This is a genomic window from Photobacterium kagoshimensis (assembly GCF_050337045.1).
In the GTDB taxonomy this organism is placed as follows: Bacteria; Pseudomonadota; Gammaproteobacteria; order Enterobacterales; family Vibrionaceae; genus Photobacterium; species Photobacterium kagoshimensis.
In genome coordinates this window covers 1-57,671 of the sequence record NZ_JAKJSO010000016.1, presented here as the reverse complement: position 1 = coordinate 57,671, position 57,671 = coordinate 1, and the positions used below count along the sequence as shown (strand labels likewise).

The window sequence follows — 57,671 nt, the reverse complement described above, 5'->3', positions numbered from 1 at the left end:
GGTGCTCCTAATTAATACCGAAGGCGATACCGATCCTGTCCATTATCGTGAAGTGGTATGGGGCGGTAAGCATCAAACGGTTTGAGTTTTGCTCGTTAGCGAATGATTAAAAATTGATAAACCCAAATTTCAAATTTAGCGTCGTGTCAGCGTCATCAAAAAGGCAGGATGCCGTGAAAATCGATCATACCGAGTGTGATGACCACCGCTCGGTTCAAGGAGAATTATAATGAATATTCCATTCACTCAAGTACTGGACAAAGCCCAAGAATACAAAGCAGATATGACTCGCTTCCTTCGTGACATGATTGCGATTCCAAGTGAAAGTTGTAACGAAGAAAAAGTCGTTTTACGCATTAAAGAAGAGATGGAAAAAGTCGGTTTTGACAAGGTTGAAATCGACCCTATGGGTAACGTACTCGGTTGGATTGGTCATGGTCCTCATCTCATTGCTATGGATGCACACATCGATACCGTGGGTATCGGTAACATGGATAACTGGAACTTCGACCCATACGAAGGTATGGAAGATGACGAAGTGATCGGTGGTCGTGGTGCATCGGATCAAGAGGGTGGTATGGCGTCAATGGTTTACGCCGGTAAGATAATCAAAGATCTTGGCTTGGAAGACGAATATACCTTGCTTGTGACAGGTACGGTTCAAGAAGAAGACTGTGACGGTCTTTGCTGGCAGTACATCATTCAAGAAAGCAATATCCGCCCTGAATTTGTGGTATCAACCGAACCAACAGATTGTCAGATTTATCGTGGCCAACGTGGCCGTATGGAAATCCGAGTTGATGTTGCAGGTGTGAGCTGTCATGGCTCTGCACCAGAACGTGGTGACAACGCCATCTTTAAGATGGGCCATATGCTCAACGACATCGAGAAACTATCTGCCAACCTTGGCGATGACCCATTCCTAGGCAAAGGTACATTGACCGTATCTGAAGTGTTCTACACCTCACCAAGCCGCTGTGCGGTTGCCGATAGCTGTGCAATTTCGATTGACCGTCGTTTGACTTGGGGTGAAACATGGGAAGGTGCGATCAAAGAAATCGAAGAGCTGGACTCTGTTAAGAAATTCGGTGGTAAAGTCTCTATGTACGACTACGACCGCCCAGCCTACACTGGTTTAGTTTATCCAACAGAATGTTATTTCCCTGCTTGGGTGATTGATGAAGAGCATGTTGCGACCAAGACACTCGAAGCTTCTTACGAGTTACTGTTCGACAAAAAACCAACCGTAGATAAGTGGACCTTCTCGACTAACGGCGTTTCTATCATGGGTCGCTATGGTATTCCTGTGATTGGCTTTGGCCCTGGTAAAGAGCCTGAAGCTCACGCGCCAAACGAGAAAACGTGGAAAGATCACTTAGTCACTTGTGCAGCTATGTACGCTGTTATCCCTCAGATGTACTTGAGTGAACTTAAAAAATAGTTTTTGTAACGACAGAAGGAGGATATCAAGCTCTGCTTATTCCTCCTTTCCATCCTGGGGGCGTTGGTAACATCTCACCTAGGGTGGATTTCTTGTCTGTAACGCGGATGTTTTCTGTTTCTTTTGTCTATTAATGCGAGTCGACGTTTTAACGGACAAAAGAAAGAGTAACGTGAACCAAGGCTTAATTGGGTTTGCGGTAAGGCCAATTTTAGTTGACCTCTATTTTAATTGACCACTACTTTAATTGACCGCGACAAAGAGTAAATCGAAGGAAGAGACTATGTTTTCAGCGGCTTCGGAAAAAACATCACAACGCCAATCGGACAGTTTTCGTCAGTGCCAACCAAGGGCAATGCTGCTTCGCCAAGGGATCGTGGTTGATCATAGGCAAGAGCAAAAAGCCGATATTCTTATCATTGACGGTAAAATCGCTGAAATAGCCCCAGAAATTCATACTATTCCTGAGTCATGTGAAATTATTGAAGCGACGGGTTTATATGTGATGCCTGGCGGTATTGATGTCCATACCCACTTTAATATCGATGTCGGTATCGCTCGTAGTTGTGATGATTTTCTTTCTGGCACTCGTTCAGCCGCTTGTGGCGGTACCACTATGGTCATCGATCATATGGGATTTGGCCCTAAAGGATGCAGTCTCCATCATCAGCTTAATGTATACCAAGCGTATGCCAAGGATACGGCAGCAATTGATTACAGTTTTCACGGCGTTATTCAGCACGTTAATGACGATATTCTCGCTGAAATGGCATCTATGGTTGAAGAAGAAGGGATATCCAGCTTCAAGCTATATCTTACTTACGGCTATAAGCTTGATGATGCCGAGGTGTTAAAGGCACTGATGCAGCTTAAACAAGTGGGGGCGTTGGCAACCGTCCATCCTGAGAACGATGCTGCGATTGCCTTGCGGCGAACACAGTTGCTTGAGCAAGGTAAAACCCAACCTAAATACCATGCGATAAGCCGCCCGCTTGAATGTGAAGCAGAAGCTATCGCTAGAATGATCAATCTCGCCAAGTTAGCGGGTGATGCGCCGTTGTATATTGTTCACCTTTCTAATGGCTTGGGCTTGGATTATGCGCGTCTTGCGCGTAACAATCATCAACCAGTATGGGTTGAAACCTGCCCGCAATATCTGATGCTTGACGATAGTTGCTATGAAAAAGAAGATGCGCTGAAATACATTCTGAGTCCGCCATTACGGCCTGCCGCTGAGCGAGAAAAGCTGTGGGCAGGGCTAGTGGATGGGAGTATTGATACCGTAGCAACCGATCATTGTTCATTCACCTACCACGAGCAGAAACAGCGCGGCAAAGACAACTTTAGTGCATGTCCAAATGGCATGCCTGGTGTTGAAACCCGAATGCCACTGATGTTTTCGGAAGGTGTGATGAAAGGACGCTTTAGTCCACGCCGCTTTGTTGAATTAACCAGTTATCTTCCAGCCAAACTGTTTGGCCTTTATCCTCAAAAAGGGGCATTACAGGTGGGGTCGGATGCTGATTTTGTGCTGTTTGACCCGCAGCAGAATGTCACGATTAGTCACGATTTATTGCACGACAACGCCGATTACACCCCGTTTGAGAATATCCCAACCCAAGGTTGGCCAGTAATGACCATCAGTCGAGGCGAGGTGGTTGCACGCAATCGAGAATTTACAGGTAAAGCAGGGAATGGTCGATTTATCCCGCGCAAGGCATTTGATGCGAATGTTCTCTAACGTGCACGGAAATCGGTGACTTTTTGGGGGCATACCACGGTTTTTTATTATCTATATAGTCAAGTTGCCACTTTCTCTGTTTGTGTTCAACCTGCTAACTTAGCTTTAATAAAAACAAGCCCTAGCAACATAGGGCTTGTTTTATTAATGAAAAATTAACGCAGTTGTCGCACTTCAAAGTTGAAACTAAGGTTTCTACTTTCCTTTTTTCTCTTCTAACTTCGCTTTAACGATGGGGTAGAGCTGGTCGTATGGTAGGTAACCTGGTAACAATGCGCCATCAATGAGCATTGCTGGTGTACCTCGAATACCTAATTTAGAAAACAGGTTGTAGTTTTCAGCAACTTCTTTAGTCACTTCGTTATTTGGAGCGACGTAGTCGGTGGCTTTGTTCTTCTTCGCCACTTTCATGATCGAACGTGTGTTGTGGATCCCCGGTTTACTGATCAACATTTCTTCAACAGCTTTGTATTTTAGCTTGTCATTGTTCCATACGTTAAGCCCAAAAGTGGCAGAGTTGGGTAACGTATCTCTTTCCTTTAGAGCGATATAGATATTGATCACTTTGATTTCATTTGGAAAGTCATCGACTATTTTGCGAAGCACAGGATCTAACTTTTTACACCATGGGCAACTAAAGTCTGTCATGTTTACAATGGTAAGTGTTGGATTATTGGAGCCATACCAAGGGTGGTTTGGGTTGTTATAGATAAAATCATGGCTTTCGGCCAATGCTTTCTCAAAGCCGTTTTGTTGATCTATATAGGAAGCTAAGCTGTCGTGCACCGAACTAATGATCCCTTGATGGGTTTCTAACATTTGCGTTATCTCGGCAATCTTTTCTTGGTTTGTCATGGCGTAACTGACGGGCGTGAAAGCCACTGTTGCGAATAAAGTGATGATGATTTTTGTTATGAATTTCATGTTTGCGTCCATTAATATTTAGCGAGCCATAATCGGGCAGCGATACCCATTGGTGTTGTCATGCCTGAAGTAACGCTCGTTACTTTTCCGTCATTGATAACAATGAGCGTTGGCGTTACTGAGATCCCCCAATCGCGGGCAATGTTGCCTTGAGTATCATTAATGTTGTTGTAGCTATACGCTTTCGCATCCATGTAACGTTTGACCCTTTCATCTTTGCCTGAAGTCAGGGATACACCAACAACGGGATAGCTTGATGAAAGCCAATCAACAACAGGCGTGACGAATTTGCAGGCCACACACCATGTCGTCCAAAAGTAAACTAATACAGGTTCTTTCCTGCTCATCTCGATGACATCGATAGGTTCGCCAGATAGCGACACGCCCACTATTGGCGGAACGTGATGCATTGGAATATCTTTGGTCCGCCAGTCATCAACCCCAAAAACTGCCACCAGTGCAAACACGCTATAGAGCAATGTTGATGTCACCTTGTGCTTTTGGGTTTGACGGGGAGCTTTAGATTTTGCGCTAATCATTCGTCATCACCTCGCGCCTTCTCGATGGCATCCATTACCGCGTTACTGGTTAAAATTACAGGTAGCTCGATACCTTCTGGTGCACCTTTGCCGTAAACCATATTGAACGGCACCCCGAATCGATTGTGATCTTGTAGGTATGAAGTGACGGTAGCACTCGGGGTTGTCCAATCACCTTCCATTGGCACCACATCACCTTCAGTCAGTGCGCTATAGACGGGGTCTTGCAAGAGAACGCCAATCTTGTTCGCTTTACAGGTCACACACCAATCAGCGGTGACATCAACAAAAACCACGTCACCCTTAGCGACATGCTCGTTAATGGCCGCTGTCGACAAGGCTTCCCACTTTGGCTCTGGTGGCAGTATTTTTGAGGTCGTTTTCTCAAAAAATAACGATGCAGATATAACAGTGACCAGCAGCAGGGCAACGGCGCTCGCCGTCTTGATGCCATGTACTTGAATAAGCCTTATAAGGAATAGGCCAACACTGACTGCGAATATGGCGTACAGCCAGAATGGAGGGATGTGAGGCCGAAGCAGACTAAAGAGCCAAATACTGGTGATCAACATCATTGCGCCGAATAGATATTTGACACGGTTCATCCATGCCCCTGGCTTTGGTAGCGCTAAAGCAATTGATGGGAATGCAGCCACAATAATCCATGGCAGTGCCATACCAACTGCAAGGGCAGTGAAAATCCCAAACATTGCGGGGATGCTCGTCGCAAGTGCAAAGGCGACCGCTGTGCCAAGAAATGGGGCGGAACATGGCGTAGCCAATAGCGTGGCGAACATACCTTGTGTAAAGTGCCCGACATAACTATTGTCCCCCTTAGTAGCCATCCAAGTATTGGTATTCGACGAAAGGCGGATCTCGAAAAGGCCGAGCATGTTTGCGCTAAATAGGGCGGTAATGATAAACATCCCACCAATAAACCAGCCGCTTTGGAATTGAATGCCCCAGCCAATAACACTGCCTGACACTTTTAACACAGCCAAGAATGTCGCGATTAGCCAGAAGGATGTGAGGATGCCACTAGCTGATGCCAGAAACTGAAACCGCACTTGTTTTCTTGCCATGCCTTGAGCAGAAATAACCCCACTTAGCTTCATGCCGAGTACAGGGAAGACACAAGGCATAATGTTGAGGATCAGCCCACCTAATAGCGCCAACAGCACCATGCTTATCATAGAGCTATTACCCACGATGCCGTTGGTAATCGTGGCGGGGTATTCCGTGATGAAGGCTTGGTCTTTGATGCTTACGCGGATGTGTTGGTTGTTCAGATCAGGCGTGCCCATCCAGCTACTGACGTCATAGGTTGCAATGGCTTTGTTGCCCTCGATTTTGATGCGAGGAACGCCAAAGTCGGCGTCTTGCATTTCGTCTGACTCGCCATCTACGATCACATCAGGTGCAGTCCAGCCGAGTTGATGGGTAGCAATAACTTGGAGCTGTGATTTGCGAGCATCCCAAGTGGTCGATACCCCTTTAACAAGCGGTGAGTCTTTGGGAACTTCGCTCATTGCTTTGGCATAGACCAACATCGCGTCTTGATTCACGGTCATTTCACTTGGATTAAAGACCAAGTTGATATCAAAATCCGTAAGAATACATATTGTGGTACATGAAGACATGGTGAGCACCGCATGAAGCTCAACGGGTTTGTTCATGTCGTCGATATGAATATTCATCGGAAAGATGATGTTATGTTTGTAGCCCAGCGTATCTATGCCGAGTAAATTAAAACGCTGTGGAAATTTCCAGAACCATTGCAGTTGCGATATGTTCTTAGAGTCCGCCCATTTCATTTTCGGCGCAATGCCACCTTCGCCAGGGCTTCTCCAATAGGTTTTCCATTCATCGGAAAGATTCACTTCGAGATACCCAGCTGCAGTTTTGTCTTTTTCATTAACTTGTCCAGTCATGACAAAGCGCGTTTCTACATACGGGTGTAACTTGTCTTGCATCCAACCTGTTGTGACAGGTGCTGTCGATTCGCTCGCACTGGCGTTTACAGTGAATACTGAACACAGCGCAACGAATAGCCAAAGCACAACAAAGTGCAATGACATTTTGCTTTTAGGCATGTCTAATTTTTCCTTAAAAAATGAATAATATGAGTGTTAGTTAAACGCTCTTATTCTCATTCTCTAAAGACACAAATCTTGAGATGGATTCGCCGACCTTTATGAAGGATTGGCTCAGTGAATGGCGGGAAATAAGGGACGGTACTGAGCAGCCACAACACGATTGCGAGCAGCACGAAGTACATAAAAATGGCTTGATCGTTTATTTGGTGGTGATCAAAATTTATAAGGTGTTCTGAGAGATCACATTTGTCACGGGATGACTCATCTTCGGGCTGAGTGGCTTTATTAATGGTATCGCTACCATCGGTTTTGCTTACTTGCGCGACAGCGGAAATCGCAGAATCACTGTTGGCGTAAACCACTTTGCAGACTTGAAGAAGGCTCATGTTGCTGGCGAGACAGACACAGATAACCCAACCCACTAAGAATAGTGCGCTGCGAGTGAGCTTGTGTTGGTTTCGACGTGAGAGCATATCTAAGCTGCAGATGTACATGTGATGGAAAACGTAGTCAGTACGACTAAAGCAAAATGATAAAGTTCAAAGTTTTTTGAAATGGGCGGTAAATCGCGGGGCTTAGAATTTGTTGATTAGATTTTTAAGGATATGGCGCTTTGCACTAGACGCTACCTAAAGCGCACCGTTACCATACACGACAGGTTAATTTGAATAAGTAGCAATATATGTCTTTACCGCCTTGCCCCAAATGTAACTCTGAATATGTTTATCAAGATCAACAGGATTTGATCTGCCCCGAATGTGCTTACGAATGGAACCCTTCTGAAGTACTGGATGAAGCGCCAACAGAAAAAGACGCCAATGGTACACAGTTGCAAGAAGGCGATAAGATAACGCTAGCCAAAGATTTAAAAGTGAAAGGCAGTTCTTTGGTGCTTAAAATTGGCACTAAAGGCGTTATCCGACGCATCGTCGAAGGGAAGGATCATCAGCTAGATTGTAAACTGGATGGTGCTGGTGAAATGATGGTAACAGCGAAGTTTGTGAAGAAAGCGTCTTAAACGCAGCCGCTAAATAACAGGCCACGATGAAGATAAAAAAGCCCGAATTTACAGTGTAATTCGGGCTTTTTACTATTAGTCATCAGTCATCAGTCATCAGTCATCAGTCAATCTGTTAGCTGCCTAGCTAGTTTGGCTTATTTGATGTTTGTGCTCTGAATATTATACGGTTGCCGTTGCCTCTCGGCGTTTTTTAGCGCCACGTAACATGGCGTGTACCAGCTCATTGGCTTCAAACTTGGTTAAGGCTTCATGCGCGCCCACTTGAAGGGCTCGCTCTACACAGATCTCGCTTGATAGCGAGGTATGCAAAATCATGTAGGTATGCGCTAAATGCGGTGTGTTTTGGACTTCAAAAGCAAGCTCATAGCCATCAAGCCCAGGCATCTCAATATCACTCACCAAAATATCAACCGCGTGACCTGCTTGCGCTGATTTTTGCATGATGTCGAGAGCATCGTTACCGTTGGTGGCAACAAAGTATGGAATATTAATACTGTCGAGTGCGTTACACAGTTGTCGACGAGCCACACCTGAATCATCAACTAACAGAATGCGCATAGGTTTAAGCTTTTCGCGATCAATATCCGTTAACGTTGGGTACAAGGTACTTGGGTCATCGGGGTTTAAGTGCGACAGAATTAACTCAACATCCAGTAGCTGCACTAAATGGTCTTCAACTTTCGTGATCCCAGTGACATAGGTATTGTTGCCAAGTGTCTCTGGTGGTGGCGCAATAGCTTGCCAGTCACATGCGGTGATCTTATCAATACCACGCACCAAGAAGCCTACCGTCGTACGGCTACAATCGGTAATAATAATACTGCAATTGGCAAATTCTTCACGGCTGATTGGGCGATAACCAATCGCTGAGGGCATGTCGATCAGCGGCATTGTCATACCACGAATACAGACTGCACCAAGGACATGTTGCTGAGAGTAGGGCATTGCAGTGAAAGAGGTAAAAGGAACAATCTCTTGTACTTTCAGTGTACCCATCGCAAACATCTGCGCTTGTGATAAACGAAACAGAAGTAATCCCTGTGATTGACTCGCCTTGCTTTTCATTCTTTTACCTCGAATGCTGAAACGTTCCCAATACCTAATGATAATCTACTTTGCAACGTGTTGTAAGTAGAGAAAAAAAGGTAAGTGATTAATCTGATGATACTTTATGAGATGACAATTTATTATTGACTGTAAATCACCAAATAATATTTTGCCTTAATCTAAAGAGTCTGTGCCTTTAAATAGATCATAAAAGCGAACGTTTAAATTCGTTATTCGATGCGAAAGTACTTACCACTCTTTTTTCGAGTAACTTGCGTCATGTTATGTCACGAGTGTATTTCAGCATGGCTTTAAATAATGGAAAGATTAAGCAGTTAAATTAAATAACTAACACTTTGGTAGTACCTTTTCTTGTCAATAAAATGGCATTGGGTCAACTAACTGACACTTAACACATTAACCTCTTGCTTTTGACAAATATGTTTCATTCTTTTCTCTTATCTTTGATGTAGATCACACGCGCTATATGAATATTTATCTGACAATATGAGCTTATATATATTATTTGCTCATCTATGTGAGCATGTATGAATACAAAAGGATGATTCATGTTGAAAAAGTTGGCATCTATCCGGTTAAGCCAGGCTTTGGTTTTGATTTCTGGGATCCCACTTTTTATTGTGTTGGTACTATTGGCGAATCAATTTTTACTGGCGCAGACGAAAAGTTATAACGCAGCTGTAACGCGTGAAGCGATCACACTAATCACTTTGTACGATGATGTGGCGCATAACTATGCTGTGGAGCGAGGTCTAACCGCTGGCGTATTAGCAAACAAGGGTAAAGGCGCTCAAGTTGCGCAATTACAAAAGCAAAGGTTGAAGGCCGATGCAGCAGAGCAGGCCCTACGAAACTTTCAACCACAATATTTGGTGCCGAGTGACGTGACGGCTATCGGTCGTGATGTGTTATTAGAACTCAGCCGTAAATCATCAATTCGTAGTCAAGTCGATCAGCTGAATATTAAAGATTCCCCTTTTGCGTATTATTCAAATCTTAATCAGCTCGCCATTGATAATGTTCGTTTGGTGATTTCACAGTTAGATGATGCTGCAATTAAACGTAGCAGTATCGGTTTACTGTCTTTATTAATCATTAAAGAAGAGGCGGGTAAATCACGCGGCGCATTGAATGGTGTGTTTGCAGCAGGTAAAACTGACGCGATGCGTTATGGTCAAATCAGCAATTATTTGGTGCAGGGCGATTATGCTTTACGTCAGGCGGAACTGTTGTTTGAAGGTGACAACCTAACGGCTCTATCAGAGGCAAAACATGCCGCTGTATGGCAACAGGTTGATCAAATTCAATCTCAATTTTTAAGTCAACGCGATAACCTTAATGCGATCCAAGGACCACAGGCAACGACATGGTTTAAGTTAGCGACAGAGCGTATCGGAATGGTGAAAGCCATCCGCGATCAGGTTAGTGCTCAGTTAATGGACATTTCAGCAACAAACCTAGAGCAAGCACAAAACGCGAAGTTGATGATTATTGCAGGGCTACTTTTGATCGTACTGCCGATTATTGTGATGACCAGTATTTACGTGCGCATTATGAAGCGTCGTGTCAAAGAGGTAACCAATAAGCTAGGTCAAATGACAAGCCAGAATGATTTGACCATTCGCTTAGGTGATGAACATCATGATGAGATTGGTGCGATTTGCCATAGTGTTGATACGCTTATTCATGACATGGCGAAAATTATTGAAGGGGTGAATACCCTAGCAAATACCACGCAAGCCAGCTTACAAATGGTGACACAGTCTGCCGAGCAAGCAAGTAGTGCCAGTGAGCGTACCCAGCGTCGGTGTGAAAATATCGCTACCGCGATGACAGAAATGACGCAAACCAGTACTCAAGTTGCGGCGACGACCGTTGAAGCACAACAAAGTGCGGATGATGCGCGTAGCCATGCAGAAGCCAGTAACCAACAAAGTAATTCTTCATTTAATTCGGTGAACGAGTTAATTGAAGATATTGATAAAACCTACAGTCGTCTTGAAGCGCTAGAGAAGCAAACGCAAAACGTATCTGTGATCCTCGATACGATCAATGCGATTTCAGAACAGACGAACTTGTTAGCACTGAACGCCGCAATTGAAGCCGCCCGCGCAGGTGAGCAAGGTCGAGGCTTTGCGGTTGTTGCCGATGAAGTACGCACACTTGCTGGTCGTAGTAAGCAATCGACAGAAGATATTCGTTGCTTACTCGACGAGATTTGTACCAATGCGACAGCATCGTTTGAGAACATGCAGCACAGCAAAGAGTTTAGTTTTAAAACACGTGATGTCGTGAGTGATACCAAGCAATCAATTGATAAATTGCACGCGTTAGTGGATGACATTAGCCATCACAACGCCAATATAGCGCAAGCAACCGAGCAGCAGTCAGATACAGCTAAACTGGTGGATGCCGATATTGATGAACTATTAGAGCTTGCAAATGCGTCAGGTGCGCTGGTAGGTGAGATCAATAAAGAAATGCGTGACGTTGAAAGCCAAATGGCTGAGTTACTCGCGAAAACGCAAATTTTCAAAATGCCCTAAGTTAGGTATTACGCTGGTATGATTAAATGAAAACGGCCCATTAGTTGGGCCGTTTTTTTATGCGCTAAATGACTATTTACTGTGGGGCTGATGTATTTATCAATCCCATCTGAATTAGAAGGTGTACGCGAGTGATGCTTTGAAGTTACGGCCTGCTTCGTAGCTGGTGTACTTCTCTGAGCCCCAAGAAACACCAAAGCCAGTGTGCTCAGCATATTTCTTGGTAAACAGGTTATCGACTGCAAGATTAAGCGTTAGGTCCTTCGCAAACGATGGGTTGTAAGCCGCCCATAAGTTGTGCGTAGAGAAGCCTTTACGTTCGATTTCCTCTTCAACTAGGTTACCTTTCTTATCCAAGTCTTTGTCTGTGTAGCTGTTGCTTGGAACGTAACGTGCGTCCCAACCAAACACGATATCTTGGTCTAAGTGGTATTTCACACCCGCTTTGAAGTTGTGAATGCCTGTCTTATTCATGTGGCTTGTTACGCCTGTTTTCAGGTTCGTTTGCTCGCCTTTTGAATAAGAGTGGTTAGCGTAAAGATCAAAGTCGTTTAGGCTGTAAGTGAAGACTGTTTCTGTACCCCAAACTTGCACATCGTTTTGGTTCGACAGTGTGCTGTTGTTCTTGGTTGGGTGCATTTGGTTATCGACATTGTAGCGGTAACCCGTGAAACCAATAATGGCATTATCACTCGCTAACAACTCCGTTAAGCTGTAATCGAAACCAGCTTCGTAGTTGTTACCTGTCATTGCTTTGGTATCAGACTGATTCACTTTTTCGGCTGGCTTCATGGTTAGCGCTTCAGGTAGTGATGCACCTTTGAAGATACGGCCGTAGCCAATGCGGAATTTCAGCTTGTCTGTCGCTTGGTATTCACCTTTAAATTTCGGAGACAGTTGGCTGAAGTTGCCATCAAATACCCCACCTAATTGGTGAATATCGTAGCGAAGACCGGTTGTTAAACGGAATTGGTTGAATTCAAACATATCTTGAATATACAAGCTGTGCGCCGTAACCGTACCGCCATCCATGCCGTATTTTTGTGTTTGGCCTTTACGCGTACCAGAGATGATCTTGCCGTCATCCGCATCGATCCACTGTTTTGCATGGTAAGCTTCGTAACCGTAAGTCAGTTCGTGTTCGCCTACCCAAGATATGTTGCGAATATCGCCACCTACAGTGGTTACATTGTATTCACGCTTAGGTATGTCCACCTTGCCATCTTCAATCCAGTTACCGTTACTATCACGATCCCATAGTGAATCTATTTGTTGGTCGCGGTTTAGATATTGGCGGTTGTAGTAAAGCTGGGTTTTAAGGTTAACTAAGTCGCTACCCGCATCATAGTGGTGTTGGAAGGTGACGGTATCGCGGCTAATGGCATTGTAGTTGTGCTCATCGTGTGCGTATAGCGTACCATTTTTCTCGCCTGATAGTTGGCGTTTACCCCCATCTTGGTAGTGGTTTACACTCAGTTTGAGCTCGTTGTTATCATTAGGCATGAAGACAACTTTTGCCATACCTGATTTCAGAGTACCTTGCTTTGAGGTTACAGCGTCGTGATCAGGAATGTAAAGCTCGCCATCTTCAGACCAGTTACCAATCCCCATGAATTGCCATTGATCGTTAATTTTGGTGTAGACAGAGACGTTCACGCCTTTACGTTCGTAAGCGCTTTGGTAGCTTGTTTTAACGCGGGCACCAAAAGTCTCTCCCTCTTTAAGCAGATCTTCAGGATCTTTGGTTTCGTAACGGAATGAACCGTTTACCACGCCTGAACCGCTAAGTGCTGAATTTGCACCTAGCTCGATTTCAGCGACTTTGAGTAGTTCTGGATCGATCGTCTGATCGCCCGTGTGGTGGAATAGCTGGCCTTCTTGGCGGGCACCATCAATAGTGACTACCGCGTATTTGTCTTCCATGCCACGTACAAATACTTTACGTGAGTAACGGGCATTACCGTCGACTGTTACGCTTGGCATAGTGTTCAAAATATCTTTAATGTCTGATGCTTGCTTCTGTTCAAGCGTGTCAGCATCGATAGACGTTTGGATATGACTGTCAAGGGCTGAGCCCGTTACAACGATGGTCTCTTCTTTTTGCGTATCAGCAGCAAGCGCTGCGGTAGAAGCTAATGTGGCTGCAATGGCCACTGAAAGTAATTTTAGTTTCATATTTATTAGTTATGCGTAATGGCTGTCCATAGTGGGAGCGCATTCTTACATGTAACGAATTGATAATCGTTATCGTTTACGTTATTTACATTCAGATACATTTTTATGGCAAAAAGGATTAGAAAGTTGCTTATAAAATACTTCTTATTGAAATAGACTAGTCGCTTCTATAATATTGCATTCAAAATGCCACTTAATAATTTGAGTATGGTACTGTCAGTTTCAAGGAGAAGATATGAGTTTTAAAGCGGTTTATTTTTACTTTCTGGGTTTTGCATTAGTACTTTCAATGGCTGCGCCATTTGCTATTTTTGCGTAGTGTTATCTTCATCAAGTTACTGTAAGAAAAGGTCGCGTTGCGGCCTTTTTTGTATCAAAAGAGCGTAGATTACTATTTGATACTTATAATAAATATGAACTTCGCAACATTTTGTACGCTGAGGCGATTTCCACAATACTGGCATTACACCATTCTGATTTAGCCAAAGGTGCCAAAGCGGACGGTGACGTGTTAACGATCCCTGCGTGGACGCCAGTAGTCTTTGTTATGCCTCGTGCAGCACAGCGTGGAGTGGGTATTCCTGTTTCGGCGAAATAAGTTGAAGTGAGTGAGGGCATTCGTAATATAAGTGCCTATTTATCAATACCTATATATAAGCGCCTATCTGTCTGGATAGGCGCTTTATTTTGATTAAGTTATGATTGGGTAACCACTTCTAGGTTGTCTGTAGTTTCATTATCATCAACGGCATACTTAGACTTTATCGTTGCTTGAACTTGCTCAAGGAACGCACCGTTCAATTTATAGTATTTGAAGTATATGAATAAGGTCAGCCCATAGAAGAAAGCTGGCAAACCTATCATAATTAACTGCATACCAAAGATGGTTTCACTAGATTGTTCAATGTTTGGTACATAGCCCACAATTGTCAAAATCACCCCAATAAAGAATGAAGCAAGTGCTGAACCGCCTTTAACAACCATAGTTTGAACTGAATAAGCGACGCTTTCACAACGAATACCTAATTTATATTCGCCATAGTCAACGGTGTCTGCAACCATAATAACTTGCAGTACCCAGAACAGGGCATTACCCACAGTCATAAACACGCCTGCGGTTGTCACGGTAAACGCACTCGCTGCATCAAACATGCTAATCGCAATTAAAATACCAGAACCTATTAGTGGGCATATACAAGAAGCCGCCCATAGTTGTCGGCGGGTAAATTTCATTGCAAGTTTAGGAAAGAGTGCAGTAGCAATAAGATTAGCAATGGTTGCGTAAGCCATATAGAAAGGGAACAGCGCGGGATCACCAATTACATAAGTAAAATAGTAAACGGCAAACCCTGTGATGATGTTACCTGCTAAATTCTTTGATAGCGCCATACATAGCAAGCTAGATAATTGATCATTTTGGTGGATCAACGAGAGCATTTTTTTAAGCGAAAGGCGATCACTCGTTTCTGTTTCCGATGTTTTGTCTTTAACATTGTCTGTTGTGTATTTTTCTTTCACATTGGTCAGCGTGATAACCGTAGAGACGATAAAGAAACCAATCAAAATAGAAGCAAATACAGTGAACCCATACCCTTTATCGTCACCGCCAAAGTAATCAACAATAGGCATGGCTATGGCGGCAGATAGCGCCCAAGCTAGGCTTGCGAAAAAACGAGGAAACGGCACAAGTGCTTCGCGTTCTTTCTTGTCCATGGTTAATGTAGGGACCAATGACCAGAAAGGAATATCCATGAGGGTGTAAGTCATGCCCCACAAGATATAAGTAACAGCAGCATAAACAATTAATGCAGTGCCTTCAAAGTGGTGGGCTTGAAAGAGCATGAACAGAACAATGGAATTAGAAAGCGTACCGATTAGCAGCCAAGGTTTAAACTTTCCCCACCGTGATCGCGTGCTATTAACTATCCAACCCATTATCGGGTCATTGATAGCATCCCATATACGGGCAATAAGGAAAATAGAGCCGACTATACCAGCGGAAATACCTGCAACATCGGTGTAATAAAACATCAAGTACATGTATACGATGGTGATGGCGAAATCTTTACCAAATGCGCCAAATCCGTAGCTAAGTTTAGTTTTCATTGAAATTGACATAAACATCCTTATGTACAACAACATACGATTAATAAATTGTGAGGGGGAACTTGTCGCTAGGTAGCGAGCTAAGTTCAGAGGTGTCAGTGCTTTTTAATTAAGTCGCTAAATAAGCAGTGACTTAAATAATTAATGACACAATCTACACGTATTAAATCGAACTATTCTTCTCGGTAATCGACAACACTATCCCATTTTCTAAAATTTATCGGTTGAGTTAATAAAAAATGAGTAAATAGGAAAGTTGTCCATATAGTACGGATAGTTAACGGTGCGAAAGGGGGCGATTTACAGGATTTGATGTGAGCGTCTTATTTTGCCGCCAAATTCTTGAGGTTGTGAGAATGAATGTTGTTAGTCGTACATTATTATCGCTACACCTAAGAAAAAAGCCTCGCTTCATTGATTGCTCGATTGAAGTGAGGCTTTTTTTCAACGGCTAAATGATGCTAATGAATTAAGCAAACCGAATGATTAACGGGGTTATTACCACGTGTATTTAATCCCCACACGGTAACGGATTTGTCTTTCATCGCTAGTGCGGCTTTGTTTCACTTGGCCCACTTCAACAAATGGACGCCAGTTTTCACCGTCTGCGGTCTTAATCGAGTACATCACGCGCGCATTGTGTAAGTAGTCGGTGGAGCCGTTATCAAATAGTGGTTGCGCGTTGTCAGACATCTCTTTCCAGAATTGGAACTCGTATTGGAAGTCCCAATCTCCTGTTTTATAACCTAGCCAAGTATCAAATTGTTGGATTTTTGAATGGTAGCTATTGCCGTCAGTACCTTGTTGACCGTAATCCCAGAATTTCCACTTATAACGACCTTGGATACGGAAACCGTTGTCGAACGCGTAGTTCAAACGTGCATACGGCACGTAGACAAGACCCGCAGAAGTAAAGTCGAGTGAGGTACCAACTAACCCAACGATGTTCTTATTCAGTTTCTTGTAATAGAAGGCTGAAAACTCTGAGCCATTCATGGTCATCGCATCGAAGGCGCCGTCATCATTTGAGTAACGTGCATCGAGTTCAAAACCAATGTTTTTACCTGTATCTAAAAAGGCTTTAAAACGATCAGCATGTTTTTCTGAACCGTCTAAATATTGGTGGCGGTATTCAACCGTAGTTTTATAGTCGTTAGCCAGGGCTTGTGCTGATGATGCTGCTAATAAAGAGGCCAGCATAAATTTCGTTGTCGTGTTCATAATAACCTTATTGTTTAAGTTGGTATTTGATTGAGTTGTGAATGTTTAATTAGGTGTAAGCATTGGCGGTATTGGCGGGTACTTCGGTCGGGCGCCAAGGATCACCGGTATGTTCAAGCCAAGGCATCAATTCCTCTTCGACTAATTGATGTACTAGGCTTTCATTTTCCTCGGCGATGTTTTGCATTTGATAGGGATCTTGCTGGTTGTCGTGCAGTACCACAGTCAGTGGTTTACCAATTTTTCTATCCATCATGAGGGTGTAGCGATCGGTTCTTACGCCACGGCGGCCATAGGATTGCCCGCCGTATGGCATAAAGGTGTAGAACTGCGAGCTAGGTTTATCATCCCCTTCGATGCCATTGATGGTATTGGCAAAGTTAGCCCCTTCAACGGTATCTGGGATCAGATCAGGGATACCCATTAAGCCAAATAAGGTTGGGTAAATATCCGGTGCTGAGAATAAGAGATCATCTTGGCGTGGGGCGAGTTTTCCTGGCCAACGGAACATCATAGGGATCCGCATAGACTCATCGTAATGGTTGTTTTTGGTTGGCATACCGTGTGAACCAAGGCAGCAGCCATGATCCGAGAAGAAGACCACAAGGGTTTCCTCTTCAAGACCTAAGCGGTCAAGCTCGTCGACAATACGGCCAAACTGCTCATCAACCCCATTAACCATCGCCATGTATTCTTTGAAATACTCAGGGCCGTAACCTTCAAGGTATTCCTTATCCCACTGCACATTTGGTCGGGTATTCAGCGCTTGTGAGGTTTTATCTTTATAACGATCTAAATATTTTTGCGGTACTTGGTCGTAAGGCGAGTGGGGTGGGTTCATCGACACCACTAACGTAAAGGGCTTATCGCTATCACGGTAGGCGCCGTTTTCATTGCGTAAGTATTTAATCGCAATGTCAGCTTCGTGTTCTGGACTCCATTGATTCACTTTGATCGGCTGATCACGTGGTGTTTCATTGGTCCAGTACATAGGTGTTAGGTGTTTATCGTAAGTGCCGTAGGCATACCAAAAGTCGAAACCATGACGACGATCTGGGGCTGTCCAATCATTCCAGTAACGGCCTTCCATTGGGTTGTTATAGCTTGGAATAAAGGGAGCTTCTGGCGTATCAAGGTGCCATTTTCCGATATAGCCCATGCTATAGCCTTGATCTTTCAAAATATCTGACCAAGTACGGGTCTGTTTCTTTAATTCAATTCCAAAATCTTTACCGCCAAATTTGCCCGGCATTGCGGTATGGCTGTTGCCTTGAATGCCGTTACGGTAAGGGTATTGCCCTGTCATCAGCATGCCACGGAAAGGGGTACAAAGCGGGAAGTTAGACACAGCCTGACGCAGTACCACACTCTGTTTCGCAAAGCGGTTCAGGTGTGGCGTGTCAGACGGGTCTTGCTTCATAAACCCTAACGCGTGGGCACGCATTTCGTCAGGAAAGACGATCAGTAAATTGGGTTGTTTCTTTGGTGGTGCTTTGCTGTCACTAGCGGTGAGGGTACTGGGTGATGTGGCACACCCTGCCGTTGCCGCGACAGCACTGGTGGCTGCCATGCCTTTTAGTAGGCTACGTCGCGAGATAGACATATGGTCTCCTGAAAGTGAAACGTATTGGATGTTTAAAAACAAATGAAAGGTCTACTTTCTTTCATTAATCTTGTGTTTGGTTATTTTTATGACCTAGCGCGATTAATTACTTACGGTCGCTTGCGAATTGCTTCGGATCGTAAGTGATCGAAATTTTAATGGCTGTGTATTCGATCACAAAAAAGTAAACGAAAGTTAATTCGTGCTTTTAGCGAAAGTTTTTATCTTTATATGTCACACAATTCATTAAAATTGAGAGCGATGTTGGTGGTTAGAGTTTGGCTTTAGGGTTGGCGAGGGTTATGATATGAACAAATGCGTAAGTCTACGCAAGAGTAAACGTAACAATGCGAAAGATTGTGAAAGAGATCAAAAGTTTTCATTTCTTGCGTTGTTGCTTTCGTTTTTAGGTGTAAGCTGTATTCGAAATCAAGCGAAAGGGATTTTGCTGGTTTCGTAAGGAGACAAGGTAAAGTGAAAAGTGCAGTCGAAAGGCGCATGGAAATTGTGAACGTGGTTAACCGTGATGGTAAAGCACGTGTCGAGGACCTTGCCGCACAGTTTGATGTCTCTAGTGTCACGATTCGAAGTGATCTTAGTTTTCTGGAAAAGAATGGTTATGTTGTCCGCTCTCATGGCGCAGCCATTCCGAATACTGGGGTGATTGCAGAGCTGACTGTTCATGAGAAACGCCGCCAAAATGCGGGTATTAAATCTCTGATTGGTCAGGCTGCAGCGAAACTTATCGAAAGTGGTGACACTGTTATTCTGGATTCGGGAACGACTACGCGAGAAATCGCATCCAGCTTGAAATCGCTGGAAGATGTAGTGGTTATGACCAATGGTCTGGATGTTGCAATGGAGTTGGCATCGGCACCTGGAATAGAGGTTCTGATGTCGGGTGGTGTACTTCGTAAGAATGCACTCTCTTTTTCGGGCTCTCAAGCTGAACACAGTTTGAAAAACTATCGTTTTGATAAAGTTTTCCTTGGTGTGGACGGTTTTGATTTAAGAGCTGGTATCACGACACACAATGAGCAGGAAGCGAGTCTTAACCGCTTAATGTGTGAGATTTCTGAGCAAGTGATTGCGGTCGCCGATTCAAGTAAATTCGGTAAGCGTAGTTGCCACATGATTCGTGAGTTCGGAAACATTGATATCTTAGTGACAGATTCTGATATTCCTGAAGACTACGTTCAAGGTCTTCGTGAAATGAAAGTTGATGTGATTATCGTAGAAAAAGAGTATTAACCCACTAACTCCATAACAGCATCTCAGATGTGGATTGTGGAGTTAGTACATGAACACCCTTCAAAATCTCGTTCAACGTCATAAAGCGGGTGAACAAAACGGTATTTATGCTGTTTGTTCTGCTCACCCTCTGGTGATAGAAGCCGCTCTCAAGCAGGCGTTGAGCGACGATTCTTTATTATTAATTGAAGCTACCTCCAATCAGGTCGATCAATTTGGCGGTTACACAGGCATGACGCCTGTCGACTTTCGAAATTTCGTATTGGAGATGGCGGAATTACTTCAATTCCCTACTGAAAAACTTATTTTAGGTGGCGATCATCTAGGTCCCAATCGCTGGCAAGGCCTTAATGCCGATGAAGCCATGCGAAATGCCGATGACTTAATCGCGGCTTATGTCGCTGCTGGTTTTAAGAAAATTCACCTCGATTGCAGCATGTCTTGTCTTGATGATCCTGTGCCGCTTTCTGATGACATTGTCGCGGAACGTGCAGCAAGATTGGCAAAAATTGCGGAAAGTACCGCGATCTCAAATTTCGGTGCTAGCGATCTTTCCTATGTGATCGGTACCGAAGTACCCGTACCGGGTGGGGCGGCAGAAGCGCTTAATGAGCTGGAAGTCACCTCTCCTGAAGCGGCTATTAAAACCATTGAATGCCACAAAGCTGCCTTTGACGCCGTAGGCGTTGCTGATTGTTGGTCACGGGTTATTGGATTAGTGGTGCAACCTGGGGTTGAATTTGACCACACTGGCGTTATCGATTATTGCCCAGAAAAAGCCGTGTCTTTAAGTACCGTAGTGAACAACTACCCACACTTAGTGTTTGAAGCACACTCTACCGATTATCAAACCGATAAAGCCTATCAGGCATTAGTTGAAGGCCATTTTGCGATTTTGAAAGTTGGCCCTGCTTTAACGTTTGCAATGCGAGAAGCACTGTTCAACCTTTGCGATATTGAAGAAGAGATTGTCGCCAAAGCGCATTGTTCCAACCTCCGCGAAATGATTGAGCAGCAGATGTGTAATGCGCCCGATTACTGGAACAAATATTACCACGGTGATGAACACCAACAGCGCTTTGCACGTTGCTACAGCTTCAGTGATCGCATTCGTTATTACTGGCCGAATGAACAAATTCATCACGCCCAAGAAACATTGTTTGCCAACCTGTCGCGCACTGGCATTCCACTTCCCCTATTAAGTCAGTATTTGCCTGAACAGTTTCAAGCGGTTCGTGCTGGGCTGATTGAATCTGAGCCTAAAGCTTTGGTTCTCGACAAAATTCATCAGGTACTTCGTAGCTATGCGAAAGCCTGTAAACAAATTAAAGGTTAAGAGGTACAACATGAACCAATATCTGGGCTACTCAGATCACGATCTTGAAAGCTTAAATGCTTTCTGGACAGCCAAAGAAGTGGAGCAGCAACCTGCATGCTGGCGTAAAACACAGGCGACGTTTAGTGAATGTCAGCCAGCGATTGATGCTTTTATGGCGAAGGTGCTAGCACACCCCAACTTACGCATTGTGATGACAGGCGCGGGAACATCGGCGTTTGCTGGTCAAGCACTGGCACCTGCCTTAGCTGAAAATACAGGAAGACGTGTCGATGCTGTTGCGACAACGAACTTAGTCTCGAATCCGTACCAATACTTCGCGGAAGATTTACCAACGTTATTGGTGTCGTTTGCTCGCTCGGGCAACAGCCCTGAAAGTGTTGCAGCGGTTGAGTTGGCAAATCAATGCCTCACCAACTGCTATCACCTTGTGCTGACCTGTAATGCCGAGGGGCAGCTATATAAAAATAGCGCGAACGATAGCCGTAGTTTCGCATTACTGATGCCTGAAGAAACCAATGATAAATCGTTTGCGATGACCTCGAGCTTTTCTTCGATGATGGTGGCTGCATTTTCGATTCTTGATGGAAAGTGTGATCATTCGAAAGAGATTGAAAGGTTATCCTTATGTTCTGAGGAGCTGATCAAGGAAATTAATATACCTATCAGTAATATGGCAAAGCTAGATATCAGCCGCGTCATTTACCTAGGAAGTGGTGGTTTGCAAGGGTTAGCTCAGGAATCTGCTTTAAAGCTACTTGAGCTGACAGCTGGCAAAGTCGTAGCAACGTATGACTCGCCATTGGGCTTTCGTCATGGACCTAAATCCATTGTAGATAACGAGACGTTGATAGTTGTGTATATCTCGAATAACCCATACACCCGCCAATATGACCTTGATCTGTTAAGCGAACTGCGTCGCGACAAGATTGCGCGTAAAGTCATTGCTATTACAGCTCAGCTAGATGATCAAGTCACCAGTGGTGACTACCTACATGTCCCTACCATGGATACTGCGACTGATATCGAGCTCTTATTCCCATACATTATTTTTGCCCAGATTTATGCATTCCATCGTGCAATCGCACTGGGTAACACGCCTGATAATCCTTGCCCTACCGGTGAAGTAAACCGCGTTGTTCAAGGTGTCACTATTCATAACTTTAATAAGTAGACAGGAAGCACTCTTATGACAGCACCTAACATTGTTTGGACCCGAATCGATGAGCGCCTACTACATGGTCAAATTCGAATCACTTGGGGAAAGCACACTGAAGCAAACTTAATCCTTGTAGCTAATGATGACGCTGCTGACGGGCCAAACGCTGCCTTTATGCAAGCGGGAATGAAAGCTTCAGCTGGTGGTGAGTATGCCGTTCGTTTTTTCTCTATCCAGAAAACCATTGATGTGATCCACAAAGCATCAGAGAAACAGAAGATCTTCATTTTATGTAACAACCCTACAGATGTTGCTCGCTTAGTCGAAGGTGGTGTGCCACTGACACACTGCAATGTTGGCAATATGCATTTTCATGAGGGTAAACGCCAGATCGCTAAGACGGTCTCGGTTGATGAAAAAGATATCAATGCTTTTGAACGTATGGTGGAACGCGGTGTGGTCTGCACAGTGCAAAACACGCCAGATCAAAACCCTGTCAACGTTCTTGAACTTGCCATGACGTCGGCGTAAGCCGCGTCATACCTCACTATAAACAGAGATTTAAACAAGGAATAAATCATGTTTTTTGAAGCTACGCTGGTCGCAATATGGGCGTTCTTCTGTGGTATCGATAAATACGATGTCGCGTTGAACATCCACCGCCCACTCATCACAGGCCCTGTTGTTGGTCTGATCATGGGTGATATGCAAATTGGTCTGATTGCTGGTGCCACCTTGGAACTGGCATGGTTAGGCTTGGTGCCTAACGCTGGGGCACAGCCGCCAGATGTGACCATGGGTACGATTGCTGCTGTTGCTTTTGCCGTGATGACAGGCCAATCAGCAGAAGTAGCAATGGGTGTAGGTATGCCGATTGCCGTCATGATGCAAATGTTAGTCATTGGTTTCTTCGCGCTAACGTCTTTCACTATGGGTAAAGCGGATCGATTTGCTGAAACTGGAGACACAGGCGGGATAGACAGGCTACTGATCACCACCATCTCGTTACGTTCTTTACTGTACGCCTTAGTTGCTTTCATCACGGTTTACTTTGGCGAGCACGCCGCCAGTTGGATTGATGAAAACGCGCCGAAAGTATTGCTAGAAGGCCTGGGTATTGGTGCCAAGATGGTTCCAGCAATTGGTTTCGCAATGTTACTGAAAATCATGTGGTCAAAAGAAGTGGCGGGTGTGTTCTTCATCGGCTTCGTAATGACAACGTACCTCAAGTTACCAATCATGGCTGTAGCAATTCTAGGTGCGTCAGCAGCCGCGCTTTACTACTTCTTCAGTGGAAATAATGGAAGTTCAAACAACCAACAAGTAGAGGAATTTGAAGATGGCATCTGATATCACAGCAGGCACTTTAGCCGGTAAAAACACCAAGGTTCATGAAAGTCTGGTTGATGATATTGATTCATACGAAGACACCACACCACGTAAAGTGATTTCGAAAAAAGATCTTTGGATCTGTGCGCTACGTGGTCTGTTCATGGAAGGTAACTTTAACTTTGAGCGGATGCAGGCGGGTGGTTTTGCTTACTCCATCATCCCAGCACTGAAGAAGATCCACGGTGATAATAAACGCGATTTGGCGAAATCACTAAAGAACCACTTACAGTTCTTTAATGCCAGCCCTAAGTTGTTCACTTTCTTGCTAGGTACAGCCATTGCAATGGAAGAGAACAAAGAAAAACCGTCGACCGTTAACGTAATGAAAGTTGCGGGTATGGGACCAACAGGCGGTATCGGTGATGCGATTGACCACATGACCTTGATGCCATTGACCTTGGCACTGGGTGCGTCGATTGCGATGGAAGGCTCGATTGCTGGTCCATTCGTGTTCTTCTTCTTGTACCAAATTGTTCACTTTGCTGTGTACTTCGGTTTGATGTTCATGGGTTACAGAGCGGGTACAGCCGCCATGGTGAACATGAGTGATGCCACCGAGAAGCTCGCCAAAGCCGCCAATATCATGGGTATCTTTGTTATCGGGGCACTATCGGCCACCTTTATTCGGGTCCAGACCACGGCCTCGCTCGAATTGGGGGGCAAGGTAGTCGAACTACAAAGTGCCTTATTCGACAAGATCATGCCGAACATTCTGCCACTGGCATTGGTGTTCTTTATGCTCAAGATGGTGAAGGGCACGGGCTTTTGGGCTAAACCGCCAGTGTTGATTTTCTCAACCCTTGCAGCCGGTGTTGTCGGTCACTTCCTCGGTATTTTGTAAGCCATACGTTTCGATAGCTTGGGGGGATAACCTCCCCCCTAATCAAGGATTTTAAGATGATTGGTATTGTTGTTTCAGGCCATATTAACTTCGCATCTGGGATGCAGTCGGCAGTAAAAGCGATTGCGGGTGAGCAAGAGCAAATGGCGTTTATCGACTTTGTAGAATCAATGTCGACAGAGCAACTTGAAGCGGATCTTCGTCAAGCGGCACAAGACGTAGATTCGGGCGAAGGGGTGTTGTTTTTAACCGATATTCCAGGTGGTTCACCGTGTAACCGTGCGCTGGCGATTTTGATGGATCAGCCAAACGTTGAGCTTATTGGTGGCGCTAACTTACCTATGATAGCCAATGCCGCTTTTGAACGTGAAGACGTGACATTGCCAGTACTGGTGGACTTATTACTAGAGATTGGCACTTCGTGTATGCAAGACATGCGCAAAGAAGTCGAAGCGCTGATGCAACCTGAGCCCGTTTCTGAATGTGAAGATGGGTTATAACCATGCGATACGCTTTACACGCCGATCGGGTGTTTACACCACAAGGGATAGCCACAGATACCCTCGTTATTGTTGCAGATGGAAAGATTGCAGCACTCACGACGGATATTCCAACAGACTGCCCTGTTATTCGCCTTGAAGGGCAATCTTTAATGCCGGGCTTTGTGGATATTCATATTCATGGCCGTGACGGCGCCGATGTGATGGATGCAACAGATAACGCACTGCAAACCATCGCCAATGCCTTACCTCAAACAGGGGTTGTTGCTTGGGTTGGCACCACAGTGACAGCGCCTTGGACCGATATTCTAAATGCTTTAGAGCAGGTTCGCAGTTTCACTTCAACAGTGCAGCACCAAGGTGCGGAACTATTGGGGAGTTTTTTAGAGGGTCCGTATTTCACCGAGCCTCATCGTGGATCGCACCCAACGGCGTATTTAAAATTGCCATCATTGGCTGAGCTTGAACAGCTTCATCAAAGTGCGGGGGAGTCGCTACTCCGTGTGGCGGTTGCACCAGAAGCGAAAGGGGCAATGGAAGCGATCAGTTGGCTGGCCGAGCGTGAAATCAAATCGTCGGTTGCACACACCGATGCCACCTTTGATCAAGTCACAGAAGCTTATCACCGTGGCGCCGATTGTGGGGTCCATCTTTTCAACGGTATGCGAGGGCTACATCACCGCGAACCTGGCTGCTGTGGCGCGGTGCTTTACCACGACATGCTGGCAGAACTCATAGCCGATGGTATTCACGTTAACCCAGTCATGATGCAACTCGCCTACCGAATGAAAGGCTATCAAGGCATTGCCCTAATCACAGATTGTATGCGTGCGGGTGGCTTAGCCGATGGTGAATACTTACTTGGCGCACAAACCATTACCGTCACTGATGGCGCTGCGCGCACTAAGTGTGGTTCGCTTGCAGGTAGCACTTGTAGCTTAGATCAAGCGCTGCGAAACATGGTGTTCAGCAGCCATGTACCTGAATGGGAAGCGGTGCAAATGGCATCGTATGTTCCTGCCAATTATCTTGGGCTTGCCCATCGCCTTGGCAGTATTGCCGAAGGCATGGATGCCAGCCTGATTGTTATGAATGAAGCATTACACGTGCAAGGGACCTTACTAAAAGGTGAATGGGCCTACCAAGCCGCTGCGATGAAAAGCGGTCACTAACAGCCACGACGACATAACGTCGCGTACCTTGCCAAACAAATGAATAAGAGGTTTAACATGGAAATTCGTCAACCAATTCATAGCGAACACGCTAAACAACTCGACACAGCAGGGCTTCGTGAGCAGTTCCTGATCGAAAATATGTTTCAAGAAGGTCAACTGAACCTAACTTATAGCCACATTGACCGCATTATTGTTGGCGGTGCCGTACCGACTGATGAAGCATTAATGCTTGAGGGCGGTAAAGAAATCGGTGTTGATTACTTCCTAGAGCGTCGCGAACTGGGTGCGATCAATATCGGTGAGCCAGGCTTAGTCATTGTTGATGGCAAAACCTATGAGATTGGCACGCGTGAAGCCATTTATGTGGGTAAAGGGGCTAAAGAAGTTAAATTTGAAAGTGTCTCGGCTCAGCAGCCTGCTCGTTTCTACGTGAACAGCGCGCCAGCCCACATGACGTACCCAACCCGCAAAATTACCCGTGAAGATGCCTCGCCAGAAACCCTAGGTAGCCAAGAAAACTGTAACGTTCGTACCATCAACAAGTACCTTCACCCTGCGGTTCTACCAACTTGCCAGCTACTAATGGGGTTGACAGAGCTAGCACCGGGTAGCCTTTGGAATACCATGCCGTGCCATACCCACGAACGCCGTATGGAAGTGTACCTGTACTTCAACATGAAAGACGACAATATCGTTTTCCATTACATGGGTGAGCCACAAGAAACCCGCCATATTGTGATGCGTAACGAACAAGCGGTGATCAGCCCTAGCTGGTCTATTCACTCAGGCGTTGGCACCGCGGCTTACACCTTTATTTGGAGCATGGTGGGAGAGAACCAAACCTTCCATGACATGGACCACGTCGCAATGAGCGATCTGAAGTAACACCTCTCTCAATTTGCGGTATAGCGAATAGCATTAGCTTTTCATTGCTTGCTATACCGCCCAGCTAAATTAGGAATTCCAAATGAACATGTTTGATCTTTCAGGCAAAGTTGCCATCGTTACTGGCTGTAATACGGGCCTTGGTCAGGGTATGGCGTTAGGGCTGGCGAAAGCGGGCGCAAATATTGTAGGGATTGGCCACCAAGCAGCCCCTGAGACCCAACAACAAGTGGAAGCGCTGGGTCGTAAGTTCCACTACATTACGGCCAACCTAATGGAACAAGATAAGCTTGAAGCCATTGTTGCGGAAGCGGTTGAGGTGATGGGGCAGGTTGATATTTTGATCAACAACGCAGGCATCATTCGCCGTGAAGATCTGCTGAAATTCTCAGAATCAGACTGGGATGATGTGATCAACATTAACCAGAAAACCTTGTTCTTCTTATCACAATCTGTTGCCAAGCAATTTGTTAAACAGGGCAATGGCGGCAAGATCATCAATATCGCTTCAATGCTGTCTTACCAAGGCGGTATCCGCGTACCTTCTTACACCGCGAGTAAGTCAGCGGTGATGGGCTTAACCCGCGCCTTGGCAACGGAACTTGCCGAGCACAACATTAACGTGAATGCGATTGCGCCGGGCTACATGGCAACCGACAACACGGCGGCTCTGCGTGCGGATGAAGCGCGTAATGCAGCAATTTTAGAGCGTATTCCTGCGAATCGTTGGGGCTTGCCAGCAGACTTAGAAGGCCCAGCGGTATTCCTTGCCTCTTCTGCGAGCGATTACGTCAACGGCTACACCATTGCAGTTGATGGTGGTTGGTTGGCGCGTTAAGCAAGCACGTATGCGAAAGAAAAGGGAAAAGGGAGAAGCAAGATGACGTTAGGCACTAAACAAGCCATTCTCGATACCATGAAGCGGGTATATCGCTACCAAGCGGCCAATCAAACGCGCAGCGTGATCCGTCGTAGTGGCAAAACCCGTTTTATTAAAGATACCGATTGGGAACGAGGTGTATTTTGGTCTTGTACCTCGGCAGCATGGCTAGCAACCGATGACTCAGAATACCTCGATGGTGTGATGAATTACGCGTTGCACACAGGTTTTCGTGCGGGCCCCAATGCGCGCTTTGCGGATGACCACATCTGCTGTCAGGCATACCTTGATGTTTACCCTGTGGTGAATCAAGCTGAAGCCCTTGAGCCAACGATCAAAGCGTTGGAGCTGATGGTGGAGACCCCAGAGCTCGGGCGTAAAGATTGGTGGTGGTGTGATTCATTATTTATGGCGCCGCCAGCCTTTGCCGCCTTGTCGCAGCAAACTGGTGACAATAAATACCTTGATTACATGAACACCGCCTACTGGGATTCAGTTGATCACCTATTCGATCCAGAAACAGGTTTGTTTTATCGCGATCACCGCTACATTCCAGATGGTAGTGGCAATGAACTGCGCGAAGCAAATGGCAATAAAGTGTTCTGGAGCCGCGGTATCGGCTGGGTATTAGCCTCTGTACCGCGCTTATTGGCACGTATGCCAGAAGACTATAGCGAACGTGGTCGCTACCTTGAGTTATTTAATAACCTTGCGGCAGAGGTAGTGAAATACCAGCAAGCAGATGGTTTTTGGCGAACCAGTTTGCTCGACCCTGAAAGTTTCCCAGCACCTGAAAGCAGTGCCACTGCGCTGTTTTGTTATGGCTTAGCATGGGGGATTAATACCGAGCAACTTGATCGTGATACTTACCTTCCAGTGGTTGAAAAAGCATGGGCCGCTTTGCAGGGCTGTATTCACGACAACGGTATGATGGGCTGGGTACAACTCCCAGCCTTTAATCCGCGAGATGTGAAATTCGAGCATAATATCGATTACGGTGCAGGTGCGTTTATGTTAGCGGCGACAGAAGTTGCAAAGCTTGCTGAGTGAATAGCAACAGTCATTAATTCGCAGAGTTAACGGGTAATTGTTATGTGGAAAGCTGAGCTGTGATGGCTCAGCTTTTTTTTCGAGTACTGTAATAGGATGAAAATCAAAGGCAAGGTATAAAGATAAACCTCTGTTGGTGTCGTCTATGGGGGCATTAAACGACCTTTGCACCAAAATGTGTTCAGGTAGGTTAGTATTCAGTATAAAAAAATACACGTATTATTTCAGTTCCTGCTTGCCCCTCCGGTATTTATCGGCAATCTAACAAGAGTATGAGGCTAGTTCGAAGGAACTAAAAAGGTTCAACCTATTTAGACAACAATGCCATTGTTCATCTCATTTAAAGTAGCCAGAAGACACGCCGCTCTTTAGCCTGCAATCGACAACACCTTTAATTAAACTTGTTCAACTTAAAAAAATAGCCTAATCGGCGCGTGCTAGGTTGGATATTAAACCAGAAAGAGCTGTATCATATCAGCCTTACATACATAATTAACACTCTGAATCTTTAAAATTAACCCAAGGGGGGCGCATGCCTGAAAGTATCGAACCATTTCAGACTTTATGGCTAGCATTGTCTTTTGTGCTTATCTTTGTGCTGATGACATTTTTTTTAGCATTAAACAAAAGAAAAAAATTACTGGCCGAAATCATCAGAAAAGAGAATTTACTGTCAGAAAAACCTATTGATGAAATCCTGACAGACTTACAAACATCCATAGATGAAGTAGTTTTAAGACTCAGTGATGGTAAGCCTATATACGCCAATATGAAAAAGGATCTTTCAAGCAGCCGAGAACAACTCAAATACATTGATGTCGGTCTACTTCCCCCTACCTACAAGTTCGACGATAGTGAGTCCCTCAAAGAAAGAATTGCTGATTGCTTAGAACGTCAATATCTAGTTATTAAAAGTGGAAAGGCCACTACCGCGTATTCAAATTGGAAGTGGTTTGGTAGTGCTAGTAAGGGGGCTCAAATGGTTGCTTCGTATCAAAGTCTCCTTCTTAGAGCATTCAATGCTGAATTCGATATGATTCGAAAAAAGATGCGACATTCTAGCTATGACACTGCACTCAATAAGTTAAGTCGCTTAGAGCAGCAACTAGAGAAACTTGGTGAAACTGCTAATGTTACTATTTCATATGAATATGTTCGCCTCAAAGAAGAAGAGCTCTCTGTTTGGCATTCAGAACTCCTCCAAAAAGAGGGTTTGAAGAAAGAGAAGAAAGCACAACAAGCATTATTAAGAGAGCAAGCTAAGCAATCTGGTGGTGATTCCGACGACCTAGAAGATGATATCTACTATCGTAAGTCTGATCTCGTTAAAGCTCAGAAGGTTGCTAAACAACTTCACGGTGCGAGCGCGCTTGACATGGAGCAAAAAATTGCAGATATGCAAAAAGAAATAGAGAAGCTTGAATCAAAATTCGAACGAGCTACTTCTCAAGCGCAGCTCACTAGAGCTGGTTATATTTATGTAATTTCAAATATTGGTAGCTTTGGTGAAGGCGTTGTTAAGATCGGTATGACCAGAAGACTTGAACCAATGGATAGAGTATCTGAATTAGGTGATGCTAGTGTACCGTTCAAATTTGACGTCCATACTCTCACTTTCGTCAATGATGCCCCTAAAATTGAGAAAGAGCTTCACCGCCGATTTAACGACTCCAGAGTTAATACTGAAAACCATCGGAAAGAATTCTTCAAGGTTTCTCCTAAGCAAGTTGAGGAAGCGATGTTGGATATGGGCATTGAAGCTGATTGGTACTTTGATATTGAAGCAAAGGAATACCGTGAAAGCTTACTTATCCGAGAGTCACTTAAACTGAATACTGTTAAAGTCTCTAATACCTCCAGCCAACTACCACTATCAATTTAAGAGGAAGATAACATGCTAATTACTTGTATATTGGTAGGTTTAGTGACTGTATCGATAGGCCTCTTACTTCGAGTTCGATCAAACATTTCTGGACTTCAATCTAAAGAGGCAGAAATTGAGAGGATTTATGCGCCTGCCACAAATAAAGAGAATGAACTCTTAGTTGTAGAAACTGAATACAAAGAACTTCAAGAGCTCTATAAAACAGAATTGGCACAGTTGAAGGATCAGGAACTACGCCTTTCTCAATACTACTTAGGCGTTGGTACATGCGACTCAGTTTCTTATAGTCAACTAACCTCAACCCGAAATCTCGATGATATATGCGCGCAGTTAGAAGCTACGAAACTCAAAATTAAGAGCTTCGTTAAGGATAAAAAAGCCTGCATTTGTTTAATGGATAGTGACATAACCGTCAATGGCAAAAAGTCAGAAGCTAAAAAACTACTTAATAGAGAAGTAAAACTTCGTATACGCTGCCTCGATAATGAGTTCAAAGCTGCTTCAGCAATCGTAGATTGGAACAACGTTAATCGCTTGATTGACCGTGCTCAAAGGGCATTTGATGAGATAAATGCATCGGGCAATCTTGTCAAAACTAAACTACAAAATGAGTACTTACAGCTTAAGATAAAAGAACTGCGATTAGGTTATGAACACGAACAATTGAAGCAAGATCTTAAGGAAGAAGAGAGAGAAGAGAAACAGATAGAAAGAGAAGCTGAACGCGAAGAAAAGAGGATTAAAGCGGCCGCTGAAAAAGCTGAAAAAGATCGTGAAGTTATGGAGCGCTTAGTCGCTGAAGAACTCAGCAAACTTGAGTCTAGCTCTGAAGAGCAAAAGGCACTCTTCGAACTCCACAAACAAGAACTTGAAAAACTACGAGATAAAGAGAAACGAGCTATTTCTCTTGCTCAGCAAACTCGTGCTGGCTACGTTTACGTTATTACAAACAAGATGTCTTTCGGGGAAGGTATGATCAAAATTGGCATGACTAGACGTGCAGATCCGAACGATCGCGTTAAAGAATTGGGCGATGCTTCAGTGCCTGAACTATTTGATGTACATGCATTTGCATTTACTGAGGATGCTCCTAAATTTGAAAAATTTTTGCACAGAAAATTTTCTGATCAAAGAGTGAATTTAGTTAACGGCAGAAAAGAGTTCTTCCATATTTCAGCTGAAGACGCACTAAAAGCTATGGATGAGTATGATGGTCAGTTCGAGTTGAGTGAAATAGCATAACCTATTACTGATATTATCTATCAGGCCATACATCAGTTTGTATGGCCTTTAGTTGTAGTTTAGTTGTAGATGAAGCACAATCAAATGATCTTCGATATAACTAACATTTGGCTAATTCATTTGTGTCCAACATTAAGCCCTATTCCAAAACTTTCTCCGTCCTACCACTACTCCATTACAACACCCCCAATAGTGCTTCATACGTCTTTCACTTCCTTCGCTTTACTTCTTTCATTTTCGATTGATATCGATCTTTAGCTTTTCTCTTTCTTTCAGTTGCTTTTGAAATAGTGTTTATTGTGACTTTTGTCATTTTATTCTTACGATTTCTTTCGTAGTATTTTCAAACTCCTTCGATTCGAGAAATGGAATTACGATGAAGCAAACACAGAACGCCCGTTTTCATATGATGGCAAAGCCTGCGAGTTATCGTTGTAACTTAAAGTGTGACTATTGCTTCTATCTAGAAAAAGAAACCATGCTCGATGGTGGTGAGGTTACGCCTGCGGGCATGTCATCTGACCGTATGTCGGATGGGATGCTAAAGCGGTATGTGCGTGATTACATTCGATCTCAAGATGCCGATACCATCGACTTTGCGTGGCAAGGTGGTGAGCCAACACTGGCGGGGTTGGCATTCTATGAATCGGTTGTGAAATACCAAGCGCAATATGCCAACGGCAAAACCATTACCAACAGTTTTCAGACCAATGCGATAGCAATAAATCGCCAATGGGCGGCATTTTTTAAGCAGCACAATTTTTTGATTGGGGTATCGATTGATGGTGTAGCGGAAGTACACGATCAGTATCGTATTTCGGTAAATGGAAAACCAACCTTTGCTCGTGTTAAGCAAGCGATTGATTTACTCAAAGAGTATCAGGTTGAGTTCAATACCCTCACGGTGATTAACGATAAGAACTGGCACCGTGGTAAAGAAACCTATCTCGCGCTAAAACAATTAGGCGCACAGTTCATGCAATTTATTCCCATTGTTGAAGTTGAGCCTAGCTGTCAGAGCGCGGCCAGCGGCCATTACACCCTAAATTCAGAAGCAAAATTAGCCCACTTTTCTGTGCCTGCTAAAGGCTATGGCCAGTTTATGACGGATGTATTCGATGAGTGGGTGAAAGAGGATGTCGGTACTGTGTTTGTCCGCATGTTCGATAGCATTCTCGCCACTTGGATGGGTTACCCAGCTTCGGTGTGTGTGCAATCCAAAGAGTGTGGTCAAGCCATGATCTTGGAAGCCAATGGCGACATGTATTCTTGTGACCATTACGTTTATCCCGCCAATAAATTGGGCAATATCGCAACCACTAACATCGCTTCGCTAGCAACCAGCAAACAGCAACTGCGATTTGGCAAAGCCAAACAGACCAAATTGACCGATAAATGCCAGCAATGTGAAGTACACGCATTGTGTTATGGCGGTTGTCCTAAACACCGTATTACGCCCATTCAAGGCGAGAAGCATAAGCAGAATTATCTGTGCGCTTCTTATCAACGCATTTTCCATCATACAGCGCCAGCCATGCACTTAATGACTCAAGAAATTCAGCGTGGTGGTGTTGCCGCAAGCGTAATGGCGACTCTCAAGAATTTAAAGCATAGCGAACAACCTCGTTAGTTTTACTCGGTTTCAAATCAACAGTTAACCCTCAAATAAAGGAGTAGAGAATGAATCTGTTACTGCCGAAAAAAACCATACTGGCTGGTTTTGTTGCGGCTGCTTGTGCTGTTACCCCGACCCTGAGTCAGGCGGCAGAAAAAGTGGAACAACCTAATGTGTTATTGATTGTGATGGATGATCTTGGGTCTGCGCAATTGGACTTTGCCCTAGATAATATCAATAAAGATGAATTGGTTAAGCGTCCGGTACCCGCTCGTTACGACGGCGATTTTGACCAGCTTTATGATGCGGCGAAGCGCTCGATGCCAAACATCACCCAGCTAGCCAATGAAGGCGTGCGGATGACGAATGCCTACGTTGCAACCCCTGTTTGTGGCCCTTCTCGCGCAGGTATGATGACAGGCCGTTTCCCTCATAGCTTTGGTACCTACAGTAATGATGATGCCAAACTGGGGATCCCACTTGATATCAAACTGCTGCCTGCATTAATGAACGAAAACGGCTACGCAACGGCCAATATTGGTAAGTACCACAACGCCAAAGTCCGAAAAGAGTTCATTCCTAAAGATGAACAAAGTCGTGATTACCACGATAATCAAATCTCGCTTGCTGAACCAGGCTACGGCCCTGAAGAGCGTGGCTTTGATTACTCCTACAGCTACTATGTGTCAGGTGCCGCGTTATATAACTCACCGACCGTATTCCGCAATGGAAAGAGTGCGCCAGCGCCAGGTTACCTCACTTATAACCTGACCAATGAGGCTATCCAGTTTATTGAAAAAGCGGATAAAGAAAAGCAGCCTTTCTTCATCAACTTAGCTTACAGCGTGCCACATATTCCGCTAGAACAGCCTGCACCTGCTAAGTTCATGGAACGCTTTAATACCGGTAATCTTGAAGTCGATAAGTACTATGCTCACGTGAACGCATCTGATGAAGGCATAGGTAAAATTATCGATAAATTGAAAGAAATGGGTGAGTACGAGAACACCCTGATCTTCTTCCTTTCAGATAACGGTGCCGTGCATGAATCACCTATGCCAATGAACGGCATGGATCGCGCGTTTAAAGGCCAGCGTTACCGTGGCGGGGTGCATGTTCCGTTTATTGCCCACTGGAAAGGACACCTTCCTGAAGGCAAAGCAGATAATACTATGATTTCTGCGATGGATATTTTGCCAACCGCACTGGCTGCTGCTGGTATTAAGATCCCGACAGAAATGAAAGTGGACGGTAAAGACATTATGCCCTTGCTAAAAGGCAAGGCTGAGCAACCGCACCCTTACTTGTACTGGGCGGGTCCTCGCGCACTTCACTACGATTCAAGCAATGCTGATTTTTGGAGTAACTACTGGAAATGGATCACTTACGAGACCAATGAATTCATTCCAAGCCCTTACATTGAAAAGCATTCAAAAGGGGAGTGGGCGATTAAAGATCAGAACTGGTCTTTGCATTATTACGATGATGGCAAAGGTGAGTACGAGCTTTACAACTATGCCAAAGATCCTGCGGAGTCGAAAAACCTCGCCAAGCAATACCCAGAAAAAGTGAAAGAGCTGAAAATGGCTTTTTACGATTGGATTAAAACCAAGCCAGCACCAATTGCTTGGGGACAAGATCGCTACCAAATCCTGACTGATTCTGCCAAGTAACGTGTAATTAGGCCTCTTCGGAGGCCTTTCTTTATCTGCTTCTACCTGTAAAGAGACATCCCATGCCTAAGACTATTGCTGCGACGCCGCGGCCAACCATCCCCTATGAACATCCCGATGCAGCCATGTATTTCAAGCTATTTAAGGAAAACATCGTGCGCTTGCGTCATCGCAAGTCGGCCTATCAGCAGCATGATGAAACCATTCGTAAGTTGTTCAGTAACGATGGCGCGTCACTGAAAGCGCAATGCGAAGCCTTGGTGGCTTATATCGCGGAAGCCTTTGAACATTATGCAGTATGGGATTATACCCACGCCTATTATCCCGGTCGGCCAAGCCAACAGACCGCGCGTACTGATGCTATTGAAGGCGTTAGCCGCGTGCTTCCAACCTTGGCGACTTGGCTGCATAGCCAAGAGGGCGAGTGCACGCCTTTACAAGGTTTAAACGGTAAGCCGATTGATGTGGTAAACATTATCCGCACAGCATTGCTAGCAGGGACGGATCCGAGTCATAAAGGCTATTGGGGTACATTGCACGATTATGATCAGCGGATTTGTGAAAGTGCAGATTTGGCGTTAACCCTTTGGCTGACCAAAGCACATATTTGGCAGCAGCTGGATACCCAACAACAACAGCAAATAGCCGCGTGGTTTGAACAAATTCCGCCGCTTAAAACACTGGATAACAACTGGCAGCTTTTCACCTTAACCGTGAGTTTCGTGTTGAAAGACCTAACAGGTAAAGAGTGGGTTGATCACAGTAAATATCAAAGAATAAAAGAGTTTTATGTCGGTGATGGCTGGTTCCGTGACGGCGCGAATGGCAATTACGACTATTACAATGTGTGGGGCTTTTTCTATTCTCTGTACTGGATCGATCAGATTGATCCTGACTACGACGCGACCTTTATTCACCAAGCCATGAGTGATTTTGTGGCGGGTTATCGGTACTTCTTTACCCCTCAAGGTTTGCCTTTGTTTGGCCGTAGTGCCTGCTATCGCTTGTCTGCTGCAGTGCCTTTGTTGGCCGCTGTCGATCAACAATCGAGTGCGATAGAGATAGGTGAAGCGAAACGTGCTTTTCGCACTAATCTTCAATACTTCATTTCGAATGGCGCGCTTAAATCAGGCGCACCAACCCAAGGGGTTTTCGACGATGATAGCCGCTTAGTTGACAATTATAGCGGCCCTGCCAGTAGTTTTTGGTCGCTACGCGCGTTGAACATAGCGCTTTATGTAGGCGGGCGTACTGGCTTGTGGCAAGCACAAGAGCTGCCATTAGAGATAGAAAAAGGCGATTTTGACTTTCAAATCCCAGCCATAGACGCACATGTTATCGGGACTTTCAAAACGAAAGAGGTGACGGTTTTGTTTTTGAGTGACTACACCCAAGAGCAGACGCCATTATCACGCCGTTTATTACGACAAAACCTAGCTGATAAGGCGTTGGAAGTGGTGAGTGGCAGGGCGTTAAGGCCTAAAAACAACCTTTTACGTAAAGGCATTACCTGTTACACATCGAAAATGTCACATTTCTTTTAGTTTCGTAAGTTTTCACTTTGAAAGTGTAGTGTGATCTTGATCTATTTACTTTCTTTCTTTTTCGAATAAGATTAAAGCGAAAGTTAACGAAGGTCTTTAGGGGTTTTATATGTTTTTGGTTTCATCGCGTGAAATGCTTCACAAAGCGCAGCTTGGTGGCTATGCCGTCCCTGCATTCAATATTCACAATCTAGAGACGGTACAGGTTGTTGTGGAAACCGCAGCAGAGATGCGTTCACCGGTTATCTTAGCGGGTACACCGGGCACGTTTTCTTATGCGGGTACTGACTATTTAGTTGGAATTTGTAAAGAAGCGGCCAAGCGTTATGAAATGCCCATTGCTTTACACCTCGATCATCATGAGTCGTATACCGATATTCGCCAAAAAATCGAAGCGGGTATTAAGTCAGCCATGATTGATGGTTCACACTTACCTTTTGAAGAAAATATTGAATTGGTTAAAAAAGTGGTGGCGTTCTGTCACCGTTGGGACTGCTCGGTTGAAGCTGAGTTAGGTCGTTTAGGTGGTCAGGAAGACGATCTGATTGTTGATAGCAAAGATGCCCTGTTTACTGATCCTGATAACGCCATTGAGTTTATCGAAAAAACGGGCATTGACTCGCTAGCGATTGCCATTGGCACCGCGCATGGCATGTATAAAGAAGAGCCGTGTTTAGACTTTGATCGTCTTGGCATTATTCGCAGTAAAACGGATGTGCCTTTGGTGTTACATGGCGCATCTGGCGTGCCAGATCAAGATGTTCGCCGTTGCATTGAATTGGGTATCACCAAGGTTAATGTGGCGACTGAATTGAAAATTGCCTTCTCTGATGCCGTTAAACAGTACTTCCTTGATAATCCATCAGCTAACGATCCTCGTCACTACATTGTTCCGGGTAAGGCGGCAATGAAACAAGTGGTCATCGATAAAATTCGCGTATGTGGTAGCGAAGGAAAACTCTAATACCTGCGTAACTCTGACAATTTACAAAACACTATCTTAATGCTCCTGGCTATGAATATTGGTGTTCCCCCCATCGCTAATACCATAGCCCTTTTTTTAATCTGATTCGTTAGGTCAATAAATGATGAAGATGCGACAACCCACTTCCCAAAAGAAAGTTGCCATTATTGGCGAATGCATGATTGAACTCAGTGGTAAGCCTTTTGAGAGTCAAATGCAAAGCTATGGTGGCGATACGCTCAATACTGCCGTTTATCTTTCCCGCCTTTGCTCTGGGCTAACACCTTATTACGTCACAGGCTTAGGTTGTGATTGCTACAGCCAAAACATGCGAGCTATGTGGCAGCAAGAAGGCATTGATACTTCTCTGGTACTGACGATGGAAGGCAAGCTGCCGGGGCTTTATGCCATTCAAATTGATGATTTTGGTGAGCGTAGTTTTCATTACTGGCGTAACGATTCTGCCGCTAAGTACCTTTGTGAACACGCGCAATTTAATAATGTAATTGAACAACTTAAATCGGTTGATTTGGTTTATTTGTCTGGGATCTCATTGGCGATTTTACCTGATGAAGGTAAAACGGCGCTGCTGCACGCTTTGGCTTCGTTAAAACAACATAACGTGAAAATTGCCGTGGACTCGAATTATCGTCCGCGTTTATGGCCGAATGCCAGTGATGCGCGTAAGTGGCTAGACCGTCTTTATCAACTCAGCGATATCGCGCTGGTGACAGCAGATGATGAAGACTTACTGCTTGATCAAGACAATACGCCACCAGAGCAGATTGCCGATCGCCTCCACCGCTTGGGGATTAACCAAGTGGTGGTGAAGCTGGGTGCTGACGGTGCGATGTGGTCTTGTCACCAAGAACGAGGCGTTGTGGCGGGTCAGAAAGTTGACCTAGTTGTTGATACCACAGCGGCAGGTGATTCCTTTAATGGCGCTTATTTAGCGGCGTGGTGTCATGGCATGTCTATGGCGGAATCGTGTTATTGGGGCAATGCATTAGCCGCCCAAGTGATTCAATGCAAAGGCGCGATTGTGCCCTCTAACCAAATTAATCATATAACGACAGCGATGAGTGAAGTAAATGAAAACTAATACATGGATAGATGCGTTACGTGCGCTGCGTGTGATGCCGGTTATTCAAATCGAAGATGCGAAAGATGCAGTCCCTTTGGCGAAAGTGCTGGTGGAAAATGGCTTACCTGCGGCTGAAATTACGTTTCGTACCGAAGCCGCCGCTGATGCTATCGCGCAAATTCGTGCTGCTTACCCTGAGATCACCTTGTGCGCTGGCACCATATTAACGGGTGAACAGGCTGATGCGGCAATGGCAGCAGGTGCTGATTTTGTGGTGAGTCCTGGCTTTAATCCCAATACCGTTAAGCATTGTCTAGAAAAGGGCATCAAAATTATTCCTGGCGTTAATAATCCGAGCCAAGTGGAACAGGCCTTGGAGATGGGCATTCAAGCCATGAAGTTTTTTCCTGCCGAAGCATCGGGTGGGATCAGCATGCTGAAATCGCTAACTGGCCCGTACGGTAATATCCAGTTAATGCCGACAGGCGGTGTTAAGCCTGCCAATTTAATGGAGTACTTGGCTATTCCCCAAGTCTTTACGTGTGGTGGTACTTGGATAGCGCCAACCGCCGCCATTCGCGCCAATGATTGGCCGACGATTGCAAATAATGTACGTGAAACGTGCGCGCTGCTCGGTCAAAACTTAAGTCACAGCCAAAGCCAAAATCACAGCCAAAGCGAATAGGAGCGAACAAGATGGAAAAACAAGTAGCGGTACTGTTGGCAGACGGCTTTGAAGAAGGTGAAGCGGTTGTTTTTATCGACATTATGCGTCGTTTAGATATTAAGGTGGATGTGCTGTCGTGCATGGAAACCACCACGCTGCAAAGTTATTTTGAAACGCGGATCAGTGCCGATGACACATTAGCCAATAAATGCCATCAAACTTACGATGCCGTGATGATGCCTGGCGGCCCGAAAGGAACGGATAACTTATCGGCTAACCCTATGGTGGTTGAGTTTTTGCTGCAGCATATTGAGGCCGACAAATACATCTGCGCCTTATGCTCATCAGGCGCTAAAGTGTTAGCGGCGAATAACTTGTTACAAGGGCGTAATTACACCACAGGTGGTGGCCTTGAGAAGAAGTTTGCTGATGGCAATTTTGTCGATCAAAAAGTGGTGATCGACGGCAAATTTATCAGTGGTAAAGGCTTAGGGGTTAGCTTCGAATTTGCTTTCACTGTGGCAAAAGCACTGCTCACCGACGATCCGCAAAAAGTCGATTGGCAAGCGAGCCATATTTACTTTGAGCACTGGTAAATACTATTAGATCTGTCAGCAGAACTGACGGGAGAGAAATAAGATCAAAGAGGTATATGAAAATATACCTCTTTTCTTTTGTTAAGCGGCTAACTGCGTTAATCCTCAAACCACAACTTTCTTAGCGACACTGTGCCTGCGCTGTCTGTTTCTGCACCTTGCAGTGATTTATCAAAGTTATAACTGAGAGAGTCTCGCCATAAAGGGAAGAAGATACCATGTTGAATAAGCCAGTCTTCACAACGGTGAAGTTGATTTAAATAATTCATTTCACTATCACTGGAGAGTAAGAGCTTATCGACAATATTGATAAAGGCCTCTTGCTGCTGTGGCGATAGGCAGTATTTAAATACCGAACTACAGATAAGCCATTTAAAGTAACCAAACATATCATCGTCTGAAAAAACATATCCGCCGACTGTCATGTCAAACTTAGTATGCTCAGTTTCATCATCTGAGCATATTTCAAATTTAGCCCCTTTGCTTTCGAGGTACTTGAGTAATTGAATGCGATATTTATTGGAGTGAGCAGCCAATACTCGGATCACTTGTGTTGGTTGCTTCATTTTATGGTGATAAAGGTAGACACCTTGATGCTGGTGGTAACCAACAACAGAGTTAGCGACAGGTAAGATCTTATTGGTTACTTGGTGGCAGAACTCTCTTGCATGGTGGAAAATCCATGCTTTTTCGTCCATCGAAAGTGATTGTTCACTGTTTGGAAAGGCGATGATGTCACAGCCTGTTTGGAGCGCAACTTGGTCGCAAGCAGTGAAGCCATTAGATGAATAACCATGATGGACAATATGGCCTTGGATTTTGGTTTCTGAAGTATCACTAGTCCAAAATTCAGCTTTATCGATAAAGCCGCCATACGAGAAATAGTCTGGGAATTTGGCCAATACCCATTGATGTTTGTTGTGCGACTCGAGCATGAAAGGCCCAGTACCATAAGGGATAGTACGCTCGCTCGTTTCTCGATAAATCGATGCGTTATTATCGGCAAGGATATGAAGTATTAGCGGCTGTTTGTGGGTCATGGTTAATATTACCCACGCTCCCTCAGTTCGAACATTGAGGATATGTCGATAAAGGTTCTGATAGGTATGAGGTTTAGTCATTCTATCTGTTAGGCAAGTAGCAACGTGTTCGGCTGTTAGTTTTTCGCCGTTATGGAAAAGCACATCAGAACGAAGACGGAGCCAGAGTTCATTATCTCTAAATTCATAATAATGCGCGATATGAGGGCGGATACTTTTCGTTTCGCGATCATATTTTAGTAACGTGTCGTACATTGCATCAATATAAAGCCGAGATGCTGCACGATAGGACCAAAGTGGATGCATATTTGGCACTGTGTATGGTACCAGCGTGATCAGGCTATTCTTTGCTTTTAGGTTTTCCTGCGCGACAGACAACCAGTGAGGCAAGCGCTTCCTAAAAATTTCACTGAACCCGAAAGACTCCGCATAGCGAGAGGCTTCACTCAGTTGCCCTTTGTGGCAATGTTGTTCAAGTAACAGCATTAGGGCTGATTCAAAGCTAGTGTGGAGCGTGATTTCCGATTTATTGCCACGGCCTCGACCGGGTTGCCAAGATAGCCATCCAATGTTCGCCAGTGTTTTAACCAGCTTAGCAATGTTTCGATCAGAACAGTTTAGTTGCTCAGACAGGGTAGGGATGTCTGTTTTGGTGGCTTGATGTAGTTCGTAGTGCTCGCACAGTTGTTTGAGTCGCTGCAAATGAACTTGATTAATAAAAGGTGAACTCTGGTTTCCTACCATATCATTATTACTTCCTGTTTTTTGACTAATAATAACCACAACAAAATGTGAGTACAGGAAAAAATCATGAATCCATTAAGCTATACCCTTCATACCTTGAATGCGCAGCAATTGTTAGTTGAACCAGAGAGCAGACCAACCACGGCTCATAAAAGCCACAATCGCATGGGCTTATACTTGGTGATCTTTGTGGTTGGTGTTGTATTGGCGCTGCTGTATTAGACTTCAAACTTGATGCTAAGGAGCAAGAGGTAAACAGTTGACACCAAGTGCTAAAGACTCAAACTGTGTTATAAAGTATCATTTTAAAATGAGAGTTAACTTTTCAGATGAAAAGGCAAAGCATAGCGCGAGGTAAAGATATGGGGAACTTGGTGGGTTTAAATGAAGACTGTGTTCGGGCCGAGGCTGAGTAAATGGCAAAGTTGTTGAAATTTTTGCTGGCGCTTAGCGTGATAGGGCTCTTGATATTTAGTTATTTCGGTTACCAAACATATCGAGCATTAACCTATATGAGAAACGATATGGGTTGGTTATGGATAAACAGCCAACTGATTAGCCCTGATCCTACAGCAATGCAAAGCGCCCGAACCCCACATACAAAGCAGTTAGTGTTTCGCCAAGTGGATGTTGAACGTCAATTAGCTATCTACCTAAATACCACTTACGACGGTGATTTTCTTTTTACATTCATCAAAGAAACACCATGTAGCGCTTTATCACCTTATCAAGGGATGCTGAGCGTGAACAATGAACCAAACCAACAGATCGTGTTTGATTGCCATGAACCGAATACGGTGGTTTATAGAATAGCGAAACGTAAGTTTAGTCAGCTACAGCTCACCACGCCTGATTTCGACTTTGAGTTAGATCTCAAGCAGTGGAACCCTAAAGCGCTTAAAAAAGATGACTTCATGCAGCATAATTATGAGTTCTTTCAAAAGCACACTTCAGAAAAGATTTATCCATGGAATAGGGATTAGATCCCCCTTGATGAGTAAGAGCAATCCAAATGTCTAATGTCGTTCAGTTCTCTATGTTCAGTGGTAGTAAGAAAGCCAACACTACTTCGTCCATTAAATCACCAAGCCCTAAAGCGTTAAGGGAGCAGGCTGCCTTAAAGCAAGATCACTGCTGCTATTTTTGTGGTAACCGAAAAGAACCCAAAGAGCTTAACTGGCTTAATAAGACGGGTTTTAAGGAAAAGACGCATGTTGTTTGTAGCACTTGTAGTACTGCTGCCAAGTCACGGCCAATGGATGAACTACGAATAATCCTTGCGCTGAAGGCGATGGATTTCAGAACAGTTAAGATCCAACAGTACCTTGAGTTGAGAGAAAAGGGCGTTCATATAGACGGTGTTCGAGAGTACAAGTTCTACTTTGAAACTATTGAGTGAAAATAATGGCTATCAAGGTCAAAGAGACTAAGTAGATGGAAGGTATTACAAATAAAAAGCCCCGCAATAGCGGAGCTTGATGATGATTCAATTTATTTATAGTACTGGCAACGCCGTTTGGAGTTATGCTTCCAACACTTTGCGAGGTCATATACATAAGATGGATAATCATCCCATGGGTTAGCTAGTGCTCTACCCCTAGAAGCCCTTAGTTTGACTGGATATTCTTTACACTCGATTTCATGAAGAAAGAAATAACTTTTTTCTTGTTTCGTTGAAAAGTGTTTGTGAATACTACTGCGTACGCTTGGGTAGACATCCCAACTGTAACTACATCGATGATAGCGTTTAATACGACTTCGATATTGTTGTTTTAACTTTTTCATTTACCCTCCAGGTTTACATTACCTAGAAGGGGTCCTCTGCAAAGTAGTTCATCTCGACTCCTACATGTATTGCTTAGTTAACCATAGCTTACCAAATTAGTCGCGGTGAGTAACGTTACCGCCAGCAAGCCATTTACTATTTGGTGATTAAACTAAATTTATGATTAGTCGCACAAAAAAGGCCGCTAAAAAGCGGCCTAGTAGGTATTCATTTTACGTTTTAGCAACCAATATAGGGTTGTTTTTACAAAAAAAATCAGATGTGTTGTGAGTGCTTACTCTTTACCAAACACGTTGTTTTCTTGCTCTTGAACGCGGATGAAAGTCGTTCTTTTTGTTAGCTCTTTAAGCTGCGCTGCACCTACGTAAGTACAAGTAGAACGTACGCCACCCATGATGTCTTGGATAGTTGTTTCAACTGGGCCACGGTAAGGCAATAGTACGGTTTTACCTTCAGCTGCGCGGTATTTTGCAACGCCGCCTGAGTGCTTGTCCATCGCGCTTTGTGAAGACATGCCGTAGAATTTCATGAAGGTTTTGCCATCTTGCTCGATGATTTCACCGTTACTTTCTTCGTGACCTGCTAGCATACCGCCAAGCATGACGAAGTCTGCACCGCCGCCGAATGCTTTAGATACATCACCCGCACATGAACAGCCGCCATCACCAATGATGCGACCACCAAGGCCGTGCGCAGCATCTGCACATTCAATGATTGCAGAAAGCTGAGGGTAACCCACACCTGTTTTAACGCGTGTTGTACATACAGAACCTGGGCCGATACCTACTTTAACAATGTCGGCACCCGCTAGGATAAGTTCTTCAACCATGTCGCCAGTAACCACGTTACCTGCACTGATGACCTTGTCTGGGAATTCAGCACGTACGCGTTGTACGTACTCAACTAAATGCTCTGAGTAACCGTTCGCGATATCAATACAGATGAAGATAAGGTCGTCTGAAAGGGCCATGATGTCTTTGGTTTTTTGGAAGTCGTTATCCGATGTACCTGTAGACACCATTGCGTTGTTAAGGACAGATGCGTCGTTGTTTTTCACAAAGCCAGCCCAGTCTTCAACGGTGTAGTGCTTGTGAATAGCTGTCATTACATTGTGGCTAGCAAGAGAGGCCGCCATTTCGAAGCTACCCACTGAATCCATGTTAGCAGCAATAATTGGCACGCCTGACCATTGACGACCGCTATGCTTGAATGTAAACTCGCGGGTTAATTCAACTTGAGAACGGCTTTTTAGGGTTGAGCGTTTTGGACGAAACAGTACATCTTTAAAACCTAACTTCAAGTCTTGTTCGATACGCATGGTAATTTCCTTCAATGTAAATCGAATTTTGCTCTCAATCTTTCTGTCGTTGGCAGACAACAGATAGATATCTGACGAGCAGGCACAAAAAAACCGGAGCGTTGGCAGACGCTCCGGTTTTCAGCATTATAGGGCGATAAAAATTATTAACAAGCCTGATAATTGTGTTTTTTTTGTGATACCTTTACAAAGATTAAATCTACAGAAATCCTCTTTTCTTCGTACGATTCTTGTCAAAACAATCGAAATTCTTGCTGATTACCTTCCATTATTTCCAAATTATTGCATAATCTTTGCTATATAAAGATCGATGAATTATCGCCATTTAAATTTTGAATGCATGCTTAATGATCATTGCTTGTCGTGATTATTATTGGTTTGTTTTTCAGTGATGACGTACAGTTGGGTTTAGGCTAAACATTGCTAAGTAGAAGAAAAATAAAGAAAATATTTCCGTTAGACTTTTACGGAGAAGACAGTGGTTGGCGATTTATTATTCGTGCTCAAACACCACATGAAGTATTAGAGGCGATGTATTGGCGTGCGTATATTTCGTGCCATCGTAAAGAGGTGGATTTGTTGCACCTTGCGACAGATAAGTTCAATTATCGCTATAACTATTCCACGGGTGAGACTTCAGATCTGCACTTTGGTGGTGGCAATGCGCCGATCCGCGTAAATATGATGGGGCCTATTGTGCCTATATCGACCATATTAGAAAAAGTCGCCAGCGGTGATTTGATCAAATCGGAATAAGCGGCAAAATAATGCTTATAAAATAAATAAGAGAGGCACTGCATAGTGCCTTTTTTATGCTTTGTGTTTGGCGAAATATTTATTCAAATTGATTGTTATTTTTAAGTGATTTGCAGCACACAGGCATTATCTATTTGAGTTATTTACATTAAATAGGCTAAGGTAAAGAAAAAGCCCTTATAAAAAGGATTGCCTATGTCGATGAAAATATGGGGCACAGCCTTGCTGTTGGTCGGAAGTATTGCTTCTGTTAGTGCGGCGACCTTGCCAAGGTTAGACGGTAAATGGCAATGCCAATCATCAGAAGCAAACACAGAAAATGAAAAAAGCTGGGTTATTTATGATTTTTCTGAGCAGGGGATGGTGAAATCGCAAGAGTGGATCCAATATAAAAAGCAACGTAAAACGCAGCTAGAATATAATTTATTCGTAGATTACCGCTTTACAAAAAAGGGCGATGACTATGTGTTAAAGCCTGTAAAATTGAGCCGAGAGATCATTGCTGATCCGCTCAATATTGATCCTTTCAATGCCGAACAACGTCGTGATCTGACGGGGTATCGTATTTTCTTTAAGCCAACGTTTGTAAGCAGTAACAAAGCCAATTTTGAAATGTGGTATCACATTACGCCCGATCACCATTTCACTATGGCCTGCAAGCAACAAGCGAGCTAGCACCAAGCTAACTCATGACTAAAAACGGTCGCGACACCTAGTGATCAACTGGTACATTCTTTCGTGATGTACAGATTGAAAAGGTGTCGCGACCGTTTTTTGTTTTCAGCTATAAATTCAGGGATATGGTTTCACGGCTGCGTTCTAGCAATCGTTGTTGATACTGCTTAGGTGTCAAACCGCGCTGACGCTGAAATGCTTTAGTAAAGCTCTGTGGGTGGGTATAGCCTAACAGTTGGCTTATTTCTTCTATTGGCTTGTCTGCTTGCATGTACTGAATCGCAAGATTACAAATCACATATTGGGTGATATTACTAAACGTCCAACCAAAATGGTGGAGGCGTCGTTGTAGTTGCTGTTTGGAAAACCCGAGCTTTTCAGCCACAAACTCTATATTCGGTACGCCGTAGCGCCGTGAGTAGTTGACTAACTCGAACATGACTTTAGCGCTATCGTTGGGTTGCGGTATGTTGAGCATATCATCCAGTTGTAGGTTGGAAACCACCATAGGTCGACTGATCGAAAAAGCCCGTTCGCTACCATGGCGTAGGATTGAGAGATCAATCCATACCTTGGTCATAGGTGCATTCCATTCAATCGCACAGCCAAACCACTTTTCTGCTTGTTGGCGGTGAAGTGGATTATTTCCAGTAAGGGCACTGCTAATTTGCACTTTAAGAGGTGCGTAGCTGTTACCCATATAGTGGCGTAGCGCTTTGATCATCATGGTCGCTACTCGTAAGCTGTCTAAGCATCGTGCTTGTTGGCGAGCATAAGGTGAATCATAACTCCATTTCATGATTTTACCCGATTGCTCACCGTGGTACGTCGCTCCTGAGTGAAGGCACGATACGCCGTAGTTGATCCGTCTGACAGCGAGTGCCAAGTCAGGGCTGGATAAATACCATTCCCCTAAACTTCCCATTTGACTAAAGCAGAGATCTGGCGCAATGGTCAGTATAAATGCAGGGTCACCTGTAAGCTGCGCAATTTTCTCTAGCCATGCCATAAAGTCATTGAACGGTACCAAGGCCATAGGTTCGCTCATGAGGCTCTCTGGAATACCAATTTGCTGAGTCGTAATACCGTAATGTTTTTTTACTGCATTTAAGACAATCTGTAAGTAAGTGATACGAATAAAGCTTAAATCAAACATGCTAACGGTACTCTCAAGCAAAAGCGGTGGGTTAATTGTATCAAAAATTAATGGTATTTAATTCGATCTACCCTAAATTAATGCAAACCTCACATTTTAGATGACACTCTCTGCAACAAAAAAATAAACCGATAAATCGGAGAATGTTAATGAGCCTTTTTAGTATGCCTTTTGTTGATAGTGGGGTAGATACCGCACTACATGTCATTGCGAGCGTTGTGTTGATTGGCACAATCGCTGCGGCGGGATTTGGATTTTGGCGACTTCATGAATTACCTATTCAGAAAGCGCACAGTAAAGAACATCATCAACTTGGATTAATTACCGCCTTAACCTGGATTGGTTTTGTGTGGCATTGGGTGTGGGTGATTGCCGTTGTTATCGCTTTTGTTGATGGTGAGCAAGCGCTTCGACGAATTCGAGATATTTGGAAAGGAGACACGCCATCACAACAGCCTGTAGCATCGGTGGAAAAAACTGAAGCTGTAATGTCGACGCCAAAGCAGGAGACTGAGCATGCTTGAAGGTTTAGCTGTATGGGCGCTGTTCATTTACCTGCTGCGTATGGTGGGCATGCCGTGGAATAAATTCACCAAGAGTTTTGCCTACTTAGGGGGGTCTGGCTGGTTGCTGTTTGTTTGGGTTGGTTTAATTACGTTTGCGCCAATGGATTTATCGGGCGGGTCGTTAGTGCAATCTCCTCATGTGCAGTTGCGTCCATCCACCACGCAAATTAAAGGTAAAGTTACGGCTATTCATGTTCGTCCAAACCAACAGGTGGAAAAAGGGCAGCTGATTTATGAAATTGATGACGAACCTTTTACGATTGCACTGAACGTGGCACAAGCAAAGTTAGATTCAGCGCATGTGGCATTGGATATGGCAAAAGAAGACATCGCAATTAATCAGGCGAACTTCGAAGCTGCCAAAAAAGACATAGAAATATCACAAAACAAGTTAGTTGCAGCGCAACAAGATCTGAAATGGAAGCAGACAACGCTTGATCGCTATCGTGAGCAAAACCGAGTGGTAAAACACACGATCACTGAAAGCATGATGGATGAGCAGAACACCGCGGTACAGGTGGCGAAAGCGCAGAAAATTACCGTTGAAAGTCAGTTAGAAAAAGCTAAGTTAGCGGTGAATAAAGCACGCTTAGCCATTGATAAATCGAAGCTAACAGTGAATAGCCGTGAAGTAGATGTGACATCGCAGCAAGAGAACGTGGCGCAAGCACAATGGAACCTTGAACAAACCAAAGTGTATGCGCCGACCGATGGTTACTTAACCAACTTTATTATGCGTGAAGGGCAGTATGTTGGCTTAATGCCACGTATTCAAATGTATACCAACGAAAAATACGTGCTGATGCGTGTGAACCATCAGGCTATTCGTAACGTAAAAGTGGGACAGCGCGCAGAGTTTGCTTCTGCGGTTTATCCCGGAAAAATCTTTAACGCCGAAGTAGAAGGAATTATTGAAGCAACAGGTGAATCACAGGGCAGCCTTTTGGCTCGTGACGATAATGTCCGCCAGATAACAGGTGCAAATGTCGCGAATAAGCACCACTTTGTACGTCTGAAGTTGGATGAACCACAAGGGTATGACATGCCCGTCGGCTCTGTTGGTCTGGCTTGGATAAGCGCAGAGAAACCGATCCCTTTCATGGGCTTCTTGGATGTTATTCGAGGCATTATTATTCGAATGAAAGCGCAAATATACTATGTGTGGGCAATGTAATAACTAACTGTAACCCTGACAAATCAATGGTTGTAACCAGTTGAAAAACAATAAAATACAGATAAACAGTTAAGGGTTATTCATTACATTTAGCACAAAGAGTAAACCAATGGCGATGCTTGGTCGCCACTTTTTCTACAGAAATCACTTTGCTGTAGTTCGGCTGTAACCCTTTTAAGGCTGGGGTTACAGCTTTTTTTTGCCTGATGCTTGCCGTTATTACTATCAGCAATGACGCGATATGATCTTATGCGCTACTTGGTTGTGAGATCATTGCTATCCACCTTTGAGGCTTTTTTAAAGTGTGTGGCGAACTTTGCTATTTGCCATGAACGCAATTGGCGAAGGGCTGGTTTTTCGAGTAATTGGTAGCTGGCGGTTGAGATGGTGAGTAACACGGCAGTGTAAAGCACTAAGGCCAAAACTAATGCTCCTATACTGCTTTGTTGATACCACCATAGAGTGAAGTTGGGGGCGAGTTGGTTTGTTATTTCAACACCAACGAGCAGTAACACTGAGTGCCAAAGGTAAACCGAGTAAGAAATATCACCGAGGTATCGGGTTAATTTATTATCGAATAAACGCATAAACAGTGAGCCGCTTTGTGTGTGGTTTGCCCCGCAGAAAACCAACAGCGAGAAGAGCAGGTAAACCCCCAAGATTTGTATTATTTCGAGTTTATGGTGCAAGAGCAGCCCCAAACTAATAACCAGAGTAAACAGTGTGAAGTCATGGCTGAAAAAACGCTTAATATTATGCGGTAAGCGGATAAGGCACATCCACGCCCCAAGTGAAAATCCACATAGCCCCCGTAAAAAAGCGGGGATCCCTGATGTTAAATCGATTGTGCCTGTGGTTGAAATAAGCCCATAGAGCAGGAAGAAGACCAAAATAGGTAGCCAGCTACTGCGCTTCGCGTTAAAAGACAGTAGCGCCAAAATAATCGGAAACATCATATAGCAAAGCCATTCCACACTTAACGACCAACCAGGGAAGTTCCAACTAAGTGCTTGGCTGGTGAGAGATTGCAGTAAGAATAGGTTAGCAAACAGAGTATCACTGGTGTTGAAAGGGCCTTGAAAAGCGGGAATACCAGCCAGTCCCCAGCTGTTAAGTAGCTCTCCCCCATAAAAGCCAATGCCGTAGAGGTATTTAACGCTTTCCCAGACAAGTAGCAATAGCAGTGTCGTGAAAAATAGTGGGTAGATACGACTAAACCTAAGCCACATAAAATGCCGCCATTTCGCCATTGTACAGCCTTGTTGAAAGCTGTCACGGTAGGCATACATCATAACAAAACCACTGAGGATGAAGAAAATATCCACCCAGAGATAGCCATTTTCTAGAAACAGGCTGATGTTGGCTATGTCTTCTTTCCATTGTGGAAAAAGGACTAAGCGGGCATGGAACAAGGCAACAAAAAATGCTGCAAAACCGCGAATTGATGTCAGTAAAGGTAATTGACCTTGCATGTGGTTCATCCTTGATGAATACAGTCATACTAACTTATCGAGGTAATTTACCCAGATTGGCTAAGTAGCTGTAATGAAATATCAGCCAAACCATAGCACTGGCTTGTCGCTGCAAGTGTGATGCACCAACTGTTTACCTGTGTTGAGTTATGTTGCTTGTAGCATTTGCGAAAGAGGTAAAAATTTAGATTAACTGTAGCTAAAACGAAGATTAAGAATCCTTAATGAAGCATCGATTAATCTTGGCGAAGTTTATTCGCGAGCGAGATAGGTGTTGGGTAGTGCTTAACAACCCAATAGGTTGAAATGACAAAGGTGCATAGGGTGGTACTTTGAATGAACATCATCCCATTTGCGCTGAGTAAGCCATTATTAATGGCCGAATAAGCCAATAACAGTGAGAACTCACTCGCTTGGCTAAGGCGAGCACTGAGCTCTTTTCGCATGGTTGGTTTTTCGTTTGCGATACCGAGAGCTTGTTTAAATCCCCATTGTTTTAACACGATGAGTAAAGCCCCAAACCCGAGACCATAAAGGGTGTAAATATGGCCAGTAAACAGCTGCATTTTGGCACCAATCGCAAAGAAAAACAGGATTAAGAAAAATTCTCGCAGGGGTTTTAAATGCTGAGCGATAGCTTGCGATACTTTGCTAACAGCAATCGACAGTCCGGCGATAAAGGCACCACTTTCATAAGATAGACCGATTTGATGACCAATTTCAGCCCACAATAAACACCAGGCGAGGGTGGTGATGAAGCTGTATTCTTGAATCACATCAAATTTGCGAAATAGCGCTAAAATGACGTATTTCACCCCCATAAATGCCAGTAAACACAATAAAATAGCCTTTGCGATAAGCAATACAAAAGCCGCTAATAGGGTTTGTTCGCTGTCCATGCTGAGCAATAAAATCACGGTTATTGCCAGTATATCTTGTACCAGTAATACACTGGTCATGACTTCCCCCATGCGCTGGTGGTGAAGGGTAGTGGTAGGGATCAGTTTTAAGCCAATCACAGTGCTAGAAAACATCAATGCTGCTGCTGCGATCAAGGCATCCATTAGCGCGAGTTGAATGGTGAGGGCGAAAATCAGCGTGCAAATGAAAAAGAAGCCGCACGTGCCTAAAGTGACTAAAGCACTCTCTTTAAACAACGAAACCAGTTTCCGAGGTTGAAGGTTCAGCCCTAATAAAAAGAGTAACAGTATCACCCCTAAATGACCGATTTGGCTGATATTTTCAGAATTTTTAACCCAGCCAACCCCGTATGGGCCAATGATCATTCCTGCTGCGATATAAGCCAAGATAATTGGCTGACGTGCATATAAAAAAACGGTGCCAAGTATCGCAGAGCTGATCACTATGGTGCAAAGCTCAAAAATGACGAGGGCGATATCCGTTGGCATAGTGGATTAAATGGTACTGTTTGTGTGGGTAAAAGGCGGTAGATCATGCGTGTTGATCCATGCTACTGCTTGATGAAGTCGCATCATAATGACATCTCCCATGTATTGGGCTCTTTAAAGAATAAGACGCTTTCACCATTTCTTCTTGTTTAATCCGCTAAATCCTTTCGGGTTGTTGATCTGGAATAAGCGGCGTTTCACTGTCGGTTTATGAATATTTGCCAGCGTTTTAAAAGAGATTAGGTGGTTATAATATTAATAATCAAATACTTAATGAAGCACGTAGTTAACAATGCTGTGTTTTAATGACATGGAATGCTCAATCTGGATGATCCAACTACTCTAATTTGAAGTGTTAGTCATTAGTTTTAAATATAGAGGAAAAGGTGAAATAACCGACCAACATCACTTGGCAAGACCCGTAAAATAATGAATCCTAAATGTAGCACATATGTTAACGCTGTTGTGGTTGGCATGTGGAAAGCATCGCAAGGATAAACTTTGCTTGAACGTTTAGGAACTACTAATGAACGTAACATTGGAACGTACACTTCAATTGACTCAGTTGAGTGGTAAAGCCGTTAACGATCTCTCATCGTCGTTTAACGATTTAAATTCGTATTGCCACAGATGCCGCTGAAACACAGGTTGCACCAGAAGGGGGGCATCAAGATGGTTTGCTCCGTATCGGTATGATGCCTTACAACACCAAACAAGAAATTGACCTGTTATTTGAAAACCTTGCACCGTTTTTACAAAAAAAGGGTTAGCGACACCTATAATAATTACACCTGAGTTTCCCCCAAAACTGTCACAGGCTCACCTTAGCTTCCTAATAAGGAGTAGCTAGCAGAGTATCTACTAATGAAAAGGGCTAACTATCTAGTTGGCCCTTTTATTTTACCTTTTAGACGTCACTTCCCGTCCGCAAACATGCTGTAATTTACTTTTGTTACTTGAATTGGAATGTATAATTAACTGAGATAGATAACGAAAGAGATAACGCTATGCTTAAATATATTGTCATTGCCCTTATTGGGTTAGGTGTTTACCTAGGTGTGACATACAAAGATCAAATCGAAGATGTGACAAATTCACGTCCGATGGAAGAAGTGCAAGACATGTATGAAGATGCTAAAGATCAAGCGGCAGACAAAGCCGATGAACTTTCTGATAAAGCAGACGAGTTATCTTCACAATTGAAAGACCTTACTAAGTAAGCATCTGTCGTCATTCGCCTTGCGATGAACTGATATAAAAAAACGGCAACCTCATGAGGTTGCCGTTTTTGTTTCTGCTTCGTAGAGCGTATGACGATAAGTTATACCGTCTGTGCTGAGGCTTCTTTTGCTTCGGCTGCACGGCATGCTGCGGCAGTGAAAATAACGTCTGTCGAGCTGTTTAACGCAGTTTCTGCTGAGTCTTGGATTACACCAATGATGAAACCAACGGCAACAACCTGCATCGCAATCTCATTAGGGATACCAAATAGGCTACATGCAAGCGGGATAAGCAGTAATGAACCACCCGCTACGCCCGATGCACCACAAGCCGATATCGCAGCAACAAGGCTAAGCAGCAGTGCAGTTGCAACATCGACTTGTACGCCAAGCGTATGAACAGCAGCCAGCGTCAGTACTGTGATCGTAATTGCCGCACCACCCATGTTGATCGTTGCGCCTAGCGGGATAGAAACTGAGTAAGTATCTTCGTGTAAGTCTAAGTCTTTACATAGCTGCATGTTCACTGGAATGTTCGCGGCAGAACTACGGGTAAAGAAGGCGGTAATACCACTTTCTCGTACACAGCGTAGTACGAGCGGGTAAGGGTTTTGTTTGGTTTTTACAAACACAATGATTGGGTTTACAACAAACGCAATGATTGCCATTGAACCAAGCAATACACCGAGAAGCTGTGCGTAACCTGCTAATGCCGCGAAGCCTGTTGCGGCAAACGTGTTTGCAACTAGACCAAAAATACCAATTGGCGCTAGACGGATAACGAAACGTACAATTAAGGTGACGCCGTTCGACATGTCATGGAAGACTTGTTTGGTGGCATCGCTTGCTTGGTGAAGCGCAAAACCTAGGGCAATAGCCCATGCCAAAATACCAATGAAGTTACCTGTCATTAGCGCATTGATTGGGTTATCAACGACCTTAAAGAGTAAGGTATTAATAACTTCAGCAATGCCTTCTGGTGGCGTTGCGTTAGTACTGTCAGCAACAAGCGTCAAAGTGGTTGGAAAAAGGAAGCTCATTGCTACAGCGGTTACCGCTGCCATAAAGGTACCCAATAAATACAGCACGATGATCGGCTTCATATTGGTGTGTGCACCTTTTTTCTGGTTAGCAATCGATGATGCTACCAAAATAAAGACAAGAATGGGGGCGACAGCTTTTAGGGCGCTAACAAAAAGGCTACCTAAGAAACCTGCTTGAGTTGCTGATTCTGGGCTGATAGTTGCGAGTAAAATACCGGCAACAATACCTACGATGATCTGGATAACCAGACTACCATTGGCGACTCGGGCGAGAAAGGGTTGTGTTTGGCTCATAATACATCCTGCATTTTTATATTTGTCGAAGCGTTTTATCTTGCTTCCGAAACATTTTTTAACAGGATCTAAGACTGATTGCTAGTCATCTTTTTAGAAACTACTATTTAACACGTGATTAACCATGTTTTACCTTTGATTATTGAGAACAAGGCATAAGCAACAATGACAAGGGGTAAGGCGCGGTTTGATATGTATATTTGCATGATGAATTGTTAAATGTGGCTGGGTGACAGCATTTTTACGTGTATAAAAATGTTTAAAAAGCAGGCTACTTGTAACTAAATGTAACTGGAGCCGATTTGGGGAACTGCTTAAATGCAGCAGAAAGCAGAAGAGCTAATGAATGAATTTGAGGTCATGTTATCTCAATAAATCACGATGTAAGTGACCACTCATTGTGGCCACCTACACTATTTATTGATGTGTTTATTCCGTGGTATTTACTTACTATCCTGGCTATTTTTTGACGGAATCAGCGATGCTAATGCGTTATTGGTTGAGGCTTTAGCTCTGCACTTATTGGCTTTCTCTAATAATGAAATTAACGTTTTGTTATCCCAAGTGTGTGAGCTTGCACTGTAATGCGCTTTCATCATGGCATGTACTTCTGTAGCCACTTGTTCGATATAACTAACTTGATATTCACTATGCTGCCATTGTTGATAGTAAGATTGTACTTGGATTGGCTGGTTAGCCTTAACGGCAGTGAGTAAGTTAGACAATACCTGCTCTTGGCTTGATGGCGTTGAGCCGTGTGTTTTGGTCTCTTGCTGGTGGGCGGAGACATGCGTCCGATTGCGCTGACGAGCTTTTAACCAGAACCCTGTAGTCAGTAGCCACAGCGATGTTACGATAGCGGTTAACCAAGGCCAAAATCCCGCGTCTTTTACCGTTTGTACTTTTACAACCTCAGCCGTATCACTGTTTGTTTGTGATGCCGGTGTTTTGAGGAGTGGCAGTTGAACATTGTTACTCAGATCGCCTTCTTTTACCTTAATTGCTAGCCCTTCAACACGTGTGGTTTGTTGTTGATTGGATTGAGTATTCCACCAATTAACAGTTAGAGATGGTAAATCTAATGGACCGACTTCACGCGGAATAATTACTTGCTTAATAACCATGCGCGTGTAGCCGTTATCTTGGCTATATATCGGTTTCTCGCTGTACACTCGTACAGAGCGAGGGTAGTCGATGTTTAAATTAGGCATGCTGCTTTGTGCAACGTTTTTAATGCTCAGCGTTAAGGTGCGTGTTATTGGATCGCCAACCCGTGCTTCGACTGAGTTTGGTTGCCATGTTTGCTCTAATTGTAAATCGGCGGTGGGTAGCCATAAGCCTTGGTAGTTTTTAGGCTTGGGTTTTACCGTTAAGGTAATATCATCGGCTTGTTTTTCAAAAGGCACGCTTAATGTAGAGCCAAAACCGCGGCTGCCTTTTACTATGCTGGTTTTGAATTGCGCCCCTTTTAGAATGATATCGCCGCTTTTAAAAGGCGTTAGTTGATATTTGCGCGTAATTTCAATGTAGCGGCGGCCATTCAAAATACGCTCAGCCTGTTTGTCTTCTCCTTGCTGAACAATGTCGATGCCGTCGGCTTCAGGTGCGACAAGTGCGGCTTGATCCAGTTGTTCCGCAATTAAGATCCTAACGGTAAGTTGCGCACTTTCCCCGACATACAAGCTTGGTTTATCCAAGGTGCTGCTTAGCTTGATGTTAGGCTCATTGCTAGTCGCGGCATTAGCTGATTTGAGCACTTGTAGTTCAATCGGCTCACTGGCTGTTGCGCCAATACGAAAGCTAGGAATCGTAATGTGACCTATGTTTTTAGCTGCAATCGCAATACGCCATTGTGTACTGCTTGATAGCGTACCATTGGTGTAGGAATTATTGCTGCTGACACTTGGTCGACCGTAGGTAAAGTTATCTTCTAGGGCTGAGAGATCCAAAGAATTTGGATTAACGTTGCTGTCGATGGCAATAACAAGCTGGAAGACTTCATTCACTGCCACAATGTTTTTCGATACGGTGGCTTCAACTTGTGCAGCTTGAACCGATACCGACAATAAGGCACATAGACCAAGCAGTAGCCGTAGTGCATAGCTGCGGGCGAGTGACGCTACCCCTGAGAAAAGCGCAACCTGATGTTGCGACTGGCTAACATTTTTCATTCTACTTACCATGAGTTTTCAGTTGCTTCAGGCGCCTCTTTTTGGCGAGCCTGTAGAATAATTTGAGCGCGGATCAAACCACCTGTGTCATCTGGAATTTGCTCGAGCTTTTTCAAAATAGGATTACTGGCAGACAAGGCGTTGTTTTTGTCCGTTGGATTTTTTTCATCCATGTTTTTGCCATCCGACTTATCACTTTTCTTCTCTTGCGATGCTTTTGCCTTTTGTTTGGCTTGGGCTTGGTCAGATTTTTCTGATTGATCATTTTCTTTAGATTGTTGCGCCTCTTGCTGATTTTCTTCTTGATCACGAGAAGCTTGCTGCTTGTCGTTATTCACTTGAGAAGGTTGAGGTTTATCAGCTTTACCCTCTTGTTTTTCTGACTGTGGCGAAGAGGGTTGTTGATTATTTTGGCTTTGATTAGCATCTTGCTGATTCTGCTGATTCTGCTGATTCTGCTGATTCTGCTGATTCTGCTGATTCTGCTGATTCTGCTGATTCTGCTGATTCTGCTGATTCTGCTGATTCTGCTGATTCTGCTGATTCTGCTGATTCTGCTGATTCTGCTGATTCTGCTGATTCTGCTGATTCTGCTGATTCTGCTGATTCTGCTGATTCGCTGATTCT

General features: G+C 44.2%; 50 protein-coding genes and 1 pseudogene (1 of these 51 running past the window's edge). 34 read left to right on the top strand and 17 right to left on the bottom strand.

Going from position 1 to position 57,671, the window contains the following annotated elements; translation table 11 throughout:
* From dpaL to hydA, 3 genes are all read left to right on the top strand, one after another.
* Positions 1 to 85 carry the final stretch of a diaminopropionate ammonia-lyase gene (gene dpaL / locus L4C35_RS15485; protein ID WP_428463739.1) on the top strand. The gene continues 1,118 nt to the left of window position 1, outside the view, so 85 of the gene's 1,203 nt are visible here — the last part of the coding sequence; the start codon falls outside the window, past its left edge; its stop codon occupies positions 83 to 85.
* 144 nt (positions 86 to 229) lie between these two features.
* Positions 230 to 1,441, top strand: coding sequence for a YgeY family selenium metabolism-linked hydrolase (locus tag L4C35_RS15480; protein ID WP_428463738.1), 1,212 nt, complete (start codon positions 230 to 232; stop codon positions 1,439 to 1,441).
* 283 nt (positions 1,442 to 1,724) lie between these two features.
* Positions 1,725 to 3,182 (top strand): dihydropyrimidinase, encoded by a 1,458-nt coding sequence (hydA, locus tag L4C35_RS15475; RefSeq protein ID WP_428463737.1) that lies wholly within the window; start codon positions 1,725 to 1,727, stop codon positions 3,180 to 3,182.
* A 195-nt stretch (positions 3,183 to 3,377) separates the two neighbouring features.
* Here the strand turns inward: hydA and L4C35_RS15470 are convergent, their stop codons facing one another.
* The 4 genes from L4C35_RS15470 to L4C35_RS15455 are packed head-to-tail and all read right to left on the bottom strand — an operon-like array spanning position 3,378 to position 7,214.
* Positions 3,378 to 4,106, bottom strand: a complete 729-nt coding sequence (locus L4C35_RS15470) for a thioredoxin fold domain-containing protein (protein WP_428463736.1) — start codon at positions 4,104 to 4,106, stop codon at positions 3,378 to 3,380.
* Positions 4,107 to 4,117: 11 nt separating this feature from the next.
* Positions 4,118 to 4,645, bottom strand: coding sequence for a protein disulfide oxidoreductase (locus tag L4C35_RS15465; RefSeq protein ID WP_428463735.1), 528 nt, complete (start codon positions 4,643 to 4,645; stop codon positions 4,118 to 4,120).
* Complete coding sequence (locus L4C35_RS15460) at positions 4,642 to 6,738, bottom strand: protein-disulfide reductase DsbD family protein (RefSeq protein WP_428463734.1); 2,097 nt, start codon at positions 6,736 to 6,738, stop codon at positions 4,642 to 4,644. The genes L4C35_RS15465 and L4C35_RS15460 overlap by 4 nt, the downstream gene beginning before the upstream one ends.
* Positions 6,739 to 6,794: 56 nt before the next feature.
* Positions 6,795 to 7,214 carry a hypothetical protein gene (locus tag L4C35_RS15455; protein WP_428463733.1) on the bottom strand — a complete coding sequence of 140 codons (420 nt, stop codon included), beginning with the start codon at positions 7,212 to 7,214 and terminating at the stop codon, positions 6,795 to 6,797.
* Positions 7,215 to 7,423: 209 nt separating this feature from the next.
* Between L4C35_RS15455 and L4C35_RS15450 the strand changes: the two genes are divergently transcribed.
* Positions 7,424 to 7,759, top strand: coding sequence for a zinc ribbon domain-containing protein YjdM (locus L4C35_RS15450; RefSeq protein WP_428463732.1), 336 nt, complete (start codon positions 7,424 to 7,426; stop codon positions 7,757 to 7,759).
* A gap of 162 nt (positions 7,760 to 7,921) precedes the next feature.
* On the opposite strand, the gene L4C35_RS15445 is transcribed toward L4C35_RS15450, so the two are convergent.
* A complete protein-coding gene (locus L4C35_RS15445; RefSeq protein ID WP_428463731.1) occupies positions 7,922 to 8,827 on the bottom strand; it encodes a chemotaxis protein in 906 nt (301 codons plus the stop codon).
* 551 nt (positions 8,828 to 9,378) lie between these two features.
* Here L4C35_RS15445 and L4C35_RS15440 point away from each other — a divergent pair.
* Positions 9,379 to 11,376 carry a methyl-accepting chemotaxis protein gene (locus L4C35_RS15440; protein ID WP_428463730.1) on the top strand — a complete coding sequence of 666 codons (1,998 nt, stop codon included), beginning with the start codon at positions 9,379 to 9,381 and terminating at the stop codon, positions 11,374 to 11,376.
* A 114-nt stretch (positions 11,377 to 11,490) separates the two neighbouring features.
* Here L4C35_RS15440 and L4C35_RS15435 read toward each other — a convergent pair whose 3' ends face one another.
* Positions 11,491 to 13,551 carry a TonB-dependent receptor gene (locus L4C35_RS15435; RefSeq protein ID WP_428463729.1) on the bottom strand — a complete coding sequence of 687 codons (2,061 nt, stop codon included), beginning with the start codon at positions 13,549 to 13,551 and terminating at the stop codon, positions 11,491 to 11,493.
* Between the two features lie 430 nt (positions 13,552 to 13,981).
* On the opposite strand from L4C35_RS15435, the gene L4C35_RS15430 reads away from it, so the two are divergent.
* A complete protein-coding gene (locus L4C35_RS15430; RefSeq protein WP_428463728.1) occupies positions 13,982 to 14,149 on the top strand; it encodes a hypothetical protein in 168 nt (55 codons plus the stop codon).
* A 98-nt stretch (positions 14,150 to 14,247) separates the two neighbouring features.
* Here the strand turns inward: L4C35_RS15430 and melB are convergent, their stop codons facing one another.
* The 3 genes from melB to L4C35_RS15415 all read right to left on the bottom strand — a co-directional run bounded on the left by melB (position 14,248) and on the right by L4C35_RS15415 (position 18,481).
* Positions 14,248 to 15,669, bottom strand: coding sequence for a melibiose:sodium transporter MelB (gene melB, locus L4C35_RS15425; protein ID WP_428463727.1), 1,422 nt, complete (start codon positions 15,667 to 15,669; stop codon positions 14,248 to 14,250).
* A 486-nt stretch (positions 15,670 to 16,155) separates the two neighbouring features.
* Complete coding sequence (locus L4C35_RS15420) at positions 16,156 to 16,878, bottom strand: oligogalacturonate-specific porin KdgM family protein (RefSeq protein ID WP_428463726.1); 723 nt, start codon at positions 16,876 to 16,878, stop codon at positions 16,156 to 16,158.
* A 49-nt stretch (positions 16,879 to 16,927) separates the two neighbouring features.
* Positions 16,928 to 18,481 (bottom strand): sulfatase family protein, encoded by a 1,554-nt coding sequence (locus L4C35_RS15415; RefSeq protein WP_428463725.1) that lies wholly within the window; start codon positions 18,479 to 18,481, stop codon positions 16,928 to 16,930.
* Positions 18,482 to 18,955: 474 nt separating this feature from the next.
* Between L4C35_RS15415 and agaR the strand changes: the two genes are divergently transcribed.
* The 20 genes from agaR to L4C35_RS15315 all read left to right on the top strand — a co-directional run bounded on the left by agaR (position 18,956) and on the right by L4C35_RS15315 (position 40,220).
* Positions 18,956 to 19,732, top strand: coding sequence for a transcriptional repressor AgaR (gene agaR / locus L4C35_RS15410; protein WP_428463724.1), 777 nt, complete (start codon positions 18,956 to 18,958; stop codon positions 19,730 to 19,732).
* Between the two features lie 49 nt (positions 19,733 to 19,781).
* Positions 19,782 to 21,068, top strand: coding sequence for a tagatose-bisphosphate aldolase subunit KbaZ (kbaZ, locus tag L4C35_RS15405; protein ID WP_428463723.1), 1,287 nt, complete (start codon positions 19,782 to 19,784; stop codon positions 21,066 to 21,068).
* A gap of 10 nt (positions 21,069 to 21,078) precedes the next feature.
* Positions 21,079 to 22,242, top strand: coding sequence for an SIS domain-containing protein (locus L4C35_RS15400; protein WP_428463722.1), 1,164 nt, complete (start codon positions 21,079 to 21,081; stop codon positions 22,240 to 22,242).
* Between the two features lie 15 nt (positions 22,243 to 22,257).
* Positions 22,258 to 22,758 carry a PTS N-acetylgalactosamine transporter subunit IIB gene (agaV, locus tag L4C35_RS15395; RefSeq protein WP_428463721.1) on the top strand — a complete coding sequence of 167 codons (501 nt, stop codon included), beginning with the start codon at positions 22,258 to 22,260 and terminating at the stop codon, positions 22,756 to 22,758.
* A 48-nt stretch (positions 22,759 to 22,806) separates the two neighbouring features.
* Positions 22,807 to 23,577, top strand: a complete 771-nt coding sequence (gene agaW, locus L4C35_RS15390; protein ID WP_428463720.1) for a PTS N-acetylgalactosamine transporter subunit IIC — start codon at positions 22,807 to 22,809, stop codon at positions 23,575 to 23,577.
* Entirely contained in the window at positions 23,567 to 24,460 is an 894-nt protein-coding gene (locus tag L4C35_RS15385) for a PTS system mannose/fructose/sorbose family transporter subunit IID (RefSeq protein WP_094958082.1), read from the top strand. The genes agaW and L4C35_RS15385 overlap by 11 nt, the downstream gene beginning before the upstream one ends.
* A 56-nt stretch (positions 24,461 to 24,516) precedes the next feature.
* Positions 24,517 to 24,960: a PTS galactosamine/N-acetylgalactosamine transporter subunit IIA gene (agaF, locus tag L4C35_RS15380; protein ID WP_062692390.1), complete on the top strand. Its 444-nt coding sequence runs from the start codon at positions 24,517 to 24,519 to the stop codon at positions 24,958 to 24,960.
* Positions 24,961 to 24,962: 2 nt separating this feature from the next.
* A complete protein-coding gene (gene nagA / locus L4C35_RS15375; protein WP_428463719.1) occupies positions 24,963 to 26,132 on the top strand; it encodes an N-acetylglucosamine-6-phosphate deacetylase in 1,170 nt (389 codons plus the stop codon).
* A gap of 57 nt (positions 26,133 to 26,189) precedes the next feature.
* The gene (gene kduI / locus L4C35_RS15370; RefSeq protein ID WP_094958079.1) at positions 26,190 to 27,020 is read left to right on the top strand and encodes a 5-dehydro-4-deoxy-D-glucuronate isomerase; all 831 of its coding nucleotides are present in this window, start codon (positions 26,190 to 26,192) and stop codon (positions 27,018 to 27,020) included.
* Between the two features lie 82 nt (positions 27,021 to 27,102).
* Entirely contained in the window at positions 27,103 to 27,858 is a 756-nt protein-coding gene (kduD, locus tag L4C35_RS15365; protein ID WP_371700464.1) for a 2-dehydro-3-deoxy-D-gluconate 5-dehydrogenase KduD, read from the top strand.
* Positions 27,859 to 27,900: 42 nt separating this feature from the next.
* Complete coding sequence (locus tag L4C35_RS15360; RefSeq protein WP_428463718.1) at positions 27,901 to 28,950, top strand: glycoside hydrolase family 88/105 protein; 1,050 nt, start codon at positions 27,901 to 27,903, stop codon at positions 28,948 to 28,950.
* 532 nt (positions 28,951 to 29,482) lie between these two features.
* Positions 29,483 to 30,832 carry an SNIPE associated domain-containing protein gene (locus L4C35_RS15355; RefSeq protein WP_428463717.1) on the top strand — a complete coding sequence of 450 codons (1,350 nt, stop codon included), beginning with the start codon at positions 29,483 to 29,485 and terminating at the stop codon, positions 30,830 to 30,832.
* Between the two features lie 12 nt (positions 30,833 to 30,844).
* Complete coding sequence (locus tag L4C35_RS15350) at positions 30,845 to 32,077, top strand: SNIPE associated domain-containing protein (RefSeq protein ID WP_428463716.1); 1,233 nt, start codon at positions 30,845 to 30,847, stop codon at positions 32,075 to 32,077.
* 376 nt (positions 32,078 to 32,453) lie between these two features.
* Positions 32,454 to 33,707 carry an anaerobic sulfatase maturase gene (locus L4C35_RS15345; protein WP_094957965.1) on the top strand — a complete coding sequence of 418 codons (1,254 nt, stop codon included), beginning with the start codon at positions 32,454 to 32,456 and terminating at the stop codon, positions 33,705 to 33,707.
* 50 nt (positions 33,708 to 33,757) lie between these two features.
* Positions 33,758 to 35,365 (top strand): sulfatase family protein, encoded by a 1,608-nt coding sequence (locus L4C35_RS15340; RefSeq protein WP_261858669.1) that lies wholly within the window; start codon positions 33,758 to 33,760, stop codon positions 35,363 to 35,365.
* Positions 35,366 to 35,427: 62 nt separating this feature from the next.
* Positions 35,428 to 36,909 (top strand): DUF2264 domain-containing protein, encoded by a 1,482-nt coding sequence (locus L4C35_RS15335; RefSeq protein WP_428463715.1) that lies wholly within the window; start codon positions 35,428 to 35,430, stop codon positions 36,907 to 36,909.
* A 109-nt stretch (positions 36,910 to 37,018) separates the two neighbouring features.
* Positions 37,019 to 37,873: a tagatose bisphosphate family class II aldolase gene (locus L4C35_RS15330; RefSeq protein WP_048897505.1), complete on the top strand. Its 855-nt coding sequence runs from the start codon at positions 37,019 to 37,021 to the stop codon at positions 37,871 to 37,873.
* 130 nt (positions 37,874 to 38,003) lie between these two features.
* Complete coding sequence (locus L4C35_RS15325; protein WP_428463852.1) at positions 38,004 to 38,975, top strand: sugar kinase; 972 nt, start codon at positions 38,004 to 38,006, stop codon at positions 38,973 to 38,975.
* Positions 38,965 to 39,642: a bifunctional 4-hydroxy-2-oxoglutarate aldolase/2-dehydro-3-deoxy-phosphogluconate aldolase gene (locus tag L4C35_RS15320; RefSeq protein WP_428463714.1), complete on the top strand. Its 678-nt coding sequence runs from the start codon at positions 38,965 to 38,967 to the stop codon at positions 39,640 to 39,642. Before L4C35_RS15325 ends, L4C35_RS15320 begins: the two co-directional genes overlap by 11 nt.
* A gap of 11 nt (positions 39,643 to 39,653) precedes the next feature.
* Positions 39,654 to 40,220, top strand: a complete 567-nt coding sequence (locus L4C35_RS15315) for a DJ-1/PfpI family protein (RefSeq protein WP_428463713.1) — start codon at positions 39,654 to 39,656, stop codon at positions 40,218 to 40,220.
* A 98-nt stretch (positions 40,221 to 40,318) separates the two neighbouring features.
* Here L4C35_RS15315 and L4C35_RS15310 read toward each other — a convergent pair whose 3' ends face one another.
* Positions 40,319 to 42,004 carry an SgrR family transcriptional regulator gene (locus L4C35_RS15310; protein ID WP_428463712.1) on the bottom strand — a complete coding sequence of 562 codons (1,686 nt, stop codon included), beginning with the start codon at positions 42,002 to 42,004 and terminating at the stop codon, positions 40,319 to 40,321.
* A gap of 66 nt (positions 42,005 to 42,070) precedes the next feature.
* Between L4C35_RS15310 and L4C35_RS15305 the strand changes: the two genes are divergently transcribed.
* The 3 genes from L4C35_RS15305 to L4C35_RS15295 all read left to right on the top strand — a co-directional run bounded on the left by L4C35_RS15305 (position 42,071) and on the right by L4C35_RS15295 (position 43,403).
* Complete coding sequence (locus L4C35_RS15305) at positions 42,071 to 42,226, top strand: hypothetical protein (RefSeq protein WP_428463711.1); 156 nt, start codon at positions 42,071 to 42,073, stop codon at positions 42,224 to 42,226.
* A 290-nt stretch (positions 42,227 to 42,516) separates the two neighbouring features.
* Entirely contained in the window at positions 42,517 to 42,987 is a 471-nt protein-coding gene (locus tag L4C35_RS15300; protein ID WP_428463710.1) for a hypothetical protein, read from the top strand.
* A gap of 29 nt (positions 42,988 to 43,016) precedes the next feature.
* Positions 43,017 to 43,403 (top strand): hypothetical protein, encoded by a 387-nt coding sequence (locus L4C35_RS15295; RefSeq protein ID WP_428463709.1) that lies wholly within the window; start codon positions 43,017 to 43,019, stop codon positions 43,401 to 43,403.
* Between the two features lie 661 nt (positions 43,404 to 44,064).
* Here L4C35_RS15295 and L4C35_RS15290 read toward each other — a convergent pair.
* Positions 44,065 to 45,108, bottom strand: coding sequence for a GMP reductase (locus L4C35_RS15290; protein WP_428463708.1), 1,044 nt, complete (start codon positions 45,106 to 45,108; stop codon positions 44,065 to 44,067).
* Between the two features lie 420 nt (positions 45,109 to 45,528).
* Between L4C35_RS15290 and L4C35_RS15285 the strand changes: the two genes are divergently transcribed.
* Positions 45,529 to 45,864 carry a hypothetical protein gene (locus L4C35_RS15285; RefSeq protein ID WP_428463707.1) on the top strand — a complete coding sequence of 112 codons (336 nt, stop codon included), beginning with the start codon at positions 45,529 to 45,531 and terminating at the stop codon, positions 45,862 to 45,864.
* 195 nt (positions 45,865 to 46,059) lie between these two features.
* On the top strand, positions 46,060 to 46,539 hold the full coding sequence (locus L4C35_RS15280; protein ID WP_428463706.1) for a hypothetical protein: 480 nt from the start codon (positions 46,060 to 46,062) through the stop codon (positions 46,537 to 46,539).
* Positions 46,540 to 46,648: 109 nt separating this feature from the next.
* On the opposite strand, the gene L4C35_RS15275 is transcribed toward L4C35_RS15280, so the two are convergent.
* On the bottom strand, positions 46,649 to 47,695 hold the full coding sequence (locus L4C35_RS15275; RefSeq protein WP_428463705.1) for an AraC family transcriptional regulator: 1,047 nt from the start codon (positions 47,693 to 47,695) through the stop codon (positions 46,649 to 46,651).
* Between the two features lie 149 nt (positions 47,696 to 47,844).
* Here L4C35_RS15275 and L4C35_RS15270 point away from each other — a divergent pair, with 149 nt between their 5' ends.
* Both L4C35_RS15270 and L4C35_RS15265 read left to right on the top strand, forming a co-directional pair.
* Positions 47,845 to 48,219 carry an MFS transporter gene (locus L4C35_RS15270; RefSeq protein WP_428463704.1) on the top strand — a complete coding sequence of 125 codons (375 nt, stop codon included), beginning with the start codon at positions 47,845 to 47,847 and terminating at the stop codon, positions 48,217 to 48,219.
* Positions 48,212 to 49,435 carry an HlyD family secretion protein gene (locus tag L4C35_RS15265; RefSeq protein WP_428463703.1) on the top strand — a complete coding sequence of 408 codons (1,224 nt, stop codon included), beginning with the start codon at positions 48,212 to 48,214 and terminating at the stop codon, positions 49,433 to 49,435. The genes L4C35_RS15270 and L4C35_RS15265 overlap by 8 nt, the downstream gene beginning before the upstream one ends.
* 254 nt (positions 49,436 to 49,689) lie before the next feature.
* On the opposite strand, the gene L4C35_RS15260 is transcribed toward L4C35_RS15265, so the two are convergent.
* Together L4C35_RS15260 and L4C35_RS15255 are read right to left on the bottom strand one after the other, a co-directional pair.
* Positions 49,690 to 50,907: an acyltransferase family protein gene (locus L4C35_RS15260; RefSeq protein ID WP_428463702.1), complete on the bottom strand. Its 1,218-nt coding sequence runs from the start codon at positions 50,905 to 50,907 to the stop codon at positions 49,690 to 49,692.
* A gap of 236 nt (positions 50,908 to 51,143) precedes the next feature.
* The gene (locus tag L4C35_RS15255; RefSeq protein ID WP_428463701.1) at positions 51,144 to 52,316 is read right to left on the bottom strand and encodes a cation:proton antiporter domain-containing protein; all 1,173 of its coding nucleotides are present in this window, start codon (positions 52,314 to 52,316) and stop codon (positions 51,144 to 51,146) included.
* 1,007 nt (positions 52,317 to 53,323) lie between these two features.
* Between L4C35_RS15255 and L4C35_RS15250 the strand changes: the two genes are divergently transcribed.
* Positions 53,324 to 53,536, top strand: coding sequence for a YtxH domain-containing protein (locus L4C35_RS15250; protein ID WP_428463700.1), 213 nt, complete (start codon positions 53,324 to 53,326; stop codon positions 53,534 to 53,536).
* Between the two features lie 101 nt (positions 53,537 to 53,637).
* Here the strand turns inward: L4C35_RS15250 and sstT are convergent, their stop codons facing one another.
* The 3 genes and pseudogenes from sstT to L4C35_RS15235 all read right to left on the bottom strand — a co-directional run.
* Positions 53,638 to 54,873 (bottom strand): serine/threonine transporter SstT, encoded by a 1,236-nt coding sequence (sstT, locus tag L4C35_RS15245; RefSeq protein WP_428463699.1) that lies wholly within the window; start codon positions 54,871 to 54,873, stop codon positions 53,638 to 53,640.
* A 443-nt stretch (positions 54,874 to 55,316) separates the two neighbouring features.
* The gene (locus L4C35_RS15240) at positions 55,317 to 57,044 is read right to left on the bottom strand and encodes a BatD family protein (RefSeq protein WP_428463698.1); all 1,728 of its coding nucleotides are present in this window, start codon (positions 57,042 to 57,044) and stop codon (positions 55,317 to 55,319) included.
* A 5-nt stretch (positions 57,045 to 57,049) separates the two neighbouring features.
* Positions 57,050 to 57,671 (bottom strand): annotated as a pseudogene (locus L4C35_RS15235) (hypothetical protein); the annotation flags it as partial.

Bases quoted from the DNA above. Each gene is read 5' to 3' on its own strand.
- L4C35_RS15480 (WP_428463738.1), top strand. From the start codon at position 230: ATGAATATTCCATTCACTCAAGTACTGGACAAAGCCCAAGAATACAAA.
- hydA (WP_428463737.1), top strand. From the start codon at position 1,725: ATGTTTTCAGCGGCTTCGGAAAAAACATCACAACGCCAATCGGACAGT.
- L4C35_RS15470 (WP_428463736.1), bottom strand. From the start codon at position 4,106: ATGAAATTCATAACAAAAATCATCATCACTTTATTCGCAACAGTGGCT.
- L4C35_RS15465 (WP_428463735.1), bottom strand. From the start codon at position 4,645: ATGATTAGCGCAAAATCTAAAGCTCCCCGTCAAACCCAAAAGCACAAG.
- L4C35_RS15460 (WP_428463734.1), bottom strand. From the start codon at position 6,738: ATGCCTAAAAGCAAAATGTCATTGCACTTTGTTGTGCTTTGGCTATTC.
- L4C35_RS15455 (WP_428463733.1), bottom strand. From the start codon at position 7,214: ATGCTCTCACGTCGAAACCAACACAAGCTCACTCGCAGCGCACTATTC.
- L4C35_RS15450 (WP_428463732.1), top strand. From the start codon at position 7,424: ATGTCTTTACCGCCTTGCCCCAAATGTAACTCTGAATATGTTTATCAA.
- L4C35_RS15445 (WP_428463731.1), bottom strand. From the start codon at position 8,827: ATGAAAAGCAAGGCGAGTCAATCACAGGGATTACTTCTGTTTCGTTTA.
- L4C35_RS15440 (WP_428463730.1), top strand. From the start codon at position 9,379: ATGTTGAAAAAGTTGGCATCTATCCGGTTAAGCCAGGCTTTGGTTTTG.
- L4C35_RS15435 (WP_428463729.1), bottom strand. From the start codon at position 13,551: ATGAAACTAAAATTACTTTCAGTGGCCATTGCAGCCACATTAGCTTCT.
- melB (WP_428463727.1), bottom strand. From the start codon at position 15,669: ATGTCAATTTCAATGAAAACTAAACTTAGCTACGGATTTGGCGCATTT.
- L4C35_RS15420 (WP_428463726.1), bottom strand. From the start codon at position 16,878: ATGAACACGACAACGAAATTTATGCTGGCCTCTTTATTAGCAGCATCA.
- L4C35_RS15415 (WP_428463725.1), bottom strand. From the start codon at position 18,481: ATGTCTATCTCGCGACGTAGCCTACTAAAAGGCATGGCAGCCACCAGT.
- kbaZ (WP_428463723.1), top strand. From the start codon at position 19,782: ATGAACACCCTTCAAAATCTCGTTCAACGTCATAAAGCGGGTGAACAA.
- L4C35_RS15400 (WP_428463722.1), top strand. From the start codon at position 21,079: ATGAACCAATATCTGGGCTACTCAGATCACGATCTTGAAAGCTTAAAT.
- agaV (WP_428463721.1), top strand. From the start codon at position 22,258: ATGACAGCACCTAACATTGTTTGGACCCGAATCGATGAGCGCCTACTA.
- agaW (WP_428463720.1), top strand. From the start codon at position 22,807: ATGTTTTTTGAAGCTACGCTGGTCGCAATATGGGCGTTCTTCTGTGGT.
- L4C35_RS15385 (WP_094958082.1), top strand. From the start codon at position 23,567: ATGGCATCTGATATCACAGCAGGCACTTTAGCCGGTAAAAACACCAAG.
- agaF (WP_062692390.1), top strand. From the start codon at position 24,517: ATGATTGGTATTGTTGTTTCAGGCCATATTAACTTCGCATCTGGGATG.
- nagA (WP_428463719.1), top strand. From the start codon at position 24,963: ATGCGATACGCTTTACACGCCGATCGGGTGTTTACACCACAAGGGATA.
- kduI (WP_094958079.1), top strand. From the start codon at position 26,190: ATGGAAATTCGTCAACCAATTCATAGCGAACACGCTAAACAACTCGAC.
- kduD (WP_371700464.1), top strand. From the start codon at position 27,103: ATGAACATGTTTGATCTTTCAGGCAAAGTTGCCATCGTTACTGGCTGT.
- L4C35_RS15360 (WP_428463718.1), top strand. From the start codon at position 27,901: ATGACGTTAGGCACTAAACAAGCCATTCTCGATACCATGAAGCGGGTA.
- L4C35_RS15355 (WP_428463717.1), top strand. From the start codon at position 29,483: ATGCCTGAAAGTATCGAACCATTTCAGACTTTATGGCTAGCATTGTCT.
- L4C35_RS15350 (WP_428463716.1), top strand. From the start codon at position 30,845: ATGCTAATTACTTGTATATTGGTAGGTTTAGTGACTGTATCGATAGGC.
- L4C35_RS15345 (WP_094957965.1), top strand. From the start codon at position 32,454: ATGAAGCAAACACAGAACGCCCGTTTTCATATGATGGCAAAGCCTGCG.
- L4C35_RS15340 (WP_261858669.1), top strand. From the start codon at position 33,758: ATGAATCTGTTACTGCCGAAAAAAACCATACTGGCTGGTTTTGTTGCG.
- L4C35_RS15335 (WP_428463715.1), top strand. From the start codon at position 35,428: ATGCCTAAGACTATTGCTGCGACGCCGCGGCCAACCATCCCCTATGAA.
- L4C35_RS15330 (WP_048897505.1), top strand. From the start codon at position 37,019: ATGTTTTTGGTTTCATCGCGTGAAATGCTTCACAAAGCGCAGCTTGGT.
- L4C35_RS15325 (WP_428463852.1), top strand. From the start codon at position 38,004: ATGCGACAACCCACTTCCCAAAAGAAAGTTGCCATTATTGGCGAATGC.
- L4C35_RS15320 (WP_428463714.1), top strand. From the start codon at position 38,965: ATGAAAACTAATACATGGATAGATGCGTTACGTGCGCTGCGTGTGATG.
- L4C35_RS15315 (WP_428463713.1), top strand. From the start codon at position 39,654: ATGGAAAAACAAGTAGCGGTACTGTTGGCAGACGGCTTTGAAGAAGGT.
- L4C35_RS15310 (WP_428463712.1), bottom strand. From the start codon at position 42,004: ATGGTAGGAAACCAGAGTTCACCTTTTATTAATCAAGTTCATTTGCAG.
- L4C35_RS15305 (WP_428463711.1), top strand. From the start codon at position 42,071: ATGAATCCATTAAGCTATACCCTTCATACCTTGAATGCGCAGCAATTG.
- L4C35_RS15300 (WP_428463710.1), top strand. From the start codon at position 42,517: ATGAGAAACGATATGGGTTGGTTATGGATAAACAGCCAACTGATTAGC.
- L4C35_RS15295 (WP_428463709.1), top strand. From the start codon at position 43,017: ATGTCTAATGTCGTTCAGTTCTCTATGTTCAGTGGTAGTAAGAAAGCC.
- L4C35_RS15290 (WP_428463708.1), bottom strand. From the start codon at position 45,108: ATGCGTATCGAACAAGACTTGAAGTTAGGTTTTAAAGATGTACTGTTT.
- L4C35_RS15280 (WP_428463706.1), top strand. From the start codon at position 46,060: ATGTCGATGAAAATATGGGGCACAGCCTTGCTGTTGGTCGGAAGTATT.
- L4C35_RS15275 (WP_428463705.1), bottom strand. From the start codon at position 47,695: ATGTTTGATTTAAGCTTTATTCGTATCACTTACTTACAGATTGTCTTA.
- L4C35_RS15270 (WP_428463704.1), top strand. From the start codon at position 47,845: ATGAGCCTTTTTAGTATGCCTTTTGTTGATAGTGGGGTAGATACCGCA.
- L4C35_RS15265 (WP_428463703.1), top strand. From the start codon at position 48,212: ATGCTTGAAGGTTTAGCTGTATGGGCGCTGTTCATTTACCTGCTGCGT.
- L4C35_RS15260 (WP_428463702.1), bottom strand. From the start codon at position 50,907: ATGCAAGGTCAATTACCTTTACTGACATCAATTCGCGGTTTTGCAGCA.
- L4C35_RS15255 (WP_428463701.1), bottom strand. From the start codon at position 52,316: ATGCCAACGGATATCGCCCTCGTCATTTTTGAGCTTTGCACCATAGTG.
- L4C35_RS15250 (WP_428463700.1), top strand. From the start codon at position 53,324: ATGCTTAAATATATTGTCATTGCCCTTATTGGGTTAGGTGTTTACCTA.
- sstT (WP_428463699.1), bottom strand. From the start codon at position 54,873: ATGAGCCAAACACAACCCTTTCTCGCCCGAGTCGCCAATGGTAGTCTG.
- L4C35_RS15240 (WP_428463698.1), bottom strand. From the start codon at position 57,044: ATGAAAAATGTTAGCCAGTCGCAACATCAGGTTGCGCTTTTCTCAGGG.